Here is a 55,737-nt window from a genome sequence, read left to right as displayed (position 1 = left end):
AGACCGGTCATCAAGGGATAGCCGCAGGTCTGCGCTAGCAGGAGCTGCGAGTCACGCCAGAGGTCCTCCAGGTCCGCCGGCCGCGCGAGGTCGAGCGGCGCCGCCACGCCATGCGCCAGGAGCGGCGTGCGCAGGGCATCCCACAGCGCCGCGTTGGCGTCACGGAGCTCCGGGAAATCGTACATCGGCAGCGCCACAATCGGGGCCGCGCCCGCCGCCGCCTCGATGTTCAGGGCCGGGGCGTTCATGCCGCCGCCTCCCCAGTGGGCGGCGCAAACGCCGGGTGCTCCAGGGTGTGGTGGGGACGCACGGCGAAGCGCGCGAAAACCTCGCCATAGCCGTCGTAGACGAGGCCGCCGTTCGCAGAGAGCAGCGCCGGACGGTGGATGCGATACCGTGCCGGCAACCGCCACCAGGGCAGCGTCGGCCAGGCATGGTGGGCCGCGTGCAGGTTGTTGTTGAGGAACAGCAGGCCAAGGACCGGTGCATTCTCCACCACCGCGACCTGCCCGCCGGGTGTGGCGTCGGCGCGGTGCTCGGCGAACGAACGCAGCAACGACAGCGCGATCCCGGGATAGACGAAGCACAGCAGATAGCGCGCCAGGCTCAGCTGGCAGACAGCGATCAACCAGGTCATCACCACCGCAACGCCAGCGGCATGCGCCGCCCACTCTGCCCGCGCGCCAGGCTCGCCCCTGGCCACGCGCCGCGCCTCATCCCAGCCCAGCCGCGCGACCTCCACGAAGGGTCCGACCAGCAGCCGCCCGATCAAGGTGGCTTGCAGGCCTGCGATGAACCTCACCGTGCGATGCCGCCATCCGGACCCCAATCCCAGATACCGGGCCTCAGGGTCATGGTCGGGATGGGCGAGGTGTTCGCACGCGTGGTGCAGCAGGTGGCTTCGCCGATAGACCGTGAACGGCAGCCACAACGACAGGGGCGCGGCGCCTAGCGCCTCGTTCAGGCGGCGGCTGGCGGTCGGGTGACCGTGGATGATCTCGTGCTGGAGGGAGCCCTGCCAGGCGATGAGCCACCCCCCGAGCACGGCCAGCACGGGCGTCGGCAGATGGGCCTGCAGCAGGGTCACGGCCATCCAGCCGCCGTAGACCGCCACCGCCAAGCCAACGGTCAGCCACTCCACGTTTCGCCTCGACGCGATCGACTGCATGCATCCGCCTTGGTTGCGCGACGCTCCAGGGGAGGACTTTGGCGTCTTGACCGCAATTCAGATTGGATAGGTAGGATTTAAGAAAATCTCTCAAGCGCGGCGGCAGCGGCGGTTCGGGCTCGGTTGCGCGAGACAATCCTCGCAATCCGAACCCGGCGCACTAATCGCACCATCAGAAAATCTGACCGGAGTTAAATCCTATTACAAAGATAGGCTTTAACTGAAGGTGGCTCTCGCAAATCCCCTTCGCCGGCCAGGGCGGCCTCCCCTTCACCGCCCTGGTCACTCGAACTTGAGGAGATGGCGGCATGACGCAGGCTCGGCGCGCAAAGGCGAAACGCGGCTCGGCCCTAGCAGTCCTGTTGGCCTTGGCCTGCGCGACACCGGTCTTCGCGCACCATTCCTTCTCGGCGGAGTTCGACGGCGACAAGCCCGTCCGGCTGGTCGGCAAGATCACCAAGGTCGAGTTCCAGAACCCCCACTCCTATTTCTACCTCGACGTCCTACGGAAGGACGGGACCGTGGTGAACTGGGCTTGCGAGGGCGGCGGCCCAGGCGCGCTCTCCCAGCACGGCTGGAAGAAGGGCGACGTGAAGGTCGGCGACACCCTGGTGGTCGACGGTTACCTGGCGCGCGATGGCTCACATCTCGTCGACGCGCGTCGCGTCACCCTGCCGGACGGCCGCAGCATCTACGGCGGCACCCCAGGCGACGGCGGGCCTGGTGATGGCCAGGCCGGACCGCCCCGCTGATGTCGCGCGGGAGATCGACGGCGAACCTCGTTTCGCGCGCATCGGGCGTTGCCGCGGCCCTGCTGATCGCCGCCGGCGCCCTCGCGCAGCCTGCCCCACCGCACGCCAAGTCGGTGGAGGTCGAGGGCGATGGCGCGACCCTGCAAGGCACGGAGCCGACCGGTCCCGCGCGCGCCGCCCCGCGCGACGCCGCCGGCCATCCGGACCTCACCGGCTACTGGAAGCCCCTGCGCGAACCCGGCAAGCCAGGCGGGAACATCGGCAAGGACCTGCCGGGCTTCAAGCTGCCGCTGACGCCGGCCGGCGAGGCGGCGCTGAAGCACAACCGCACCGAGACCATCGACCCGGAAGCGCTGTGCATCCTGGGCGGCATCCCCCGCCATGACGCCAGCGGCCTGCCCTTCGAGGTGCTGCAGACCCCCAGGCGCATCGCCTTCCTCTACCTTTATTCGACCCACCGCTTCATTCCGGTCGATGGCCGCAAGCACGAACCGGATCCGGAGCCACGGTTCTTCGGCAATCCCGTCGGCGAGTGGCAGGGTGACACCCTGATCATCGATACCGTGGGCTTCAAGGACGAGAAGATCTGGCTCGACGAGAACGCCGACCCGCAGAGCGACGCCATGCACGCGGTCGAGCGCTGGACCCGGCCGGACGCCGCCCACATCCACCTCGAACTCTTGGTGGATGACAAGAAATTCTACACCCGGCCCTTCACCTTCAGCCGCACCTGGGTGCTGGGCGAGCTCGGCGAGGGCCTGACGGAATATTCCTGCGCGGAGAACAACGTCGACGCCAAGCATATCGGCCCGGGGCCCGGTGCGATCGGCGCGGACGGCAACCGCGGCGCCGACATTCCCAAACGGCTGCCGGACAATCCGCCGCCGCCTGAATTCTACGAGACGCCGAAGCGATGAGCGGCATAGCGCGCAGCCAGTGGCGGATCGGGCTCGCCTTGCTGGCTCTCACCGGCCTTTGCGCGTGCCATCCGCGCACCGAGAAGAGGCCCGCGCCTCAGGCGGCGCCGGCGACCGTCCAGGCGTTGATGGACGGCGTCATCGACCCCAACGCCGACCAGCTCTGGTGCGCGGTCGCGACGGTCCGGACACCCGGCGGCGAGGTCCATCGGCAACCGACAACGCCGGAAGGCTGGGCGACAGTCGCGGCCATGGCCGATCGGTTGACTGAGGGCGCGGCCACGCTCGGTGAGACGCGCCAGGTTGGTGGCGACGGTCACGGCCGGTTGGCCGACGCGTCGACCCCCGGCATCCGCACCGCGGCCCAGATCACCCAGGCCATCGCCGACGACCCGCCGCGTTTCGCCGCCGCCGCCGAGCGGCTCCGCGCCGCCGCGTCAGACGCCCGCGCGGCGGCGGACCGGCGAGACCCGGCAGCCTTGCTGACCGCCGGCGCGGCGATGGATGCGGCCTGCGAGGCCTGTCACGCCGCCTACTGGTATCCGCCCGGGCCGCCGTTGCCCCTGCCCTCACCGGCGGTCTTCGCGCGCATCGGCCAGTCGAACCTTGAGCCTCGGAGCAAGCCATGACCGCCCGGGTGCTGATCTCCGAAAACGACATGACGATCCGCCACAGCCTGGCCAAACGCTTCGCGGTCGAGGGTTGGCAGGTGCGGTTCGCCGGCGAGGCGGAAACCCTGCTGCGCTGGACCTCCGAGGACGTCGCCGACGCCGTTGTGGTCGTCGACCTGGCGAGCCCGACGGATCCTGGCCACGAGGTCGCCCAGACCTTGCGGCGACGACACCCAAGGCTGCCGATCGTCACGACCATCCGCGAGGCGAACCTTCGCGCCTCGGCGCAGGCGATCCTCAGCGGCTCCTTCGAGACCTTGCCCAAGCCCTACCAGGCCGAAGACCTGGTCGCCGCGATCCGCCGGGCCATAACGCTGCCCAGAGGCCGGCATCTGAGCGCCGCGGTCGCCCAGGCGGCGAAGGACAATCGCCTGCCGCTGATCGGCCGGTCTGCGGCGATGCAGGCGCTTTACCGCACAGCCGCACGCCTCGTGCAGTCGACGCTGCCGGTGCTGATCACCGGCGAAACCGGGGTCGGCAAGGCGCTGATCGCCCGCTGCCTGCACGACCTGGGCCCGCGGCGCGGTCGGGCCTTCGCGGCCCTGAACCTCGTCTCGCTCTCCGGACCGGACATCGCCGACCGGTTGCTGGGTTGGCAGCAGGTCGAAGGACTCATCGAACTGGCGCGCGGCGGCACGCTCTACCTGCATGCCGTCGGCGATCTCTCCGCTGAAGCGCAGGCGCGGCTGATGCGGGTGCTCAACGAGACCGGCCTCGACCGGGAGCCTGCGTCGGTCGGCGCGGCCGCTGATGTCCGCCTCGTCGCGTCTGGACCGGACGACCTTTGCGCGCGCGTGGATCGCGGCGAGTTCCGCGAAGACCTCTACTATCGCCTCGGCGTCGCCACCCTGGCGGTCCCGTCCCTGCGGTCGAGGCCAGAGGACGTGCCGGACCTCGCCAACGCCTTCCTCCATCGCGGAACCGTACCGGGTGTGGCCGCACAGCATCTGGACCCCTTAGCGTTGCAGCGCCTGCGCGCCCACGATTGGCCGGGCAATGTGCGTGAGCTTGAGAACCTGATCCGACGCATTCAGGCCCTCTATCCACACGCCAACATCTGCGCCGACATCGTCGAGGAACAACTGGCGGCGAGGGGTCGCTCGGCCCGATCACCGGCGGGCGAGAGCGGCGCCGATCACCCGGATCGGCTCGCCCTCGCGGTCGAACAGGCCGTCTCGACCTACTTCGCCGAGGCCGCCGCCGACGGCCGGCCCGGCCTGCACGACCACATCACCCGCGCCGTCGAGGCGCCCCTGCTGAAGGCGACCCTGCTCGCCACCCGCGGGAACAAGTCCCGCGCCGCGGCCCTGCTCGGCATCAGCCGCGCCTCGCTCAGCAAGAAGATCGAACACCACGCCCTCGAGGAGATTCAGTCATGAGCGCCGACGGACATCTGGACCTCACCACCCGGCTCGACATTCGTCCCGTCGCCGGCCGCGTCGGCGCCGAGATTGCGGGATTGACCCTCTCGGCCGATCTGCCCGACGCCGACATCGGCGCGATCGAGGCGGCGCTCTATCGCCACAAGGTGCTGTTCTTCCACGGCCAGCAGCATCTCGACGACGACGCCCACGAGGCCTTCGCCGCGCGGCTGGGCGAGCTCCTGCCGCATCCGACCGTCCCGGTCCGCAAGGGGAGCAAGTCCCTCCTTGAACTGGACTCCATCCATGGCGGCGGTCGCGCCAACGCCTGGCACACCGACATCACCTTCCTGCCGGCCTACCCCAAGGCCTCGATCCTGCGGGCCGTGCAATCGACGCAGTCCGGCGGCGACACGGTCTGGGCCAACACGGCGGAAGCCTACAAGCGTTTGCCTGAAGCCTTGCGCGCGCTCGCCGACAGCGCCTGGGCGATCCATACCAACGCCTACGACTATGCCGCGGCCAAGCCGAACGCACGGCCGGAGGACGTCGCTCGCCACCGCGAGGTCTTCGCCTCGACCGTCTACGAAACCGAGCATCCGGTCGTCCGCGTCCATCCCGAGACCGGCGAGCGGACCCTGGTGCTTGGCCAGTTCCTGAAGTCCCTGAAGGGCTTCGATATGGCGGACTCGCGGCGGATCTACGAGACCCTGCAGGCCCACGTCACCCAGCTTGAGAATACCGTCCGCTGGCGGTGGGCTGAGGGCGATGTGGCCATCTGGGACAACCGCGCCACCCAGCATTACGCCATCAACGACTACGGCGATCAGCGCCGGATCATGCGCCGCGTGACGCTTGCAGGCGATGTGCCGCTGTCCATCGACGGCCGCTCCAGCCGGGCGATCTCGCCCGCGCCGGCAAACTGATCGGCAACGCGAACGCCATGACCCTTCCGGGCAATCCTGCACGAGACCTCACGCCGCTCGACCTGCGGCTCCTGGAACCGGACCTGCTGGGGGCGGTGACGCTGGTGGTCTATGGCCGTGGACCGCAGCTTGCCCGATCGGCCGGGGAGGCGCGCGCATTCACCGCCAAGCCTCGGCCCGAACGGCGCTGATCCAGACGATCTAGAATGTCTCCGCCCAGGGCCGCAGGTCCAGCTCCAGCGTCCAGGCGCTGCGGTGCTGTTGGTGCAGGACCCAATAGGCCTCGGCGATCGCGTCGATGTTGAGCAGGCCGTCCGGACCGCGCTGGTCCTTCAGCTGCGGCAGCCGGCTGAGCAGCCGTTCACCCTCAATGCCACCGTCGATCACCACGTGACCCACATGGATGCCCTGCGGCCCGAACTCGCGCGCCAGGCTTTGGGCCAGGTTCCGCAGCGCCGCCTTGGCGGCGGCGAACGGCGCGAAATTCGCCTTGCCGCGCAGGCTGCCGCTGGCGCCGGTGAACAAGAGGCTGCCCTCGCCGCGGGCCAGCAGCGCCGGCAGGGCGGCCTGCGCCAACTGGAAGCCACCCAGCGCGTGCTCGCGCCAATGGGCCTCGAACTCGGCCTCGGTGAGCTTCAGGAACGGCGATGGACGGTTGCTGCCGGCGTTGTGGACCGCCACCGCCAAGGGCGCGAGTTTCTGGGCTTCCGCCACGAACTGCGCCGCGTCGTCCGCCAGCGAGACGTCGCCGACCGTGCCGGACACCCGGTAGCCCTCCCCGAGCAAGGCCGCCTCGGTCGCCTGCAGCTTCTCGGCGTTGCGCCCGGCGATCAAGACCGGGAAACCCTCGCGCCCGAAGCGCCGCGCGATGGCAGCGCCCAGGCCATTGACCGAGCCGACGCCGGCGACCAGCACACTACCGGTTCGGCCACCCGGCAAGGATGGGTTGTTCGTCATGGTCTTTCCCCCCGGACCGGTCAGTCGAAGAAGGCGATGGTGCGGAATTCAATGCTCTCGCGCGGCGGCGTGCCGGGCGGCGTGGTGGGGTCCTCGAAGCCGGTGTGCGGCGCAAAGCGCGCGACGGTTTCGTCGGAGTCCCAGCACTTGATCAGCAGCGTCTCGTCAGGCCGCAGCGCCGAGACCTGGAACCAACGCTGCGTCGGCGTATAGGCGACGCCGTAGATCTCGCCGGTCCGATGCTCGAAGCGCAGCTCCGAGGGGATGAGGTCGGCGGGGTCGACACTGCTGGCGTCCGCCAAGGCCAGCGGCCAATCGAGCGCCGGCCGGCCGATGGGGCGCCAGACATTGATGATCGCCGCGCGGCGTCGCAGCAGGTCTTCCGCCTGATCGCTCATCAGGTCGCGCACCCGCTGCGGGCCGGACTTCACCGTCTGGTCGACGTGGACGCGGGTGGCGGGCTGGCGGGGCGCGCCGGTCGTCCGGTCCTCGGTCCCTACCAGGCGCCGGCGAAGGGTGTGGTCATAGACCACCACGCGGCGCGCACCGGTCGCGGCGCGCACGATCTCGGCGGCTTCCGGATGGCCGAGCGCCAGGGTCTGGGCTTCGTCCCAGAAGTCGCGGACGGCAGTCCGGTGGGAGACCAGGGCGAAGCCTTCGACATCGAGGCTGAGGTCGCGCACCACCGGGCGCGCGTCCGCGATGCGGACAACCTGCTCGTCGATGACGATATTGCTGCGCCGCTGGCCGTCCGGCGGATCGAAGGCATAGGTGAACTGGGTTTCCGTCGAGCGCTGGGTGAACCCCAGCTTGCCTTCGACGGAGGAGAGCGCGGCGCGGGAACGTTCGGTCAGAACAGCGGCATGAACGGACATGGCTTTCACCTGTTTTACGGCCCGTTCTGGATGTAGGCGCCAGTCCGGACCCGAACGAGGTCTGAGGCCTTCCAGTTCTTCGCGGGGCCCTTGGAGTTCTTCTGGCTTTCCAAGGTGATCGCGACCCGGACACTGCCGCTGGGCCGTCGCAATTTCCGCTCGCCCGACCGTCCGCGAGGCTTACCGTGTCCCGATCTTCCGCATCCCGGTCCGACGCGCCCGTGCGGCCCTTCTGGTTCATCCCCGCGCACGGGGACGGCCGCTGGCTGGGTGACGCCGAAGGCGCGCGGCCCACAGCCTTCGACTACCTGGGCCAGGTCGCCCAGGCCGCCGATCGGCTGGGGTTCGAAGGCGTCCTGATCCCGACGGGCCGCACCTGCGAGGACTCCTGGGTGCTAGCCAGCGCCATGGCGGCGATCACACGGCGGCTGAAATTCCTGGTGGCGGTGCGGCCGGGCGTGACCTCGCCACTATTCGCCGCCCGTCAGGCCGCGACGCTCGACCGGGTCAGCGGCGGACGGTTGCTGGTCAATGTGGTGGTCGGCGGCGACGCCTCGGAGATGGCGGCGGACGGGGTCTTCCTCAGCCACGACGAACGTTACGCCCAAGCCGAGGAATACCTGACCGTCTGGAACCGGCTGATGGCCGGCGGCAAGGTTGACTTCGACGGCCAGCACATCCGCGCGCAGGGGAGCGAACTGCTCTTCGACCCCGTCCAGCCGGGCGGCCCGCCGCTCTATCTGGGCGGATCGTCCGAGCCCGCACTCGACCTGACCGCCAGGCACATTGACCACTACCTGACCTGGGGCGAACCGCCGGATCAGGTGGCCGCCAAAGTCGCCGAGGTGCGCCGCCGCGCCGGGGCGCAGGGCCGCGAGGTCCGGTTCGGCGGCCGCTTCCACATCATCGTCCGCGAGACCGAAGAGGCCGCCTGGGCCGAGGCCGAGCGGCTGATCAGCCGCCTCGACGACGCCACCATCGCCAAGGCCCAGGCCCGGCTCGCCAAGTCGGAAAGCGTCGGCCAGGCGCGGATGAACGCCCTGCACGGCGGCGATCGCCACAATCTGGTGATCTATCCCAACCTCTGGGCGGGCGTCGGCCTTGTGCGCGGCGGGGCCGGCACGGCGCTGGTGGGTTCCGCCGAAAACGTCGCCGACCGCATCCGAGAGTACCGCGCCGCGGGCCTCGAAACCTTCGTGCTCTCCGGTTATCCGCACCTGGAAGAGGCCTACCGGACCGCCGAGCTGCTGTTTCCGTTGCTGAACATCGCGAGTTCCGAAACGAGCGCGCCGAAGGTCAGTCCGGGTCGCGCCGGTGAGACCGGCCCCTATGTGCGAGGCTCCGCCGGCGCCACCGGTCCGTCTTGAGCGGCAGCGGGGTTCGACCCTGAGGGTGCTCTTCGCCTGGCAGATGCGGTTCAGTGCGTCTTGGCTAACCGGGCGCTGGCCGTGGTTTCCGCCTCCTGCCGCCGGGCGCCGGCCAGGATGTTCCCCAAGGCGTAGTTCCCCTCGTGGCAGGCGTACTCGTAGAGCGGCCCCTTGGTGGCGAGGAACATCATCTCGCCGCGCCAGACCTGGGTGTAGGTGATCGGGTCGTCGACCTCGAACTCGTAGTGCAGCGCCGTGGGGCTCAGCCGGGTGAACCGCTCGGTGACCTTGCCCTGCGCTGAAATCAGCGGCGCGGTGGGCGCCCGGAAGAATTCGCCGGGATTGAAGTTGGTGGTTTCCGCCACCAGGGTCCGGCCTTCCCAGTGGCCGATGGTGTCGCCCATCCAGGGGCGCACGGTCGGCGGAAGATGCGTTGTCACGCCGAGGCGGATGATCCTGACGTCGTGATTGTTCTCCAACGCGATGACGACAGCGTCCCGAGTCTGCACGATCTGGGTGAGATTGGCGTAGGGGTTGGCGAGGAGCGGCGGCCCTGAGGCGCCTCGCCCCGGCAGCAGGCAGCGCTCCGCGATGGATCGGTCTTCGGGACCCGCGACACCCCCGGCCCGGGCCCGGCCTTCGGCCAGGGCGGCGCGACCGGCGGCGCTGTAGGGCAGCTGCCCGTCGGCCGGGTCGATCAGCCACGAGGTCCGCGCCTGCCCCGCGATGCGGGTCAGCTTGAGCTCGGTGTCCCACCCCACGCTTTCCGATTGGCGTCCGCCGACGTCGTCGACCTCGGTCGCGAAGATCTCGCCCGGGCGGCGGCGCTCGTAGGCCGCAGCCTCGGTGTCGGACAGGGTCAGGTTCTTGAAGCCGATGGGCCGTTCGAGCTCGGTCAGCGACGAATTGGTCCAGACGGCCGAAAGATCGGACTTGGCTGGGCCGCGCGCGATGGCGTGCGAGGCGATGCAGGCTATCGCGACAGCGATCGCGGTCGCCGCGCAAGCACGTCGCATCGTATGGGGAAGCAGGCGAAGGCGGGGTCGGAGGCCCGCCTTCGCCTGCGTTGCGGCTACTGAGACGGGCCCGCCCCCACGGACGCCGAAGCCACCGCAGCGGAGGCTGGCTGCGCCAACAGCTGCTCGATGCGGGCGGTGAATTCCTGCCGCAGCTGGGCGTGGAATTCGCCGGTCGAGGGCGAGGCGAAGCCGGAATGGACGGCGGCCACCTTGCCGTCGCGGCCGATGAAGACGGTGGCGGGCCAGGTGTCGAGGTGCTGCAGTTGCGGCACCTTCTCCCACATCTGCGCCGGCGTGCCCGGATAGAGGTAGGTGTACTTCACGCCGTACTTGTCGATGAACGCCTTGGCGCGCGTGAGTCCCGCCTGCTGCTCGGCTTCCTCGAAGTCGAGGGCGACGATGGCCAGGCCCTTGTCCCGGTACTTCTTGTCCAGCTCAACGAGGTACTGGGCCTCGTCGTGGCAGTTCGGGCACCAGGTGCCGGTGACGATGGCCAGGACCACCTTGCCCTTGAACCGCGGATCGTCGCTGGAGATCAGCTTGCCGCTGGCGTCGGGGAAGTTGAACGTGAACCGCTCGTTCGGATCGCGCGCCGTGGTGTGCTTCACGAAATCTTCCGGCGCGGGCAGCTTCTCGGCTTCCGCCACCTTAGTGCGATAGGCGGTCAAGGTCGGCGCGTAGCGGCCGTCGGCGGGCGCCGCAGCTGCCGGGGAATAGTCGTCAGTCTTGGTGCTCACCTTGGTCGCCACCGGGGCCCGGTCGCTCTGCTGGCGCACCTCCAGCGTGCCGTCGGCGTTCGGCTTGACGACGATGACGCCGGGGCGGCCGCCGTCGAAGTGACTGAGCACCCACTGGCCGTCCCGATAAGTTCCGCTGTAGGCGCCGGTGTCTCCGTCGATGCGCAGGATGGCGGCGGCCACTTCGTCGCCGCGCTGGTCGACCACGAAGCGGAAGGCCTTTTCGCCTTTCGACGACGGGACCGCCAGCGGGATCACCCAGGAGCCGGCGATCTGCGGGGCGTGGGCGGCGCTGGGCGCCGTATCCACGTGCCGGACTGCGCGGAAGCTGTAGTCGGCGGTGGTCTCACGATTGTTGGCAGCGGCCGAACCGGTGAGTTTTCCATCCGCCAGGGTGGCGTTGATGGTCGTCAGATAGTGCTCGACGGTGAGCGTCAGCTTGCCGTCCTCAAAGCTGGCGCTGGTGGTGCCGTCGTAAGGTTGGAAGCCGTTATAGAACACACCCTGGAGCGTCGGTCCGTCGCCCTTGATGTCGAGCCGGAACGGGATGTCCACGCCGTTGCGGGTCAGCACCGCGTCCCAGCGGCCGTCGACCACGGCCCCGGAGGACCCGGCGGCAAACGCCTGGGCGGCAAAGGCCTGACTGGCGCCGGCCAGCGCAGTTGCGAACAGTGCGGCTTTCAGAAGCGTCTTCATCTCTAGCCCTCCTTAGGCTGAGCGTTGATGGGCCGCAGGCTGGCGGTCCGCAGATGACTGGCGCGGGCGTGGTCGCGCCATTCGGCCGGAAGGCCGGGCTTAGTGTCCAAGAGGATCGAGAGGATCGCCTGGCGGTCAGCCGGCTTCAGGTTTGCGAAGTCCGGGCTCTGGTCCTGGCTGGTCAACACCTGCAGCAGGCGATGATAGACGTAGCCCTTGGCGGGTTCCGGCAAGGCGTCGAAGGCGTCCGAGTAGATCAGGTAGCTGCATGGATAGCGGAAGATCCGGTCGTGCAGATCGAAGTCCCGCAGGGAGCGCCGCCTGGCGTCACGGGGTCCGCGCGCAGCGAACTCGCGAGCGTAGTCGGACGTCGCGATCGCCTTGCGCGCATCGAGGCCGCCGAGCGGCGTCTCGTCCACGAACAGCATGTAGCGCAGCAGTTGCTCAGCGGGCTTTTCGATCTGCGCCCGCGTCGCCTCCGGCAGGGCGTCGAGGCTCGGCGTCACCGCGCCGCCCCCCGCGCCCTTGTTCAGCGCATAGAGCGCCAGGCGGGTCTGGTAGTTGGTGAGCGTGATCAGGTTGTGCATCTGCGTCTGGTGCGCCAGCACCAGGAGCGCGACCTGGTCGCTGCCCGGGTTGAGGTAGGCCGAGGTGTCCACGGCCGGCAGCGGCGCCAGGCTGGGGTGCGCAGGATCACCACCGCCGACCTGGGCGATCGTCGCGTTGCCCATCGAGCCGGCCGCGAGCGCGCCGGTGACGTACCAGCCGCCCCACCTCTGGTCCTGCGGGCTCTTCTGGTCGGTGATGTAGGAAGCCGCGCGCGAGGCGGCGACGCCGGCGCTGTTGGGGAACACCGAGCGGAGCAGGACGCCCGGGACGCCCCGCGTCCCGGCGGCGATATGGCACTGGGTGCAGTCGAGTTCGGCTCGCTGGAAGGCCGGCTGGTCGGCCTTCGGCTCGTTCAGCAGATAGAAGATCGCACCCTGCTTGGGGTCGAACGAGATGAGCTCGATCGCCTTGCCGTCGTGGACCGCGCCGACATAAACGTCGTCGTTGTAATAGAGCGCCCGCGGCTGCTGCGGAGAGATCTTCGAGGACTGGAAGCTGGTCTTCGAGAACACCAAGGTCTGGGAGCTCTGCGGCACCTTCAGGAGCGCCAGCACCGACTTCAGATACCCGTGGCCGGGTTCGTAGGTCAGCTTGACCTTGCCGTCGGCGATCTGCCTCTGCAGGACCGCCACCGGATCGCTGAGCGCGGCGCTGCGGTAGTAGATCGGCGCATCGCTGAACGGCACATAGCCCTGGTTCTGCACGGCGATCTGCGCCCTGGCCGGCGCGCCGAAGTAGCCCGCGACCGCGACGATCAGGCCGAGCACCAGCGCGGGGACAGCCAGCCGCCACATGCGCCCTACCCTTGCGCTCGGATGGTGACGGGGACCGACAGGCGCACGGTCTTGGGCGGCTGGCAGATGTCGCCGTTGCAGGTCTGGAACTGCACGCTCACGGGAATCTGCTGGCGGCCCGCCGCGGCGTGTGGCGCGATGCGCACCGGCGCGGTCACTGTGAAGGCGGAAGCATAGAACTCCGTGTCCGTGTCGAAGGCGCGGCTGTGTTCCTTGATCGGCGGACTGCCCCTGGGCGCGGCATCCGCCTTCGCCACGGCGCTGGCTTCGATATTGACCCGAAGGGGTGTGGGGCCGGTCGGGGTCTGGTCCAGGCCGTAGACGTGCCAGCCTGGCCGGACGACGGCCTGCAGGGTCACGGCCGTGAGCGCGCCCGGCTTCACGCCCTCGCCGCCGGCCGGCGCGGCCGTCCAGGTGACCGTATCGCCTCCGGCGCCTGGGCCCGCGCCGGGTTGCGCCACGGCGGCGCCCGCGACGGAGGCCAGGATCAGACCCGACAGCGCCAGGATGTGGACCGACGATCGCAACGCGTGCTCCTTAAGCCACGCGCCTGCCTTGCCGCGGCGCGCATTCAGCGCCGCATAACCTACTCAAAAGCTATGATTTGAAATCGAGACGTTCTTGCGCCCCGATAAGAAATTCTGAGGCCATGACGGGAAGACTTGGTCAGGCCGCTCGGGTGTCCGGCGCAAAACGGCGACGCAGGCCGTAGATCAGCATCAGGGCCGCCAGGCTCACCACGCCCAACGCCAGCGGCGCCCGTTGGTCCGGGATGAAGGCCATGGCGGCCAGGATCGCCACCATGCCGGCAATCGCCAGATAGGTCAGATAAGGGAAGGCCACATGCGCAGCGTCAGCCGCGCCGGGTCCTCGCGCTCCAAGCGCCGGCGCAGCCGCAGCTCGGAGAGCGCGATCAGCAGGTAGACGAAGATCGCCACCGTTCCGTAGGACTTGACCAGGAAGGCGAACACCTGGTCCGGCGAGACGTAGGAGGCGACCACCGCGGCGAACCCCGCGACCGTGCCCGCCAGGATGGCGCGGCACGCCCTGGGCGCCGACCTTGGCGAGCCCCTGCGGCGCGTCGCCATTGCGGGTGAGCGCGAACAGGATGCGCGAGGAGGCATAGAGGCCGGAGTTCAGGGCCGACAGCACGGCGGTGAGGATCACCGCGTTCCTCAGGTGCGCGGCGGCCGGCAGTCCGATGGCGGTCCAGGCGCTGACGTAGGGGGTGGCGATGGCCTTGGAGTCCCAAGGCACGATGGCCACCACCAGCAGGATGGAGCCGATGTAGAACACCAGCACCCGGGCGATCACCGAATTGGTCGCGCGCGCCACGGCGATGGCTGGCTCGCGCGCCTCGGCCGCCGCCACCGTGACGATCTCGGCGCCGAAGTAGAAGCCGGTGGCCGCCACCGCGCCGGTGAGAATGGGCAGGACGCCATACGGGGCGAAGCCGCCGTGGGCGGTAAGGTTCGATAAGGTTCGAAAGGTGCTGCACGCCGCCCGGCCAGAGGCCGGTGACGAACAGGGTCCCGACCACCAGGAAGAGCGTGATGGCCGCCACCTTCACCGAGGACAGCCAGAACTCGAACTCACCATAGGCCCGCACGGACACCAGGTTGCTGGCGGTCATGGCCAGCATCAGCATCAGCGCCAGGATCCACTGCGGCGCCTGGGGCAGCCAGAAGCGGATCAGGTCCGCGCCGGCGATGGCCTCGAGCGCCACGACGATCACCCAGAAGTACCAGTACATCCATCCGGTCAGGAACCCGGCGAAGTCGCCCAAGGCGCTTCGAGCATATTCATAGAACGAGCCCACGGTCGGCTGGGCCACCGCCATCTCGCCCAGCATCCGCATCACCAGGGCGCCCGTGATCAGGAACGAGACCGCTGCCGCCGGCCCGGCAGACTGGATCACCACCTTGCTGCCGACGAACAGCCCCGCGCCGATCACCCCGCCGAGCGCGATCATGGTCATGTGCCGACGCTGCAAGGTGTGCCGAAGCCCGTCGATGGGTTCTGGAGCGCTACTCGGCGGCATCTCTTTCCCTCTTGGCTGTCACACCTGGCCCGCTGGCCAGGCACGTCGAACGGCTTCGGCCGAGACTACAAGGCCAGGGGTTCGGACCGGCCCCATCAGGATTGCTAAAGGGCGGGATAGGTAAATCCTATTGCCGCAATAGGACTTCGAAGCGTTTCTAGGCTGACGAGGCGCAAACCTGCGCGTCAGTCCGGGAGTTTTCCGTGTCCGTCCTGGCCGCCGAACCGCGATCCATCCGCCTATCAGCGCCGAAGTGGCGCCTGCGGACCGGCCGATGGCTGTCTCCGGCGCTGCTGCTGGTCCTGTGGGAACTGGGCTCGCGGACGGGCGTGATCCCGACGCGCGTCCTGGCGGCGCCGAGCGTCGTGGCCCAAACCCTGTGGTCGATGATCGTCAGCGGCGAGCTGGCATCGAACCTGGCCGTTTCGCTGGCCCGCGCCGCCGCGGGACTAGCGATCGGCCTGGTCGTCGGCGTCGCCCTGGCGCTGGTCGCCGGCCTGTCGCGCCGCGGCGAGACCGGGGTCGACCCGTTGATGCAGCTGGGGCGCACGCTCCCCAGCCTCGCGCTCACCCCGCTGTTCATCGTCTGGTTCGGGATCGGCGAGACACCAAAGATCACCCTGATCGCCGTGGCGACGGTCTTCCCGATCTACCTCAACCTCTTCGCCGGCATCCGCGGCGTCGACGCCAAGCTGATCGAGGCGGCCCGCAGCTTCGGCCTCTCGGGCTGGCAGCTGATCGTCCACGCGATCCTGCCGGGCGCCCTGCCCTCGTTCCTGGTCGGCCTGCGCTATGCGCTGGGCGTGGCGGTGCTGGTGCTGGTGGTGGCCGAGCAGATCAACGCCTCGGCGGGCCTGGGCTATCTGATCAACAACGCCCGCGACTTCATGCGCACCGACGTGATCGTCGTCTGCCTGCTGGTCTACGCCACCCTGGGCCTGAGCGCCGACCTGATCGTCCGCGCTCTTGAGGCCCGCGCGCTCGCCTGGCGCACCTCCTTCCTGAAATCCTGAACCCGAAAGCGCCTGCCATGGCCAAGCCGCAACCCCGAACCATCGCTGGCGAGACGCCCATGGCGCCGCCTGTGGCTGTCAGCATCCGCGATTTCACGCGCCGGTTCGGCGACACCACGGTCTTGCGGAACCTGAACCTGGAGATCGGCCAGGGTGAATTCGTCGCCCTGCTGGGCCGCTCCGGCTCGGGGAAGACCACGCTCCTACGCACGCTCGCGGGCCTTGACCCGGCGGACCGCGAGCAGGTCGTCTCGCCATCAGCGCGCGCCATCGTCTTCCAGGACGCGCGCCTGCTGCCGTGGAAGAAGGTCTGGCGCAATGTCGCCATCGGCCTCCCCGGACGCGATACCCGAGCGCGGGCCGAGGCCGCTCTGACCGAGGTCGAGCTCAGCCATCACCTCGACGTCTGGCCGGCCACCCTGTCCGGCGGCGAGGCCCAGCGCGTGGCTTTGGCGCGTGCGCTGGTCCGCGAGCCCGCCCTGCTGTTGCTCGACGAGCCCTTCGCCGCCGTCGATGCCCTCACCCGATTGCGGATGCACGAACTGGTCCTGGCGCTGTGGCGGCGCCATGCGCCGGCGGTGCTGCTGGTCACCCACGACGTCGACGAGGCGATCACCCTCGCCGACCGCGTCCTGGTGCTCGATCAGGGCCGGATCGCGGCGGAGGAGCGGATCGCGCTACCGCGCCCACGCGAGGCCGATCCGCAGTTCCAGGCCATTCGCTCGAGGCTGCTGGCGCACCTGGGCGTGACCGCGCCCGGCGCGAAGGAGACGCCGCCGGCCGAAGGCGCCCTGGTGGCCTTTCCCACCGGCGAGATCGTGACCTGACCAAGCGTTAGCCACGTCGGCGACATCCGCACTACCGAGGAGGCCCACATGCCCGTCGAGTTCATCGGTTTCATCGGCGCCAACGGCGCCTCCGAGACCCACGCCAACAAGGGCCCCGCGCTCAACGTGGCCTATGTGGAGGCCATCGCCAGGGCCCACGACGCCGGCGGCTTCGATCGCGCGCTCGTCGCCTTCGGCTCGACCTCGCCGGAGAGCCAACTGGTGGTCGCCCACGCCGCCAGCGTGACAAAACGCCTGGGGTTCATGATCGCCCACCGGCCCGGCTTCACGGCTCCGACGGTGGCCGCGCGGCAACTGGCGACGCTGGATCAGTTCACCGGCGGGCGGATCGCGGTCCACATCATCACAGGCGGCTCCGACGACGAGATGAAGAAGGACGGCGACCACCTCACCAAGGCCGAGCGCTACGCCCGCACCGACGAGTATCTGGAGATCGTTCGGCAGGAGTGGACCAGCGAGAGACCCTTCGATCACGCCGGCAAATACTACAACGTCGTGCAGGCCTTCGGCGCGGTGAAGCCGTTTCAGAAGCCGCACCTGCCGATCTATTTCGGCGGATCGTCGGACGAGGCGATCCCAGTGGCCGGCAAACACGCGGACATCTACGCCCTGTGGGGGGAGACCCAGGCCCAGGTGCGCGAGACCATCGCCCGCGTCCGGGCCGCGGCGGCCAGGCACGGCCGCACCGTGCGATTCTCACTCTCCCTGCGTCCCGTGCTGGCCGAGACGGAGGATGCGGCCTGGGCGCGGGCCGACGACATCGTCGCCCAGACCATCGCGCTGCGCGAGAAGTCTGGCCTCAACACCAAGGACCACGCCCCGCCCAACGCCGGGTCGCAACGCCTGCTGCAGGCCGCGGCCCAGGGGACGCGTCTCGACAAGCGGCTGTGGACCGGCGTGGCCGCCGTCACCGGGGCGCAGGGCAACTCCACGGGCTTGGTGGGCACGCCGGACCAGGTGGCCGAGGCGCTGCTGGACTACTACGATCTCGGCGTGACGACCTTCCTGATCCGCGGCTTCGATCCGCTGGACGACGCGGTCGCCTATGGCCGGCACCTGATCCCGCGCGTGCGGGAGCTGGTCGCCGCGCGCGACGCCCGGCCCGCCCAGGCCGTCGGCTAGCCCGCCCAGCCTTTCCAGACCGCCGCGGCCACATCGACTCGCTTCGGAATGGCGCCCATCTCCAGGAAGGCGTCGGCCGAGGCCTGCTGGGTGGCGATCACCGCGTCGTCGATCGGATCGACCGCGTAGACGCCGCGCCGCAGCGACGCGGTGACAATGTCCTGCGGCAGGCCGCTGGCCGCGGAGACAACCCCGGCGACATCGGCGACATGCGCCATGCCCCAGGCGGCCTGAGCCTTCAGCGCCGTGAGCGCGGCCGACAGCACGGCGGGCGAGCCCTCCGCGAACCGACGGGTGGCCACATAGAACGTGCTCGTCTTGGCCACCGCCTCGCCGGTCAGGAGCGCCCTCGCCTTCTGATCCCGCACAGCCAGCGCGTAATACGGATCCCAGGTCGTCCAGGCGTCGATGGCTCCGGACCCGAAAGCGCCGGCCGCATCGCCCGGCGACAGATAGACCGGCTGGATGTCGCTCAGGGACAGGCCCGCCTGCTTCAGCGCGCGGTAGGTGAACAGGTGCGCCGAGGAGCCCTTGGTGAAGGCGACCTTCTTGCCCTTCAGGTCGGAGACCGAAAGCGCGGCCGAACCCGGCGGGACCAGCAGGGCTTCGCTGGCGCCGGTGACCGGCTGGGCCGCCACATAGACGATCGGCGAGCCGGCGGCCTGGGCGAAGATCGGCGGCGAGTCACCGACCGCGCCCAGATCGATGGCGCCCGCGGCCATCGCCTCCATCATCGGCGGACCGGAGGGGAACTCGACCCAGGTCACCGCCGACGCTAGGTCCTTCAGCGGCCGATCCAACCCGTGGCGCGACTTGGCGAGCAGGAGCACGCCGCTGCGCTGGAAGCCGATGCGCAGTGGCGGCTTGCCGGCCGGCTTGGCGCAGCTCGCGAGGCCTGCGGCAAGCATCAGGATCAGTTCGCGTCGGGCAAGGCCGATTGGGGGCATGGAAGAAGCTCCTGTTGGCTCGACCCCCGCTGCAAGCACCTGCAGGTTTTGTGGGTTGGGCGATCATTTCCTATCAAATAGGTAGGTATTGAAAAGGCGCGGACCGCGCCAGTCCAAAAGGTCTCCAGATGTCCCCTCGCAGTCCGCTTGATGTCCTGTGGTTCATCCCGTCCGCCGGGGACAACCGCTACCTCAGCCATCCGGAGACCAATCGTGCCCCGACGCCGGCGCTGCTGCGCGAGGTCGCCATGGCCGCCGATCGGCTGGGCTACTACGGCGTGCTGATCCCGACCGGGTCGCATTGCGTCGACGCCACGATCACCGCGGCCTCCATCGCGCCGTTCACCGAGCGCCTGAAACTGCTGGTCGCCGCCCGGCCCGGCCTGATCGCGCCGGCGGAATCCGTGCGCCAGGCTGCCGCGCTCGACCGGCTCTCCGGCGGCCGCGCCCTGCTCAACATCGTCACCGGCGGCAGCCCGCCGGCGCTGGCGGGCGACGGCCTCTTCCTGGACCACACCGAGCGCTACGAGCAGACCGAGGAATTCCTGTCGATCTGGCGGCGGCTGGCCTTGGGCGAACAGGTGACCCACGAGGGCAAGCACCTGTCGATCAAGAACGGCCGGCTGCTCTATCCCTTCGTCGCCAAGCCGCACCCGCCTATCTATTTCGGCGGCTCGTCCGACATCGCCCGCGACATCGCCGCCGAGCATGTGGACGTCTACCTGGCCTGGGGCGAGCCGCCCGCCCAGCTGAAGGCGGTGTTCGACGACGTCCGCGCCCGCGCTGCCAAGCGTGGCCGCAAGATCCGGTTCGGCGTCCGCCTGCACATCATCGTCCGCGAGACGGAAGCCCAGGCCTGGGACGCCGCCCACGAGATCATCAAGTACGTCTCCGACGAGGCCATCGCGGAGTTCCAGGCCTCGATGGCCAAGAACTCCGACTCCGTCGGCCAGGCGCGGATGAGCGCGCTGCACGGCGGCAGCCGCGCGAACCTGCAGATCAGCCCGAATCTCTGGGCCGGCATTGGCCTGGTGCGCACCGGCGCCGGCACGGCGCTGGTGGGCGACCCCGAGACCATCGCCCAGCGCCTGCAGGAGTATGCGGATATCGGCGTCGATACGGTCGTCGCGTCGGGCTACCCGCATCTGGAAGAGGCCTACCGCGTCGCGGAACTCCTGTTCCCGAAGCTCAACCTGCGCCATCCGACAGCCGAGACGGGCCTGGAGTTCGACTCGGTCTCCCCCTCGTTCATCCCGCCGCCGTTGCGCGCCACGGCCGCCTCCTGAGGGCGCCGCCCGGCCACACCCAAACCGACCTCCCCGCCATGACCCATGTGGAAGCGTCCGAAATCGACCCCTCGGGAGGCCCGTGGCCTGCCGGCGCGGGTGCGTCCCGCGCTGTGCCGATCCTCATCGTGCCGGGCCTCTACAACTCCGAGCCCGATCACTGGCAGAGCCATTGGGAGCGTGAGCTTCCCGACGCCTTGCGGGTCGAGCAATTAGACTGGGAGCAACCCACCCTCGGCGACTGGGTGGCCGGGCTGGTCGAGGCGGTGCGACTGCATCCCGGCGCCGTGCTTGTCGGCCATAGCCTGGGCTGCGCCCTGATCGCCCATCTGGCGCAGTTGCGCGGCGGTCGCGGCATCGGCGGCGCCATGCTGGTCGCGCCGGCCGACGTCGAGCGTTCTCGCCCCGCCGGCCAGCTGCTGCAGGGATTTGCGCCGATGCCTCGCGATCGCCTGCCCTTTCCGAGCCTCGTGGTCGCCAGCCGCGACGATCCTTACGTCGAGATCGAGCGCGCCCAGGCGTTCGCCAGCAGCTGGGGCTCGGACTTCGTGGACCTCGGCCGCGCCGGACATATCAATGTCGCGGCCGGTTTTGGCGACTGGCGGCGCGGCCGTCGCCTGCTGGCCAGTCTGGTCGCGCGGGTCACCGCCGCGGAAGATCGCGCCGGCTTACGCAGACGCGTCTCTCGAGGCCTCAACGGCAGGTTCAGCCTTTGACGGCCGCGGCGAAACTCGTGTCGAACGCCTGGACGATATCGGGACGCCCTGCGATGGCGCCCGCCCGCTGGAACCGCTCAAGGACGCCGCGCTCCTCGGCCAGAACGGCCTTATCGAGCAGGACCGGCTCGCCGCGGCCGGCCGCCACGGTCTGGGCGGCGATGCCCAGGTCCAGGCCGGTCTCCTTCGCCAGGACCGCGGAATAGGCCGCCGCGTTCGCGCCCTGCCAGCGCTGCGCCTGCGACAGCCTATGAAGGAAGTCGGCGATCTGCGTCCGCTTGTCCGCGATCGAGGCGACATTGGCCACCTCGAAGTTATAGCCGCTCAGAAGCCCTCGGCCGTCGGCGAGGATGCGGGCGTGCTCGGTCTTCTGCGCCAGGAAGACGTAGGAGCCCCAGGTCGACCAGGCGTCGATCGCGCCGGTGGAGAAGGCCGCCTTGGCGTCGCCGGGATTGAGGAAGGCGATATTCACGTCCCGGGGGGACAACCCGGCCCGGTCGAGCAGCGCCAGCACGAGGTAGTGGCCGATCGAGCCGCGGCCCGTCGCCAGACGCTTCCCCTTCAGGTCGGCGACCGTGCGGATCGGCGAGGTCTCGGCCACCAGGACGACGGTCCCCGCGCCACCGGCCGCCGCGCGTGAAGCGTGAACCGCGCGCAGCTGGCCGCCACCGGCGAAGGCGAACAGGAACGGCGCGTCGCCGACGGCCCCGAGATCCACCGCGCCCGCGCCGATCGCCTCCAGCAACGGCTGGGCGGCCGGGAACTCGCTCCATTCGACGCGATAGGGCGCGCCCTGCAGCACGCCGGACGCCAGCATCAGCGCCTTGGTCCCGCCCTTCTGGCTGCCGACTTTCAGGGCAGGCAGCGCCGGTTTCCCGGCGGGCTTGCCGCAGCCCGCAAGGGCGGAGAGGCCGGCGCTCAGGGCGCCTGCAGAAAAGTCGCGCCTAAGCATGGGCCTCGATGCTCGGCTGAACGGAGGCCTGGACGCGCGGCGCGGACTCCCGGATCCCGAACATGCCCACGAGCGCGACGGCCGTTGCGGCCATGTAGAAATAGGCCGGCGCCAGGACGTCGCCGGTGGCGTGGATCAGCCAGGTGACGAACAGCTGCGTCGCGCCGCCGAAGATGACGATCGGCCCGGCGTAGACGATCGAGAAGATCGCCGCCCGGCTGGTCTTGCGCAGGGACTCTGCAATGGCCGCCATCATCGCCCCGCCGCTGGTGGAGGCGCAGATGGTCATCAGCGCCGTCATCCATGTCAGGGTGGCGGCGTCGCGGTTCCAGGCCAACAGCCAGAACCCCGGCAGGATGATCGCCAGCAGCACGACCCTGGGCGCGATCATCACGATGCGGCGCCCGAACCGCTCGGAGAGCAGCGCGCCGGTGATGTTGCTGACGATGCCGGCCAGGCCGTAGGTCACCGTCGCGGTGAAGGCGACGTTGCTCTTCATGTGCAGGATCGCCGAGGTGTAGGTCGTCAGATAGCTCTGGGTGTAGGTCGCCACCGTGCCCCCGCAGAGGATGGCGATGCTGCAGAGGATCACGCGGCGCTGCCCGCCGGTCAGACGCTGATGCGCCACCGGGTCGCCGTGGACGGTGTCCGGCGCGTGCAGCGTTTCCGGAAGGGTGCGCCGGACCCAGAGGCCGTAGGGCAGCACCAGCGCCCCGACCAGAAGGGCCACGCGCCATCCGAAGGTCTGCACCTGATCGGCGGTCAGGAGGCTGGTCAGCGCAAAGCCGATCAGACCGGCGACGAGCGCGGCGGCGTTCTGGCTGATCGATTGAAAGGCGGTGTAGAGACCGCGCCGGTTCGGCGGCGCCGCCTCCAGCAGGAAGGCCGTGGTTGGCCCGACTTCCCCGCCTAGCGCAAACCCCTGCACCAGCCGCGCGGCCACGACCAGGATCGGCGCCAGCGGTCCGATCGACGCGTAGCTCGGACAAAGCGCCAGCCCAAGCAACGCCAAGCCCATCAGCAGGAAGGTCAGCATCATCGCCGGACGCCGACCGACGCGGTCGGCATAGGCGCCGATGACGATCGCGCCGATCGGCCGGGTGACGAAGCCCGCCCCGAACGTCGCCAGCGACAGCATCAGGCTGGCCAGGGGCGACGTGGACGGAAAGAACGCCTTGCCGATCTGCACCGCATAGAAGGCGTAGGTCGTGAAGTCGTAGAACTCCAGCGCATTGCCGACCGTCGCGGCGGCGACGTGGCGCCTTCGTATCGTCATCCGGTCTCTCAAGCTGTGGAGTACGTCTGTTACTCCCATCCTAGTCGTCAGGGAGCCGCCCGAGAAAATCTGATCCGGCCAACACTTCTCGCAGATGATGCTTAGAGGACTGCCGCTTCCAGGCATGGGCGCCTGGCCGCGAGGTCGATTTCGCGCTAGATTTGCGCCCTGATGAGCACAGACAAGCAAGGCGATTGCTGCGAGTCGGCAGGGCTTCTGCCAGGGTCTTCGTCTCGGGCCAGAACCGACGCTAAAAACGTCTTTGGTTCCCCAGCCAAAGCGAGCGCGTGGATGGTCCGACCGAACCGGATGCTCGGCGGACAACGCCCAATTGAGGTGGCTGAGACCGTCGAAGGCGCCGATGCGGTAGAGCGAGTGCTGGAACGAATTGGCCACGGCTTAGCGGCCTAGCTTCTGACCTTCTTTCCGACCGCCGTATTTCTAACTGCCGATAAGGTTGCCGCCCGCTACCGAGGCGAGGTTTCGACCGGCACATTGCGGAACTGGCGGTCTCAGAAGATCGGCCCCTCCTATCTCAAGATCGGAAAAGGGGTCCTCTATCCTGTCGGCGAACTGGAGGCTTGGGACCGTTCGAATCTCGTGAAGTGCCGGGCATCACGGTGATGATGCGGGGCTAGCCAGGTGGGGGCGGTATCGATGGAATCGACCCTGGGAAACCGCCCCCAATCCGCGACCCCACCGATTTCCAATCTTCTCTGTTTTCCTTTAATTACATATAATTATTGGATTTAGTGGGCCGCTGCACAACCACCCGTCCGGCGATCCCACGCCGTCCGCCGCCGACATCGACATGACCCGCCAGGTCGTCGACGCCGGCCGGGCGCTGCGTATCGCCGTCCACGACCACCTGATCGCCGGCCGCGATGGGGTGGCGAGCCTGAAGGCGCTGAGGCTGTTCTGAGGGGCCCCGGCGGTGATCCGCCAGGGCGCGAGAGCATCAGATGACCCGATTGATGTGCTGGCCGGCCGAAGCGCTGGAGCCCTGGCCCTGATTCTGGCTCTGGCCTTGGCTCTGGCCTTGGCTCTGACCTTGCGCCGACTGGCCCTGGCCCTGCGGATCGGGCGCCTTGGCCAGGGCGCCGCTCAGCACCACGGCCGGGCCACGCGAGGAGGTGGCGGCGTTGGCGGGCTTGTGGTCCGACTGGGCCTTGGGCGGCTTCGGCGGCGCGACCGGCGGGGCGGCGGCCTGGACCGGCGGCGACGGGGGCGCGGAGTTGACCTGGAGGTCGGACATCGGGGCGTCTTCCTTTCTGGAGGCGCGGCCAGAGAACTCTGGAACGCGGCCAGATAGGGCCGGCGGCTTTAACGGCCTGTTCAGAAACAGGATGAAGCGCGGTTCACCGTGAAGCTGCGCCTTCGCGCCGGGCGCGCTTGCCGCTAGGCTCGCGCGATGTTCGAGGGTTGGGACAACTTCTACCTGATGATCGGCGGGGCGGCCGGCGGGCTGATCGGCCTCCTGTTCGTCGTGGCGACGCTGACCGGCAGCGTCGACCGGGAGAAGGCGGAGCGCGGCTCGGCCCTCTATCTGACGCCGACGGTCTTCCACTTCGCCGTGGTGCTGGCCAACGCGGCGATCACCGAGGCGCCGCGCCTGGATGTGCGCATCGTCGCGGCCCTGCTCGGCGTGGCCGGCGTCTGGGGGTTTGCACAGTCCTTCATCATCGCCCATCGCCTGCATCACGACCGAGGGCCGGAGCCCGCCCACTGGAGCGATTTCTGGTGCTACGGCTGCGCGCCAGGGCTGATCTATCTCGGCCAGCTGGCCGCCGTGGCGGCCATCGCGCTGGGCAAGCCCTGGGCGCCGGATGCGCTCGCGGCGGCCCTGCTGGTCCTCTTGCTGCTGTCGATCCGCAACGCCTGGGACCTGGTCACCACCATCGCCCCGATGGCCGCCCGCCGGGACTAGCCGTCCGCTGGTCGCAAGCCGCAGACGGCCAGTCTTGCCGCACGGCCCCGCCGCGCCCTAGGGTCCCGCGCAAGCCGGACACCGGCGCACTGAACACTGACCAAGCTGGGACGCCTTGATGAGCCTTGACCGCCGCCGCCTGATGACCGCCTGCGCCGCCGCCGGCCTTTCCGCCGCCGCCTCGGGCGCCGGGCCGGCGAGGGCCGCGCCGGCCGCCGCGCCGGGCGACGCCGCCTTGGACCGCTACTTCGACGCGCTCTGCGAGGAGCTGCTGACCGCCTCGCCGGAGGGCGCCACGAGCCTGGGTCTCGACACCGGCAAGCGCGCGGCGCTGAAGTCGAAGCTTTCCGACTCTTCCATGGCCCACATCGCCGCCGACCGCGCCCTCTGCCGCGCGGGCCTCGCCAAGCTGGCGGCCCTCCCCGACGCCGGCCTCTCGCCCGCCGCGCGGCTCAACAAGGCCGTGGTGCAGTACGCCTTCGAACTCGGCCGCGACGCCGCGCCCTTCGACTATGGCGAGAACACCATGAACTCGGCGATGAGCGAGAGCGCCGGCCCCTACGTCGTCAGCCAGCAGGGCGGCGCCTATTCCGCCGTGCCGGAATTCCTCGACAGCCAGCACCAGGTGAAGACCAAGGCCGACGCCGAGGCCTACCTTGCCCGTGTCCACGAGATGGCCCGCCAGCTCACGCAGGAGACCGAGCGGGTGAAGAAGGATGCGGGCCTGGGCGTCATCCCGCCCGACTTCATCCTGTCGAACGCCATCGGCCAGCAGGAAGGCCTGCTCGCCATCCCGGCCGCCCAGGCCCGCCTGGCCACCGCGCTCGGCCGCAAGGTCAAGGATGCCGGCCTGCCCGCCGCCGACTATGAGGCCCGGGCGACCGCCATCGTCGAGAAGGAGGTCTACTCGGCGCTGGCCGCCCAGCTCGCGGCGCTCAAGGCCCTGCAGCCCAGGGCCGGCCACGACGCCGGCGTCTGGCGCCTGCCGAACGGCGAGGCCTACTACCGCTGGCTCCTGAAGGTGGGCACCTCCACCAACCTGACGCCGGACGAGGTCCACAATATGGGCCTGGAGCAGAACAAGGCGATCGAGGCGCGCATGGACGGCCTCCTGAAAGCCCAGGGCCTGACCCAGGGTACGGTGGGCGAGCGGATGACCGCGCTCGGCAAGGATCCGAAAAACGTCTTCCCCAACACCGACGCCGGCCGCGACCAGCTACTCGCCTATCTGAACGGTCTGATCGCTGGCGTGCGGCCCAGGCTCGACCGCGCCTTCACCTTGAAGCTGAAGGCCCCTGTCGTGGTCAAGCGCGTGCCGGTGGACATCCAGGACGGCGCTGGCCAGGGCTATATGAACACCGGCTCCCTCGACGGCTCACGGCCCTCGACCTACTACATCAACCTGAAATCGACGGCGAACTGGCCCAAGTTCAGCCTGCCCAGCCTGACCTATCACGAGACCATTCCGGGCCACACCTGGCAGGGGGCCTACCTGACCGAGACCGGCAAGCTGCCGCTGATCCGCATCCTGGTGTCCGGCTTCAACGCCTATGTCGAAGGCTACGCCCTCTACGCCGAGCAGCTGGCCGACGAGATCGGCATGTACGACGACGATTGGGCCGGGCGCCTCGGCTACCTGCAGGCCCAGAAGTTCCGCGCCGTGCGCCTGGTGGTCGACACCGGCCTGCACGCCAAGCGCTGGACCCGCGAACAGGCCGTGCAGTGGGCCGTGGACAACGCCGGCCGCACCCGCGAGGCCATGACCAGCGAGATTGACCGCTATAGCGGCACGCCCGGCCAGGCCTGCGGCTACAAGGTGGGCCACACCGAGATCAACCGCCTGCGCGACCGGGCCAAGGCCGGCCTCGGCGCCAAGTACGACCTGCGCGGCTACGACGACCTGGTGGTCAAGACCGGCGCCGTGCCGCTCACCGTGCTCGCCGATGTGGTCGACGGCTACATCAAGGCCGGCGGGGTCTCGAACCTTTGAGCGTCGGGGCGCCGACCATCCGGGCGGTCGAAGCCTCCGACCAGGCCGCCTGGCGGCCACTGTTCGACGGCTACAACGCCTTCTACGGCCGCGAAGGCCCGACCGCCCTGGCGGAAGAGGTCGTGCGGACCACCTGGGGCCGCTTCTTCGACCCCGCCGAGCCGGTTTTCGCCCTGGTGGCCGAGCGCGACGGCCAGCTCGTGGGCCTCGTCCACTATCTCTTCCACCGATCGACCACCGCCGTCGCGCTCACCTGCTACCTCCAGGACCTGTTCACCAGCCCCGCGGCGCGCGGCGGCGGGGTCGGCAAGGCGCTGATCGAGGCGGTCTACGATCGCGCCCGCGCCGCGGGCTCGCCCCGGGTCTACTGGCATACCCACGAGACCAACCTCACGGCCATGCGCCTCTACGGCCAGGTGGCTGAAAAGTCTGGCTTTCTGGTCTACCGCAAGGACCTCTGAGGCGCCCGGCGGCGCGACGCAACCGCGCGGCGCGGCGAATGAACTTGCAAAGCTCCGGCCGCGGATCACCTTACGGGTTCTGTCCATATCCTGCCGGCCGCAGCCCACAGGAGACCTGCCGACAACACGCCGTGGGGGGCCCGCACCGAAAACGAATGAGCAAGCCGGACAAATCCCCGAGCCGCGCGCCTGACCGCGGGCCGGCCCCAGAGGTCTCCCAGGAGCCCGGCGCCCAGTTCGCGGCCCTGCCCTGGCGGCGCAACGCCGAGGGCCAGGTCGAGGTCCTGCTGATCACCAGCCGCGAGACCCACCGTTGGGTGATCCCCAAGGGCTGGCCGATCAAGGGCATGGATTCGTCCCACTCCGCCGCCCAGGAGGCCTTCGAGGAGGCCGGCGTCCGCGGCAAGGTCACCAAGCACCCGGTGGGCGGGTACGCCTACGACAAGCGCCTCAAGGATGGCCGGCTGCAGCGGGTGCGCGTGGCGGTGTTCGGCCTGCACGTGGACCGCGAGGCCGACGCCTATCCGGAGCTCGGCCAGCGCGAGAAGCTGTGGCTGCCGCCCATGGAAGCCGCCAAGAAAGTCGCCGAGGCCGAACTCATGGTCCTGCTCGCCAGCTTCAACCCCGAATCGAACCGCTAAGATTCACGGTTAATCGCGATTAACCGAAAATGTCAGTCTTACCGAAACCTTCGCCCTCCAGGATTTATCCACAGATCGGGGGCGTGCCGCAGTGTCGCAGACCTATCCGAAGTTCGATCGGCCGCTCGTCATCCTGCATGTGGACGACGATCCCATGAACCTGCGCGTGGTTGAGGAGATCCTGGGGGCCTTCGGCCACACCGCCGTCAAGACCACCTCCGGCGCCGAGGCCCTGAAGATCCTCGAGCGTCAGAGCTTCGACGTGGTGCTGATGGATATCCACATGCCGGCCATGGGCGGGATCGAGACTGTCGAGCGGCTGCGCGCCGGCGACGGGCCGGGCCGGGACACGCCGGTCATCGCGCTCACCGCCGACGTCTTCAGCCGCCGCCCGGAAGAGTACCGCGCCCTCGGCTTCACCGACTTCGTCTCCAAGCCGATCCTGGTGTCCGGCCTGTTGGACGCCATCAAGCGCGTCACCGAGCCCCCCAAGGCCAAGGCCTCCTCCGCCAACGCGGCCTGACACCTCCAAACTTGAACCGTCATCCCCGGCCTTGTGCCGGGGACCCATACGCACGATCGCCGCAGGCAAGCCTCCGGCTGCGGCGTTTATGGGTGGCCGGGACGAGCCCGGCCATGACGATTTGAAACGGGCGGGATAGGCTACCTCGCCGGCCGCCAAGAGCCGGATCGGGAGACCGCCCATGCCCCTGCTCGGCCGCGATGGCGTCAACATCCACTACGAGGTCGCGGGGGATGGCCCAGCGCTGATCCTCACGCACGGCTATTCCGCGACCGGCGAGATGTGGGCCGGCCAGGTCCCGGTGCTGGCGCCGCACTTCAAGGTCGTCACCTGGGATATGCGCGGTCACGGCCGCTCCGACTATCCGGACGATCCGGCCGCCTATTCGGAAGAGGCCACCGTCGCCGACATGGCCGCCCTGCTGGACGAGATCGGGGCCAAGGAGGCCGTTGTCGGCGGCCTCTCCCTCGGCGGCTACATGAGCCTGGCCTTCCACCGCGCGCACCCAGACCGCACGCGCGCCCTGCTGATCATCGACACCGGCCCGGGCTACAAAAGGGACGAGGCCCGCGACGGCTGGAACGCCAACGCCCTGAAACGCGCCGAGCGCTATGACGCCGAGGGCCTGGGCGACCTCTCCCGCGCCAGCGCCGAGGTGCGCCTGGCCCGCCACCGCGACGCTGCCGGCCTCGCCCACGCCGCCCGTGGCATGCTCACCCAGCGCGACGCCCGGGTGATCGAGAGCCTGCCGGAGATCAAGGTCCCGTCCATCGTCATCGTCGGCGCCGACGACACGCCTTTCCTGGCCGCTTCGGACTACATGGCCGCCAAGATCCCCGGCGCGAAGAAGGCGGTCATCCCAAACGCCGGCCACAGCGCCAACATCGACCAGCCCGCCGCCTTCAACACCGTCCTGTTGGGCTTCCTGAAGGACGCGGGCCTGATGGCCTGAACAACCTCCGCTCAGCCGGCCCATAAGAACGCCGCTGTTGCCGCCCGTCCCCAAATTGCGGCACATCCTGCGGCGTGGCTGATGCGCCGAAGCCCTCCGCGACGGATGATCCCCTGCTGGCGGCCTATCTGGAGCGGCGGGCGAACCTCGTGCGCTTCCTGGCGGCGCGGGCGGGCTCGCTGGCCGCGGCCGAGGACCTGGCTCAGGAGCTCTATCTGAAGCTCGCTGGGCGCGAGCGGGCGCAGGACATCGGCAACCCCACGGCCCTTCTCTACCGCATGGCGCTCAACCTGATGCTGGACCGCGCCCGCGGCGAGGCGCGCGCCGCGGCCCGGGACAGCGCCTGGCGCCAGACCGCGCATGCCCAGGTGGCCGGGATCGACGTGGCCGACGAACCCGCCGCCGACGACGCCGCCGCCGCCGCTCAGCGCCTGCGCCAGCTGGTGACCGCGGTGCGGGAGCTGCCGCCCCAGGCGGGCCGCGCCTTTCGCCTCCACAAGCTGGACGGCCTCAGCCACGCCGAGACCGCCCGCGTCATGGGCTTGTCGGTCAAGGCGGTGGAAAAGCACGTCAGCGCCGCCCTGAAGGCGCTTACCGCCAAGCTCGGCCCCAGGTTGAATTCATGAACAACCTGGAATTGTCCGTGTTCGCATCCACGACGGGGGGTTTTTCCGGGCCGGCGCCGTCTACTCCCAAGAGGGACGCATTGCGTCGAGTGGGAGCCGATGGCTGAGGCCTTGACCCAAAAGCGGGAGACCGGGGAAGCCGACATCCGCGCCGTCGCGGCGGACTGGATCGCGCGCCTGCAGGCGCCGGACCTCGACGCCGCCCAGGCCGCCGACTTCGACGCCTGGCTGTCGGCCGAGCCCGCCCATGCGCGGGCCTACGACGCCGCCCTCGCCGTGACCCTGGAGCTCGAAGCCGCCGCGCCGCGGATTTCCGAGGCGCTTGCCGACGAGCCGGCGCCCCGCCGCGCCGGCCGCCGCGGGTGGCTCATCGCCGGCGGCCTGGCCGCGGCGGGCGCCATCGCGCTGGCGGTCATGCCCTACGACGTGCTCGCGCCGACCAAGACTGAGACCTACGTTACCGCCAAGGGCGAGCACCGCAGGCTGAAGCTGGCCGACGGCTCGACGATCGAGATGAACGCCGGCTCGCGGCTCAGCGTCACCCTGGAGCGCGGCGAGCGCCGGGTGGTCCTGCCCGAGGGCGAGGCGGTGTTCGACGTGGCCGCCGACAAGTCCCGGCCCTTCCTGATCTCCGCCGGCGACCGCACCGTGCGCGTGGTCGGCACCCGCTTCGACGTCCGCCATCGCGGCCACGCGCTCTCCGTCGCCGTCGAGCGCGGCGTGGTCGAGGTGCGGCCCGCCGACGGCGCGCCCGGCCGCGCCTGGCGCTTGCGTCCCGGCCAGCGGCTCGACGCCAGCGAGGGCCGGCCCGCCGTGCAGTTCAGCGCCGTCGACCCTGCCGAGGCCGAAAGCTGGCGCGCCGGTCGGCTGATCTTCCGCGACCAGCCGCTGGGCGAGGTCGTCGCCGACCTCAACCAGCAGTTCGACAAGCCGATCGTCCTGGACGACCCGGTGCTGGCCGCTACCCGCGTCTCCGGCGTACTGGTGCTCGACGACCAGGCCGCGGTTCTTCGCCGCCTCGCTTTGCTCGCTCCCCTCAAGGCGCTACCCTCAGGGAAAGGGGTCGTGCTTCGCACCGATCCGGCGGCGAAGCCATGAGGGGGACAACGGGCCATATCCAGGCCGGCGGCTGTTCTGTGCGCGTCCCTTACGGGACTGTGCCTCCTCGCGCTCGCCCCGCGGGCTGAGGCCGCTGAAGCGCGCCGGCGCTTCGCCATCCCGCCCAAGCCCTACGCCGAGGCCCTGATCGACCTGGCGGTGCAGGCCAACGTTTCCCTGCTGGGCGCCTCGGCCTGCGGCGCGGGCGGCCAGACTGCGCTCTCCGGCCGCTATCCCTTGAGCGAGGCCCTGACCCGCGTGCTGGCCGGCGCGCCCTGTACGTTCCGCATCGTCGACGCCCGCACCGTGCGGATCAGCGCGCTCCCCGCCGCGCCCGCCGCCGTGGTGGTCGGCAAGGCGCCGGCCCAGCCGGTGGTCGACGAACTCATGGTCACCGCCCGCAAACGGCCGGAGCGCGAGGACTCGCTGCCCGCCGGCGTCAGCGTCATCTCCGCGGACCAGCTGTTCGCCACCAACGCCTACGACGTGCGCGACACCGCCGGCCAGTTGGTCGGCGTCTTGACCACCAACCTCGGCCCGGGGCGCGACAAGCTTCTGATGCGCGGCCTCTCCGACGGCGCCTTCACCGGCCGCGCGCGCTCCACCGTCTCGACTTATCTCGACGACGCCCCGATCAACTACAATGCCCCCGACCCGGACCTGCGGCTCACCGACGTCGCCCAGATCGAGACTGTGCGCGGGCCGCAGGGCGCGCTCTACGGCAACGGTGCGCTGGCCGGTGTCTACCGCATCGTCACCAACAAGCCCGACCCCGACCACTACACCGCCGGCGCCGAGGCGAGCTACGCCACCACCCAGGGCGGCTCGCCCAGCTATTCCGGCGAGGGCTACGCCAACCTGCCGCTCGCCGACGGCCGCGCGGCCCTCAGGCTCGTGGCCTACTACGACGACGAGGGCGGCTATCTCGACGACGTCTCGCTGCGGCTTTCCAACGTGGACTCCACGATCCGCACCGGCGGGCGCGCGGCGCTGCGCCTGGAGCTCGACAGCGACTGGACCCTCGACGTGGCGCTGATTGGCCAGCGGTTGAGCTCGCGCGACACCCAGTACACGACGCTCACGACCCTGACCCAGCGGGCCAACCAGGTGCGCGAGGCTTCGGACAACAACTTCGCCCAGGCGCAGGTGACTTTGCACGGCGAACTCGGCTGGGCCGACCTGAGCGCCTCCACCTCCTATGTGCAGAACGCCTACGACAACCTCTACGACGCCACCGCCGTGGCCGCCGTGTTCGCCGCGGACAGCGCGCTCACCGACAACGGGGTGTCGGTGGGGGTCTATTCCGAGGGCGCCCGCATCCGCCGCCTGGTGCAGGACGTGGTGCTCACCTCCACGGGCGCGGGCGCCTTCTCCTGGCTGGCGGGCGCCTATGGCTCGCTGTCGGTGGAGCGCACACCCTCGTCGCTGGACATCCTGCCCAACCCCGGCCAGCCGATCGTGGCCACGACCTCGCTGACCGCCCCAAGCCTGCAGATCGCGACCCTGCAGGCATCCGGCGGCGAAATGGCCCCGCCGGCGCCGGGCGGGCTGGAGGACGTCCAGTCCGCCCTGATCCGGGTCTACAACGAGAACCGCCGCGACAACCTCAGCGAGGCCGCCCTCTATGGCGAGGGAACCTGGCGCTTCGCCCCCGGCTGGTCGGCGTCGGCCGGCACGCGGATCTCGGAGACCAACCTGGACGTGAAGGCCGCCATCGTCGGCGCCCCGCCCGCCCAGTCGCGCGACATCGACGAAAGCCGCAGCTTCTCGGCCGTCACCTCCAAGCTCTCGGCGCAGTACCAGTTCGACGACGAGGGGCCGCTGGTCTACGCCCTGTATTCCGAGGGCTTCCGGCCCGGCGGGGTCAACTCCACCGGCTTCCTGCCGATCCGGCCCAGCCGCGCCACCTTCGATCCCGACCGGCTGATGAACTACGAGCTGGGGGCCAAGGGCCAGTTCCTCGACAAGCGCCTGATCCTGCGCGCGGCGGCCTTCTTCGACATCTGGACCAACATCCAGTCCGACCAGTACCGGCCGTCGGGCCTCGCCTACACCGCCAACGTCGGCGACGCCCATATCCAGGGGATGGAGGCGGAAGCCGCCTACGCATGGGACTTCGGCCTGTCGCTGCAGGCCAACGCGCTCTATTCGGCGCCCAAGTTCACCCGCACCAACCCCGACTTCGCCGGCCAGCTGGGCTCCGGCCTGCCAGGCGCTCCGCGCTGGTCGGGCGGGCTGGTGGCCAACTATGTGCGGCCCCTGCCCTACGGCGACCTGAAGTTCCATCTGGTGGGCCGGGCCAACTACACCGGCCCCGCCCGCCTTACCTTCGACCCGACCCTGTCGTCGCGAACCGACCCGGTGGTCGACGCCGAGATCCTGGCCGAGATCGACTCCCGCCGCTGGCGCGCCGGACTGTTCGTCTCCAACCCCGCCGACACCGCCGGCGACACCTTCGCCTACGGCAACCCCTTCACCTTCGGCCAGGTGCGCCAAGTGACGCCGCAGCGCCCGCGCACCGTCGGCGTGCGCCTGGCCACGGCGTTCTGAGGCGCCCCCTGCGGCGCGCCGTCGCAGGCCCCACAAATCGGCGAAATCCGGAATGTGGCGAACGGGGGGCGAAGCTTAACAGCGGCGTCTTAGCTTTGACGGCGGTTAACGCCGCGGGGGTCACGGGGGTGTCGCCGGTGAAGCTTTCGGCATTGGTGTGTGCGCACAACGACGAAGCGCGCCTGGCCGACTGCCTGCGCGGCCTCTCCTTCTGCGACGAGATCGTGGTGGTGGCCGACCGCTGCACCGACCGCTCGCAGGAGATCGCCCGCCAGTTCGGCGCCCGGGTGATCGACGGCATCTTCCCTCTGGAAAGCCAGCGCAAGACCGCGGGCCTGTCGGCCTGCCTGGGCGAATGGGTCCTGGAGATCGAGCCGGACGAGGCGGTCGGCGCGGCCCTGGCCTATGAGATCCGCGCCGCCATCCATGGCCGTCCCGCCGGCGACTGGTTCGACCTGCCCGTCGACACCTTCGTGGGCGACCGCGCGGTGCGCCACGGCTGGGGCGCGGGCCTTGGCGAGACCCGCGCGCCGCGCCTCTACCGCCAGGCCGCCAAGCGCTGGAAGGCCCGCCGGGTGCAGCCGCCGGCGACCATGGACGGCCGCTACGCCGGCGTCCTGGAGACGCCGCTGGTCCGCCGCGCCGATCCCGACGTCGGCCACGCCTTCGCCCGCCTCAACCAGCTGGCCGCCCTGCGCGCGCAGGACCTCGCCGACGCCGGCCGGGGCGGACGCCTGCGGGACGATATCCTGGCCGCCGCCGGCCGCTTCTGGACCTGCTACGTCTGGCGCCAAGGGGTGCGCGAGGGTGAGCTGGGCTTCCTGATCGCGCTGATGGCCGGCCTCGACGCGGTGCTGTCGGGCGCCCGCGCCCGCGAGCTCCTCAAGGCCCGCGCGGCCATCGCCGCCGAGCCGGCCATCGAGCCCGCCGCGCTGGGCGTCGCCGCCCGCCGCTGACCGCTACGCCGGAGCCTCGGGGCCCGCGTCCGCAACCCGCAGCCGCTCGCCGACCACGCGGGCCAGCGCGTCCATGCTGAAAGGCTTGCGCAGGAACGGCGCCTCGCCGCCCAGGGCCGCCTCCACCTGCTGGCTGTCGGCGTGGCCGCTGGCGAAGACGATCGGCAGGCCAGGCCAGCGCCGCCGCGCCTGCCGCGCCAGCTCCGCCCCGTTCATCCCCGGCATGGCGTAGTCCAGCAGCAGCAGGTCCGGCCGCAAGGTCTGCAGCATGTCCAGCGCCCGGTCGCCGCCATCGGCCTCCAGCACCCGGTAGCCCAGCAGCTCCAGGGTCTCGCAGGCCAGTTCGCGCAGGGCGGCCTCGTCGTCCACCACCAGGACGGTGCGCCCGGCCGCCGTCTCCAGGACCGGCTGCGGCGCCTCGCGCACGACCGTTGGCGTGGACGGCGCGGCCGAGCGGCGCAGCAGCAGCGTCACCGCCGTCCCGCCGCCCGGTTGGCTCTCGATCTGCGCCGCGCCGCCGGCCTGGCGGGCCACCCCATAGACCTGGCTCAGGCCCAGCCCCGTGCCCTTGCCCACGCCCTTGGTGGTGAAGAAGGGATCGAAGGCCCGCTCCATCACCTCCGCCGCCATGCCCTCGCCGGTGTCGGCGACGCTCAGCGTCACATAATCCCCCGCCTCCAGCAGCGGGTCGCCGGCCGGGACGGCGCGCAAGCCGGTGGCGATGGTCAGCCGCCCGCCGTCCGGCATGGCGTCGCGCGCGTTGATCGCCAGGTTCAGCACCGCCAGCTCCAGCTGGGTGCGGTCGCTGACCACCGCGGCGTCGGCCGCCTCCAGCCACACCTCCAGGGCGATGTCGGGACCCAGCGTGCGGACCAAGAGCTCGCGCATGTCGGCGATCAGCTCGGCGACCACAAAGGGGCGCAGCTCCAGCTTCTGGCTGCGTGAGAAGGCCAGCAATTGGCGGGTCAGGCTCGCGCCGCGCTCGGTGGCGGCCAGGCCGTTGCGCGACCAGGCGGCGACCCGCTCGGGGTCCCCGGGCTTTCGTCCGATCAGCTCGAAGGCGCCCTGCACAATCTGCAGGAGATTGTTGAAATCATGGGCGATACCGCCGGTCAGCTGGCCCAGCGCCTCCATCTTCTGCGACTGGCGCAGCGCCTCCTCGGCCTTGCCGCGGGCGTCCATCGCCTCCACCAGCCGCGCGTTCGACTGGGTCAGCAGCCGCGCCCGGGCCTGCAGCCGGCTGGCCGCCGCCGTCACAACCCCCAGCAGCAGGAAGGCCAGCAGGCTCAAGAGCGCCAGGCCGGAATGGCGGCCCAGCACCGAGGGCCAGGACTCCGGGACCGTGCGCAGATAGACCTCGCCCAGCCGCTGGCCCCGTTCGGAGACCACCCCCGTCACGGTGGCGCGCCGCCCGGCGAAATGCGCGCCCGGCGGCCCGGCCTCGGGCGGGGGCGGCTTGGCGTCCTTGCGGTGGATGCTCACCACCGCGTGGCCGGCGCTGTCATAGACCGCCGCCGCGGCCACCTCGGCGTTCAGCCCCAGGGCGGCGACGTATTCGCCCATGGCCACGCGGTCGTCGAAGGCCAGGGCGGCGCTGACGCTGGCCGCCAGGATGTCGGCCTGCACCTGCGCCTGGCGCACCGCCCGCTCGCGGTGGTCCACTTCGGCCCGCCAGCCCAGCAGGACGCCGATGGCCAGCAGCGCCGCCGCGCTCGCCCAGGCGACCCGCAACAGCCGCCGGTCGGCCAGCCGCTCGTCCCGGCGCAGGGACTCCGGCCGCGGTTCGGGCGTGGACAGGCTCACCGCTTCACCGTCACGGCCAGCGCCATCAGCTTGGAGCTGAGCGTCACGCCGCTTTCGCTGGCCTGGGCCGCGTCGATGCTGAAGCGCACGCGCGGGCCGTCCTCGATCAGGTGGACGATGCCGTGCGCGCCGCCGCGGGCTTCATCGGTCACGGTCACCACGGGCGCGGTGTTCACCGCCTCCAGCGCCTGGGCCGGGGACTGGCCGGGACCGCCGGCCACATAGGCGATCTGGCAGCCCGACCGGGGCTCCAGCCGCGCCACCCGCTTGACCACGATGGGCCGGCCGCCGGGCCGGCGCCCAGCGATCAGCCGGTCGAGGATGTCGCCGAACGGATCGGCCCCCTGTACGCAGAGGGTCACCGGGCTGGGCGGCGCGCCGGTGTCCTCGCCCGGCCAGGTCACGAAGGCGGCGAGGCGATAGAGGTAGGTGGCCTTGACCGCCAGCTCCAAGGCCTGCGGATCGGCCCGCGGCGCGCCGGGGACGCTCCACAGCGTCAGCGCAGCGGCGCAGGCCCCAGCCCAAAAGCCCCCGCGTCTAGAGACCCTAACTCTGGATCCGGCCAAATCCCCTCCCGGTCGGGCGATGACGCACCGCTGGCGCACCCCCACGTCAACGGCAACGCTTGGCGATGCGGAGGGTTCCCGGCCAAGGGCTACGCCAGCCCCTCGCCGGCCTTGTGCCCGTGCGGCCGCTCCACGCTGCGGGCCTTCTGCGCCGGCGCCGAGCGGCCCAGGCGTTCCAGCAGATGATCACCGACCCGCATGGCGTTGGCCACCGTGGTCAGCGTCGGGTTCACCGCGGCGATGGAGGGGAAGAAGCTGGTGTCGGTGACGTAGAGGTTGTCGAGTTCATGGGCCTTGCACCAGGGGTCCAGCACCGAGCTCTTCGGGTCCGAGCCGAACCGCACCGTACCGGCCTGGTGCGCCGTGCCGTAGAGCGGCAACAGGCTGCCGATGTCGAAGTGGTGCTGGCTGATCGGGTGGGCGTGATCGACGAAGCCGTCTAGCGAGGCGTGCAGTTTCTTCACCAACCGCTCGTGCCCCTCGAGGTTGTTGTAGGTGTAGTCGATGCAGATCCGCCCGTCGCCGGTCAGATGGACCCGGTTCTCCGGCAGCGGCAGGTCTTCGGAGATCACCAGCATCGACAGCATCCGCTCGGCCACGCCCTCGGCGATGGCGTCGGGCACCAGGGCCGGCGGCAGCCAGTCGGAGACCTGCCCCTCCAGGGTCTGGCCGCTCATGTATTCCAGAAGCTGGATATGCCCCATGGGCTTGTCGTAGCCGCCCGCCGGGTCGCCCCAGTAGAAGTCGTTGCAGGCCATGGTCTTGGGGAAGGTCACGTCCACATGCGCGGCGGTCATCGAGACCATCGCCGTCAGGGTGTGGAACATGTAGTTGCGGCCGACCTGGTCGGAGCCGTTGGCCAGCCCGTTCGGATGGGCCGCATTGGCGCTGGCCAGCAACACGGCGGCGGAGTTGGCCGCGCCGGCCGCCAGCACCACGATATCGCCGCTCCAGCGCTCCTCGCCCTGCTCGGTCTGGCAGACCACCTCGGTCACGCTCTTGCCGGAGGGGTCGGTCTCCAGCCGCGTGACCTTGCGCCCGGTCAGGAGCGTGACGTTGGGCAGGTCCATCAGGGGCTCGATGGCGATGGTCCGCGCGTCGGACTTGGCCTTCAGCAGGCAGGGATAGCCGCCGCAGGTCTTGCACTTGATGCACACCGAGGTGACCGGATGCGCCTGGTCGAGATTGATCCCCAGCGGCAGGGAGAACGGCCGCCAGCCCTGCGCCTGCCAATGACCGCGCAGCGCCGCGATCCCCGGATCGTCGCGCACGGCGGCGTAGGCGTAGGGCGGCTCGTCACCCTCCTCCGTTGGATCCGCGCCGCGCGCGCCATGCACCTTCCACAGCGTCTCGGCCTCGGCATAGTAGGACTTTAGGTCCGTCAGACTGATCGGCCAGGCGGGCGAGACGCCGCCTCCGTGCCGCACCTCCTGGAAGTCGTGTCCGCGCAGCCGCATCAGCGCCGCGCCGTAGAAGGTGGTGTTGCCGCCGACCCAATAGTGCGTGTTCGGATGGAAGGGCTTTCCCTTCTTGTCGAACCACGGCTCCTTGGTCTGGTAGCGGCGCTCGATGAACACCGCCTTGGGGCTCCAGTTCTCCGCCTCGCGGGGCAGCTGTTCGCCGCGCTCCAGGATCAGGATCGACTTGCCCGACGCCGCCAGCCGCTGGGCGATCGTACCCCCGCCCGCGCCCGAGCCGATGATCACCACATCGAAGTGCGCCATGGGCGGCCTCCCCTGCTAGGCGCGCCGGATCCCGTCCCGAGTCGGAAGCCATCGGCGGGCCGTGTGGACGATAGCCAGGACCCAGACCACGTCACCTGCAATCTTCTGGCTCGCCGGGTCGGAGAGGAGCAGGCCGCGCGAGGCCGGGTTGGAACCGTCGCCCCCGCCACCCCTTTAACTCATTGCCAGGTCGCTGGATGAAGCGGAAACAAGCAGGTTGTCGCACGAAGGCGGCCTGCCGAGCCTGCCTATCCCGATGCCCGTGACACTGAAACCCCGCCAGCTCAACGACCTCGACCAGGCCCAGCGTCTTGAGCTCCTGATCGACGCGGTGAAGGACTACGCCGTCTACCTGCTGGACGAGACGGGCAAGGTCGCGACCTGGAACACCGGCGCCCAACTGTTCAAGGGCTACACGGCCGAGGAGATCATCGGCCAGCATTTCTCGGTCTTCTACACGCCGGAGGACCGCGCCATCGGCATGCCGGAACGCGCCCTGCGGACAGCCGCCACCGAAGGCCGGTTCGAGGCCGAGGGCTGGCGGGTCCGCAAGGACGGGACCCGCTTCTGGACCCACGTGGTGATCGACCCGGTCATCGCCGAAGACGGCGCCCTGATGGGCTACGCCAAGATCACCCGCGACGTGTCGGAGCGTCAGGCGGTCGATCGGGCGCTCTACGAGAGCGAGCAGCGCTTCCGCCTCCTGGTCCAGGGCGTCCACGACTACGCCATCTACATGCTGGATCCTGACGGCAATATCACGAACTGGAACGCCGGCGCCGAGGCGATCAAGGGCTACAAGGCCGGCGAGGTCGTCGGGCGCCACTTCTCCATCTTCTACACGGCTGAGGACCGGGCGGCGGGCGTCCCGCAAAAGGCCCTGGAGACCGCGCTGCGCGTGGGCAAGTTCGAAGGCGAGGCCCAGCGGGTCCGGAAATCCGGCGAGCGGTTCTGGGCCAATGTGGTCATCGATCCGATCCACGACGAGCACGGCAGGCTGTTGGGCTTCGCCAAGGTCACCCGCGACGTCACCGAGGCGCGCCGGGCGCGCGAGGAGGTGGAGAAGGCGCGCGAAGCCCTGGGCCAGGCCCAGAAGATGGAGGCCATCGGGCGCCTTACCGGCGGCGTCGCTCACGACTTCAACAACCTGCTCACAGTGATCCGCGCTTCGGCGGACTTCCTGCGCCGGCCGGACCTGACCGACGAGAAGCGCGCCCGCTATGTGGAGGCCATCGCCTCCACCGCCGACCGGGCGGCGTTGCTGACCAGCCAGCTCCTGGCCTTCGCCCGGCGGCAACCCCTGCAGCCCGAGGTTTTCGACCTGGGCTCGCGGTTGCGCAGCCTGCAGCACATCGTCGGGACCACCATCGGCGCGGCCGTGGGCTTTGAGCTGATCCTGCCGGAGACCCCGCAGTTCGTCGACGCCGACCCCAGTCAGTTCGAGACCGCGATCCTCAACATGGTGATCAACGCGCGCGATGCGATGCCGCGCGGCGGCGCCATCACCATCACCTGCGCCGAAGCCAGCGGCGTCCCCGCGGTCCGTGGGCATTCGGCGGCCGCCGGAGACTTCCTGACCGTCGAAGTGGCCGATACCGGCGCCGGCATGTCGTCCGAAACGGTGTTGCGGATCTTCGAGCCGTTCTTCACGACCAAGGCCGTCGACAAGGGCACCGGCCTCGGCCTCAGCCAGGTCTATGGCTTCGCCAAGCAGTCGCGGGGCGAAATCGACGTCCGCAGCGAAGCCGGCGTCGGCACACGCTTCACCCTCTACCTACCGCGCGCCATCCGGGCGATCCGCGCGCCGCCCGACCCGGCGTCCGCGCCTCCTGAGATTCTGCCCGCCCGCCGGATTCTCCTGGTCGAGGACAACGAGGGCGTCGGCAATTTCGCCGCCGATCTGTTGAAGGAGCTTGGACAGGAGATCACCTGGGTGGGAGACGCCCAAGCCGCCATCGCCGCCCTCGAGACCGGGGCGGACCGTTTCGACGTGGTGTTTTCCGACGTCGTGATGCCTGGGATGAGCGGCATAGAGCTGGGCCAGCTGATCACCGCGCGCTGGCCCCACCTCGAGGTCATCCTCACCAGCGGCTACAGCCACGTGATCGTCGAGGAAGGCACCCACGGCTTCCCATTGCTCAAGAAGCCCTATTCCGTCGACGGCCTGCTGAGCGCCCTGCGCCAGGCGCCGCGAAAGGCTTGAAGCCCGCCTAATCCTCCAGGTGGTACTTCGCCGACGCACGGCCCAGGATGGCGATCAGCAGCGATTGCGGAAGCGAACGCAGCACGGCGGCGGCGACCTTGTTGTGCCAGCCGGGCACGATCACCACCTGGCCCCGGTCGTGGGCGGCGAGCGTCTCGGCCACCACCTGCCCGGCGGTCTGGAAGAAGCGGCGCGGGGCCTCGTCCATCACATGTTTGGTGCCGTTGGCCTCGGCGAACTCGGTGAGCGTGAAGCCCGGGCAGGTGACGGTGACCTTGACGCCGGTCCCCTTCAGCTCGGCGGCCAGCGACTGGCTCCAGCTCACAGCGAGGCTTTTCGCGCCCGGATAGAGGCTGTGGCCGGCGACGCCCGGCGCAAAGGCCGCCAGGGAGCCCACGTTGATGATCGAGCCGCCGCCCCGCTCAACCATGCCGGGGATCGTGGCGTGGGCCAGGCCGCAGGCGTTCACCACCAGGGTCATCAGGAAATCCCGCTGCCGGTCCCAGGGGACACTCACAAAGCTCTGGGCGATGGAGAAGCCGGCGTTGTTGACCAGCACGTCCACATGCCGGCCTCGCGCGGCCACTTGGTCCAGCAGGTCCTTGTGCGCCTCGAACAGCGACAGGTCGGCGGGAACGGCGAAGGCCTCGATCCCGTGCGCGGCGCTGAGCTCCGCCGCCAGGGCCTCCAGCCGCTCCACCCGACGGGCCGACAGCGCCACGTCGTAACCGCGCGCCGCATAGGCCCGGGCGAAAGCCGCGCCAATGCCGGCCGAGGCGCCGGTGACCAGCGCCAGGGGACGCGGGCGGATCGGGACATTCGGCGGGATTTCGGAGGTCATCGCCCCAGTAGCGGCGTTCGCCGCACCCGCGTCAAACATGGCCGGTTAAGAACGAAGCTTTACCGGAGCGTCACCTAAGGCTGACACACAGGCCGCGTAACAGATTATGTATCAAGATTGACATCCATTCGCCAGAGAGGCGAAACCTCGGTACGGACTGGAAAAGGACGCGATGAGCGAACCCTTCGCGAAAAAACTGGAACTGGTGCTGAAGGTCTTGTCGATGAGCCGGGCGCGGCTCGCCGCCGACCTGGCCGTGGACAAATCCGTCGTCGGGCGGTGGGTCTCCGGCGCCGTCCAGCCGTCGGCGCACAACATGTCCCTGCTGTCGGCCCTGGTGGCCGAACGGATCCCCGGATTTACGACGCTGGATTGGGACCGCAGCCTGGCGGCCTTCGCCGAGCTGATCGGCGCGGATCTGAACGCGGTCGCCGGCCACGCGCCGCCGCCCGCGAGCGCGCTCACCGGCCTGCCGCTGGTTGGCATGGAACAATTCCTTGCGGCGACCGCCTTGCGCGGACCCGCTTACGAAGGTTTCTACCGCACCACCCGCCCCTACGTGCTGATGCCCGGCCGGTTCATCCACGACCACGCCATGTGCCGGATCGATCCCACTGGCCTCCTGCGCCTGCGTATCGGCGCGGGCGGGACCATCGCCGACGGGTGGGTGCTGCCGGCCGGCAACCAGACGTTCAGCGTGACGGTCGATGTGATCTCGGGCGCCATCCTGTTCGGCATTTTCCACGGCGTCGCCACGCCAAAGGCCGCGGTGGTCGATGGCCTGGTGCTCGCCCCCAGCCTCGACGTCGGCCGCACGCCCGCCGCCTATCCGATGATCATGGAGCGGATTGCGGACCTCTCCGGCGACGTCGAGGCCGATGACCGTCACTTCCTCGAGCTTGCCGCGCTCAATCCGGTGGCGCCGGACGACTCGATTTCCGAGGAGCTGCGCAACCACCTGACCAGAGATTTCGGCCCGACCGCCGCGGCCCTGGGCGGAGACTTGCTGCTGCGCCTGCCGCTCACCCGCTCCATGGCCCGCGGCCCGATCTATGGCGAGGGCTCGAAGTAGGCCGCCTCAGCCCTCGGCGACACTGTCGCTGAGGGGCGCGGCCAGGCTGAACACGACGCCCGTGGGCGCGTAGACCAGGCGCACATTGGCCTTCAGCTCCGAGGCCAGGCCCCGCTCGATCAGCCGGCTGCCGAAGCCGGGCGGCCCGGGCGGCCCGACCGGCGGCCCGCCGCTCTCGCGCCAGGTCAGCTTCAGCCGCCGTCCGGCGCCCTCGCCTTCCAGGCTCCAGGTGAGCGAGACGCGGCCTTCGGGCGTCGAGAGCGCCCCGTACTTGGCGGCGTTGGTGGCCAGCTCGTGCAGGCCCAGCGCCATGGCGGTCGCGGTCTGCGGCGCCAGGTGCACCTCCGGCCCCTCGATGGTGAAGCGCTCGGCATCCCCGTGCGGATTGGCCATCTGCGCCGCCACCGACGCCAGGCTGGCCCCCGTCCAGGTCTCGGCCACCAGCACATCGTTGGCCCGCGCCAGCGCCACCAGCCGAGCCATGAACCGTTCGCGCGCCTCGGCCGGGATGTTCGGCCCGCGCAGGCTCTGGGCGGCGATGGCCTGCACGGTGGCCAGGCTGTTCTTCACCCGGTGGTTGAGTTCATTGACCAGCATCCGCTGGCGGCTGTCGGCGCTCTTGCGCTCGGTGATGTCGGTGAGCGTGATCGCCACCCCGCCGCCGCGCATGGGCACGATGCGCAGCTCGACCATCCGGTCCGGACGCATGGCCGAGGCGGTCTCGACGGTCGTGGAGACGCCCTCGTCCATGGCCGCGCGGCAATAGGCCTCGAACGGCGTGCCCAACCCTTGCGGGAACACCTCCCAGAGGTCGCGCCCCAGGATCGCGGCCCGGTCGACCCCGAAGTAGACCTCCGCCGCCCGGTTGAAGACCACATAGCGCCAACTGGAATCCAGCGCATAGAAGGCGTCGTTCACGCTCTCCAGGACCGCTTCCAGGCGCGCTTCGTAGGTCGGATCGGTCGGCGAAGCAGCAGTCATGACGCTCGTCACTAGGGCACAGCTACAACCCTAGCAGGCAGAAAAGCCCGGATGAAAGCCTATCCGCGCATGCCGCCGTTTTGCGGCGGTGCTTCCCGGCGGCGCGGCGGCGGCACACTTGGCCTTCGGAGCGCCGCATAACGGCCCTAGGCTTGCGTTGGCCGCCCCTGGGGTTCATGCCGCGCGGCGCCGTCTTTCGCAGGCGGCTCGTCCGGTCGCAATTTTGAGCGCAGTACTGTCATGACCCACATGAGGATCGGCGATCCGGCGCCCTGGTTCAACGCGCCGACGCCGACGAACCCCGGCTTCAGCTTCCCCTCCGTCGCCGGCCGCTACATCCTGCTGGGCTTCCCGCCGGCGGACCTCGCCGAACGCGAGCGGGTCTTCCAGGCCCTTTCGCCCAACACCGTCGACCTCGACGACGGGCGGGTGACCGCCTTCGTCTTCCTGCGCGACCAGGAGACCTTCGCCAGGGCCCGCGACCGCAACGGCATCCGCTGGTTCTTCGATCCGGACGACCGGATCTCCCGCCTCTACGGCGCGGTCGCCGAGGATGGGACGCGCCATCCCATGTGGATGGTCCTCGATCCGTCGCTGCGGGTGCTGTTCATCGCCCCCATCGAGGCGACCCAGGCGGTGTTCGAGCGCCTGCGGGGCCTGCCGCCGCCGGACTATCACGCGGGCGGACCGATGCACGCGCCGGTGATGATCATGCCGCGCCTGTTCGACCCTGAACTCTGCCGCCGGCTGATCACCTATTACGAGACCAATGGCGGCAAGCCGTCCGGCGTGATGCGCGAGGAGAACGGCCGCACGGTGGGCGTCCTCGACAACTTCAAGAAGCGGCGCGATTGCCCCATCGATGACGAGGGCCTGCAGGCGGAGACCCGCGGGCTGCTGCAGCGCAAGCTGCTGCCGGAGATCAAGAAGGCCTTCCGCTTCAACGTCACCCGGCTCGAGCGCTACATCGTCGCCCGCTATGGCGCCGACGAGGGCGGCTACTTCCGGCCGCACCGCGACAACCTCACCGCCGGCACGGCGCACCGCGAGTTCGCCTGCTCGATCAACCTCAACGCTGAGGAATTCGAGGGCGGCGACCTGCGCTTCCCGGAATACGGCATGCGCACCTACCGCCCGCCGACCGGCGGGGCGGTGGTCTTCTCCTGCTCCCTGCTGCACGAAGCGACGCCGGTGACCAAGGGCGCGCGCTACGCTTTCCTGCCCTTCTTCTACAATGAGGCCGGCGACGCGATCCGCGAGCGCAACGCCCACCTGATCACCCCCCAGCCGAACCCCGACGCGCCCGCCGAGGCCGAGGCGGAGCCGGCCCAGCAGACCGCCGGCTGATCTAGGCCGGGATCGCCAGCTTGCGGTGGCGGTAGCTTACCCGCCACTCGCCGAGGTCGGCCAGCATCACGCGGGCGGCGTTCTCCAGCGCCCGGCTGGCGCGGGTCAGGTCGGCCGGGCGGGCCTTCAGCTCCTCGGCGACCTCCTGCAGCTTGTCCGCCGTCTCTGCCGAGCGGCCGGACGCGCCGATGAAATCGCCCTGGCCGCGGATGCCGAACAGGGCCGCGCCGATGGTCGGCAGGCCCGCAGAGGCCACCGTCAGCCACCGCCCATAGGTGTGGACCAGCTCACTGCCCGCCAGGATGCCGATCAGCGCCGTTAGGCCGAGCGCCACGGTCAGGTAGAACAGCGCCGTGCCTGCCAGGTGCAGCCGGTGGTCCAGCTGGTGCATCCGCTCGGCGTTGGCGTGGTTGTAGCGCACCTGGTCGACCACCTCCTGGCGCGCGAAGTGGTCGACCAGGCCGGTGAGCGCATCCTGGCTGGGGATCGACAGCGGCGGGCCGATGTCGCGCCAGGTGGCGGCGGCGTACCAGTCGGTCCAGCGCCAGCTCGCCTCGCTGATCCCGTGCAGGCTGCGCAGGGGGCTGGCCGCCCCCAGGAGAGCCAGGGTGCGCATGGGCCTCAGCTGCTCGGCCAGCATGCGGTAGTCCAGCCAGCGGCGGTGCCACTCCGCGCGGTTGCCGAAGGTGGTGTTGAGGATCAGAAGGCTGATCAGCGTCAGCTCGCCCAGCAGCAGCCAGATCTTCGCCGCCGGCGCCAATACGCCGACCAGCGCCAGCAACACCGAAAGCGCGGCGGCCACATAGTTGAAGATCAGCGCGCTGCGGTAGGTCTGGGCGTAGTGGTCGGCCAGGCCGTCCGACCAGGCGAAGGCCCGCTGCACCGCCGCCAGGCCCGCCCGCGCCGCCGCGGAGCCGGCGATCGGCTGGTCGTAGAAGGCCGCCCAGTCCGCCGCCGCTGCGGTCTCATAGTCCACCGAGACGAAGTTGCGCCGCCGCAGCCGCCGCACGCCGGTCAGCGCCATCAAGAGCGGGAATTCCGGCCGCAGCCGCAAGCGCCAGCGCCGCTCGCCCAGGAACAGGGTGAGCGCCGCCCGCTCCGGCTTGGGCGCGGGCGGCGCCAGCATCGCCTCGACGATCTCGCTCAGGCTCGTCCCGTCCAGCGGCCGGCGCGGGGCGCTGTGCCGGTCCAGCCGGTCCGGCGCCAGGCCGCCGAACGCCGACCACAGGACGCTCGGCTCGCGCGCGCCCTCCGGATCGAGGTGCAGCACCGGCACGCCACGGCGGATCGCATACTCCACCACATCGGCCGTGCCGCCGTGGCCGCGCGCCGCCTGGCCGTCCCAGATCGCCAGCAGGATGTCGCACTGGGCCACGGTGGACTCGCCGGCCAGCGCATAGCCGCGGTCGTGGGCGACGGCCGCGCCCGCCTCGTCCACCGCGACGCCCGGCAGCTCCCAGACGTGATCTGAGCGCGCCAGGAGCGCGTCGAAGGCCTCGCCGTCGGCGCCGGTGAACTCGGCGCGGTAGGTGGCGTGTGGAAATGGCAGGACGGTGCGCAGGCCGAAGCCCAGCTCCAGGCCCGTCCGCGCCGCCAGCTGGTCGGCCCCCTTGGCGAGTTGCGAGATGAGCACCAGCCGGGGCGCCTGCGGCCGGTAGGCGTGGGTGTGCGCCACATGCGCCGCGACCACCCGCTCAGCCACGGCCGCCAGCAGGGCCGCCACCTTGGGCTCGAGCCGCCGCGCCGCCGCCGCCGACAGCGCCCGGTGCCCGGTGACCCCTAGGCGGAAGGTGAGCGCGGGGCGCGGCGGATGCTGCGCAGCCTGTTCTCGCATCTGTCCCCCGCCCGCCATAACCCGGTTCAGCGGCCACCCTAGCCGCCCGCCGCCGCCGTGGGGAGCCGTATCGCCGGTCGTTCCCGGCCCGTCACCCTGAACAATTTTAACAAGCTCGGCGGCGGCGCCCCTCACGGTTAAGGTTTTCTTAAATGTCGGGGATCCCCGACGTCCGGGGATGTGGCTGGGGAGGATCGAATGGGTAAGCTTGCCATCGCAGGGACCGCCGCAGCGCTGGGCCTAGGCCTGCTGACCGCCCTGCCGGCGGCCGCGACCGGCGTCGGGGCCGACCTCACCTACATCGACTTTGTCGGCCAGTGCGCCGCGAACGACTGTATCGGCTACGGCCTGGGCGTACTGACCTTGCAGAACTACACACTGGGGACCACCGCGACCCTCTCCAACTTCGTGGACTTCGAATATTCGTCGAGCGTGGTCAGCTTGGACATGACCCCCGCGGACCTCGGTGATTTCAGCGCCACCTTCACCACCTTGCCGGGCAAGGACGCGCTCGAGCTCACCGGCATCGCTGAAAGCTATCCGCAACCCTTCGGCGACGGCAGTTTCGACTTCGACACCATCCTGCCCAACAGCGAGGATCCGAAAGGCGTCTGGCTGCTGACGTTCTTTCCCTCGGACAGCGCGGAAAAGCCCGGCGGCCTCGGCAACCATGTCGAGGACGTTGGCGTGCCTTACGTCTACTCCGTCTCCAACTCCCCCAACCTGCCCACCGCGCCGACGGGCGGCGTGCCGGAGCCGGCGTCCTGGGCGCTGATGATTGCGGGCTTCGGCCTCGCCGGCGCCGGCCTGCGCCGCCGACGCGGTCGGGCTGAGACGGTCACCTGACCGCCGCCGAGACCACCGCCCAGGCCCCGGCGCCGCCCGACGCGGCGCTGACGGCCTACCGCGCCTTCCTGAGCTACAGCCACGCCGACGCCGCCACCGTCCGCTGGCTGCACCGCGCCCTGGAATCCTACCGCCTGCCGCGCAAGCTGGTGGGCCAGCTCACGCCGCTCGGCCCCGCGCCGCGGCGCCTCACGCCCATCTTCCGCGACCGCGACGAGCTGCCGGCCTCCGGCGACCTGGGCTCGGAGCTGCGCGCCGCCCTCGCCCGCTCCATCCGCCTGGTGGTGGTCTGCTCGCCCGCCGCCGCCTGCTCGCCCTGGGTCAACGAGGAGATCATCACCTTCAAGCGGCTGCATGGCGAAGGCGGCGTCCTGGCCCTGATCGCCGCTGGCGAGCCGGGCGCCTCGGCCAAGGGCCGTGAGGACGAGGAATGCTTCCCGCCAGCGCTCCGCCGGATCGGCCCCGACGGGCGGCTCACCGACGAGGACGCCCATCCCATCGCCGCCGATCTGCGCCGCCAGGGCGACGGGCGCCGGGCGGCCCTCCTGAAGCTGGTGGCCGGGCTCTCCGGCGTCCGCTTCGACGACCTCGCCCAGCGCGAGGCCCAGCGCCGGCTGCGGAGCCTGACCGTCCTGGCCGCCGCCTCCGCCGCGGGCATGGCGCTGACCGGCGGCCTCGCCGTCTACGCCAACGAACGCCGGATCGAGGCCGAGCACGAGACCGCCGCCGCCAAGGCCGCCGCCGACTTCCTGGTCGGGACCTTCGCCATCGCCAACCCCGCCACCGACAATCCGCGCACCATCACCGCCTTGACCATCCTCGAGCGCGGGGCCAAGCGTGCCCAGGCCGACCTCTCCGGCCAACCGGCCATCGCCGCGCGCCTGCTGGAGACCATGGGCCGCGCCTACAACAACCTGGGCCTGCTGGAAGAGGCCCGCGTCACCCTCGAAGGCGGCCGCGCGACCGCCCACAAGGCCGGCGCGGACGGCGCCGGCGCGCTCCTGGCGCTGGGGTCCACCTACGCACGCCTGGGCGACCTGCCCCAGGCGAGCGCGACGGGGGCGGAAGCCGAGCAATTGCTGGGCCGCGATCTGTCGCAATATCCCGAGCAGCGCGGGCAGGCCGCCGAACTCCGCGGGCGGATCGCCTATTCCAACTTCAAATTCGCCGAGTCCGACAAGGCCTACGCCGAGGCCGTCGCCGACTATCGCCGGGCCAAGAACCTGAAGCCGCAGGTCTTGGTGAAGGTGAACATCAACCACGCCACGACGCTGGCCGAGATGGGCCGCCACGACGACGCCCGCGCCGCCCTGCTGCAGGCGATCCAGATCAGCCGCGCCCAGATCGGCGAGCGCGACGCCCTGACCGGCCAGGCCTACCTCACCCTGGCCGAGAACGACGCCGGCGCGGGCCTCACGGCCCAGGCGCTGGAGGACATCGGCCAATCGGTCGGCATCCTGACTGCGGTGCTGGAGGACGGCAATCCGATCCTCGCCGACGCCCTGTCGGAGCGCGGGCAGATCGAGCTGAACGCCGACCAGCCCGCCGCCGCCCGCGCCGACCTAGTGCGGGCCATCGACATCTTCCGCCGCGCCTACAACGGGCCGCACGCCAAGACCGGCGGCAGCCTGGTCTATCTGGCCCTGGCCGAGTCCAAGCTCGACCACACCGCCGAAGCCCTGAAGGACCTCGACCTCGCCAAGATCGAATACGACGGCAGCTACCACCACCTGCACGTCAACCACGGCGACCGCCTGGTGAACCGCGCCGTGGTCCTGGCTCACGCCGGCCGCGTCGCCGAGGCCAAGCAGAACTGCGCCGAGGGCCTGCAGATCCTTGGGCAATTCCTCAAGCCCGACGAGGCCTTCTACAAATCCAACGTCGCCATCTGCGCCAGGATATAGCCGCGGGCCGCCGGCGGCCTTAAGTCAGGCGCCATGCGCCGTCGCCGGTCAGCCGCCCTCGCCCTCGTCGCCCTGCTGGCGCTCGCCGGCCACGCCGCCGCCGCGCCGCTTACCGTCGGCTTCTACCTGCCCTGGGACGCGGCCTCGAGGGCCTCGCTGGTCGCCCACGCCGGCAGCCTGACGGTGGTCTCACCAGTATCGGCGTCAGTCGACACGGCCCAGGGTCACGTACGCTGGCAGCCGGACCAGGCGCTTCCAGGCGCTCTGGCTGCGGCTCGCCGCAAGCCAAAGGTCTATCCGACCATCTCCAACGCTCATGACCAGGTTTGGGACGTCACCGCCGCCGAAGCGGTTTTGGCGGACACCGCCGCCAGCCAAGCGGTGATCGACGACTTGGTCGTCAAGGCCGCTGCTCAAGGTTACGGCGGCTATGTCCTCGACTTCGAGAACCTGAGTCCCAAGGGCTGGACGACCTATCCACCCTTCCTCGCCCGCCTGCGCGCGGCGTTGAAACCGAGCGGTCGTGAGGTCTGGGTCACCGCGACCATGAGCGCCGACGGAGAGTTGGTCCGTGCGCTCGGCCAATCGACAGACGCAGTGGTGCTGATGGCCTACGACCAGTGCTGGGCGACCTCGACTCCCGGACCCATCGCCAGCCCTAACTGGATCTCGGGCGCCTTGGCGGAGCGGCGCTTGGAACTGAGTCCTGGGAAAATCGTCGTGGCCCTCGGAGCCTATGGCTACGACTGGCCGCTGGGCGGCGCGGCTGCGGTCGTCTCGGCCACACAGGCCGAGGCCCTGGCCCAGGTGAACCATGCCGAGGTGATCCGCAGCGCGCCCGACGGCAACCCCCATTTCAGCTACATCGGCGGCGACGGTCGCCCTCATCAGGTCTGGTGGTTGGATGCGGCGGCGGTCCGAAGTCAGGCCGCTCGAATCTACCGCGTTCACGGGATGGCGATCTGGCGGTTGGGTCTTGAGGACCCTGCACTCTGGACCGGCCCGGGCCTGGGTCCGGACCCCTCCGCCGCCTTGACGGCAGCGGCGCCCCGGCCGCCCTGCGCCCCGCTGCCGGCTGCTCCACCGTCGCCGCATTGACACTCAACCCAGCTAGCCGTCCCTCACGCAGCAAAGCTTCGGGAGTGTTCATGCGCTGGATCGTCATCCTGGCCTCGGTGGCTCTAGGCGCGGCCGTCAGCCTCGCCGCTCCGCCCGCGGCGCTCGCCCAGTCGCCCGGCTACCGCTTCCAGCACAGCGACGATCCCGTCCTGGACGCCGACGCCTACCTCCTGACCCTGATCGGCGCCGATCAGCAGGCGAAGGCCGCCGTCGCCGCCGACCCCAACCTCGCCGCCCTCGCCCAGCGCCTGGCGGCCACCCGCGCCGCCGTGCTCTCCGCCTGCCGCACCAGCGCGGCCTGCCCCGTCGCCCAGCTGATGCTGACCGATCCCGAGATCGCTAAGGCCGGCGACGCCCTCGCCCGCCTCGCCCAGCCCGGCGCCCCGCTCGCTCGCCTGGTCCGTGACCAGATGCGCCCCTCGGGCCGCTTCCAGAAGCATGTGGGGCTGGACGATCCCGCCCTGATGCGCGCCGCCTGGACCGAGACCGCGCAAGGCGTCAACCGCCTGATCCGCGTCTACGCCCTGGGCGAAAAGCCCCGCTATCCCGAGATCGATTCCATCAGCTACGACCCCGCCGAGCCACGCTTCCGCGGCCTGCTGCGCGGCGCCTTGGAGAGCGAGGCCGACGATCCGCCCACCGATCCGCCGCTGGCGCCCTGGTCGCGCTTCGCCTTCGACCTCCTGGTGCTGAACCAGCGCGACGAGGCCGCCCGCTACGACCCGCCCGGCTCGGTCCTGGCCGAGGCCGGCGAGAACGCCCGGGCCTTCGCCCGCGCCCGCAGGACCGACTGGCGGGCAAAGCCCTACACCGCCATCGTCGTGCCGGGCCAGGGGCTCGAAGCCGGCGAGACGCGGCTCTCCCCCGGCGGCCTCTTCCGCGTGCGCCTGGCGGCGCGGCGCTGGCGTGAGGGGAAGGCGCCCTTCCTGATCGTCTCCGGCGGCCATGTGCATCCCAACAAGACCCCCTGGGCCGAGGCCATCGAGATGAAGCAGGCCCTGGTCGAGCAGTTCGGCGTCCCGCCCGAGGCCGTCTTCGTCGACCCCTATGCGCGCCACACCACCACCAACATCCGCAACGCCGTGCGCCTGCTGTTCCGCGCCGGCGCGCCCATGGACCGGCCCATGCTGGTGACCACCTCCCAGGACCAGAGCCGCAGCATCGAGGCGCCCAGCTTCGCCGCGCGCAACACCGCCGAACTCGGCTACGCGCCGCTGACCGCGGTGAGGCGCCTGTCGCCCTTCGACCTGGCGGCCCTGCCCAATATCGTCAGTCTGCACGCCGATCTGACGGACCCCCTCGACCCGTAGGGCGCCGCCCGCCATAGTCGCGGCTTCACCGTTTCGAGTTGGGGATACCTGAGGGATGTTGAGCCGTGTTCTGACCGCCGTCCTGGCGTTGACCGTTGCTGGGCGCGCCACGGCGCAGGAGCTGCGTCCCGACCAAGTGAAGTTCCGCGAGGTCTACAGGGAGCTGGTGGAGACCAACACCTCGCTCTCGGTGGGCAGCTGCACCATAGCCGCCGCCAAGATGGGCGCCCGGCTGAAGGCCGCGGGTTTCGCCGACAGCGACATCACCTACTTCTCGGCGCCCGACCATCCCAAGGAAGGCGGCGTGGTGGCCATCCTCCACGGCTCGTCCAAGACCGCCAAGCCGATGCTGCTCCTGGGCCACCTCGACGTGGTCGAGGCCAAGCGCGCCGACTGGGTGCGCGACCCCTTCGTGCTGAACGAGGAGAACGGCGTCTTCTACGGCCGCGGCACCTCGGACATGAAGGTGATCGACGCCACCTGGGTCGACATGCTGGCCCGCTTCAAGGAGCAGAAGTTCGTCCCCAAGCGCACCATCAAGCTGGCGCTGACCTGCGGGGAGGAGACGCTGGAGGCCTTCAACGGCGCGAGCTGGCTGGCGACCAATAAGCGCGACCTGATCGACGCCGAGTTCGCCTTGAACGAGGGCGGCGGCGGCCGGGCCGACAAGGACGGCAAGGTGCTCACCCAGGGCGTCCAGGTGGGCGAGAAGGTGGTCCAGCAGTTCCGCATGGAGACCACCAACCCCGGCGGCCACTCCTCCGTGCCGATCAAGGACAACGCCATCTACCAGCTGGCCCAGGCGCTGCTGAAGGTGCGCGACTACGACTTCCCGCTGGAGCTGAACGACACCACCCGCGCCTTCTTCGCCAAGGCCGGCGCCGGACGCACCGATCCCACCGGCCTGGCCATGCAGGCCATCGCCAAGGACCCGGGCGACAAGGCCGCCGAGGCCGAGCTCAACAAGGACCGCGGCTTCCACTCCATGCTGCGCACCACCTGCGTGGCGACCCTGCTGGACGGCGGGCATGCGGAGAACGCCCTGCCGCAACGGGCGGGCGCCAACATCAACTGCCGGATGTTCCCGGGCGACACCATGGAAGGCACCAAGGCCAAGCTGGAGGCCGCCATCGCCGATCCGGGCGTCAAGCTGATCCCGCTGCAGCCGATCCGGGCGAAGTCCATGCCCGCGCCGATGAACCCCAAGGTCATGGGCGCCTTCGAAAGCGTGGCGGCGAAGTACTGGCCGGGCGTGCCGGTGATCCCGACCATGTCCACCGGCGCGTCTGACGCGCTCTATCTGATCCCGGTGGGCATCCCGACCTATGGCGTGCCGGGCTTCTGGTCCGGGCCGGAGGGCTCTGGCGCGCATGGCCTCAATGAGCACATGGCCGCGAAGTCCGTCTATACGGGCCGCGACTACCTGACCGACGTGGTCAAGACCCTGGCCGACGCGGACTAGCCGCGTCAGGACGCATCGACCTCTGGCCGGCCCGCCCACGGCGCCGGCCGGAGCTTGACCTTTCCGACGTCTGATCCGGAACGATCCGGTCGGGCGCAGGTTAGGGTTGCATCGCTGGCCGTGCACAGGCGCCGGCGGCTGAGAGACGCTGTCCATGTGCTCCCGCCTTCCGCGAGGAGCCCTCCATGCCGCGATACTTCTTCGACATCCGCGATGGCGAATATATTCCCGACCACGTCGGGTGCGAGGTCCCCAACCTGGAGGCCGCGCGCATCCAGGCCGTGGTCCGTTCGGCCGATCTGCTAAAAGCCAATCCCTCGAAGTTCTGGGACGGTGAGGAATGGCAGCTGGAGGTGCGCGACGAGGCGTGCCTGATCCTGTTCATCCCGACCTTCATGGCGACGAACTCGCCGCGCCTGGCCGGCCGCGGACTATCTCGGCGCACGCCCGATGGCGCACCGACATGATGAACCCCGACTCCGAGGTCTACGTCATAGACGGCGACGCCCCGACGCAACGCTCGCTGACCTCGCTCTTCGAGGCCGCCGGGTTCGCGTCGCGCATCTACTGCGACCCCTTCGCCTTCCTTGACGAGTGCCATCGCCTCCCGCCGGGATGCATTGTCGCCAGCCTCAGGTCCCCGGGCATGGACGGGTTCGAACTGCTTCAGCGGCTGCAGGAGCGGTGCGGGGCCTATCCCGCCATCCTCACAGCGAGCGAGGGCGGCGTTTCGCGAGCCGTCGCGTCGATGAAGGCCGGCGCCGCGGATTTTATCCGACGGCCCTACGGCGACGAGGTTCTGCTGAGAGCCGTCTGCACGGCGCTGAAGGCCGAGGCGAAGGCGGCCACCCTGACCGCCAGCATTCGCCAAAGCAGTGACGCGCTCGCCACTCTTACGCCACGCGAACACGACGTGCTGCTCGGCATCCTGGCGGGCCGGACCGGCAGGGTCGGAGCCACCGAGGCGGCGTGACGCATCACGAACGCGTCGCGGCCCGGGGCGGCGCGAACCGCCCCGGGCCTGACTCTGCCGCCTAGCGGTGGCAGACGCGGTGATGGTGACGCCAGTAGCAATGATGGTGCGGATAGGCCTGCGCGACACTCGCGCTCAGGGCCAGGACCAGGGTGAGGGCGGCGACAGCAGCTTTCATAGGGTCTCTCTCCAGGCAAAAGCAGCGGCTCGGTCGCGTGACCGAGGCGGTCTCGGGCTAACGCCTGACAGTGACGTTCGTTTCACGCACGTTGCAGACCGCTGTTGTACGCAACCTATGGCGCCGGGTCCTCGATCTCGCTCTTGGGCTTCTGGAAGCGCACCGGCATGGGGTCGCGGCCGCCCTCGGCGATGAAGCGGTCGATACGGGCCTTCAGGACCGGGATCGGCACGCTGCCCATGGACAGCACCGTGTCGTGGAACGCCCGGATGTCGAACTTCGGCCCCAGGGCGGCCTCCGCCCTCGCGCGGGCCTCCACGATGGCCATCATGCCCAGGTAGTAGCTCAGCGCCTGGCCCGGCCAGGAAATGTAGCGGTCGACCTCGATCTCGATGTCGTGGTCGGCCAGAGCGGTGTTGTCGTGCAGGTACTGGATCGCCTGCGCCCGGCTCCAGCCCTTGTGGTGCACCCCGGTGTCGACCACCAGCCGCGCGGCGCGCCACATCTGGAAGGTCAGCATGCCGAAGCGGTCGTAGGGGGTGTCGTACATCCCCATCTCGACCCCCAGCCGCTCGCAATAGAGCGCCCAGCCCTCGCCATAGGCCGAGATGTAGACGTTACGGCGGAACGGCGGCAGCTGGTCCTGCTCTTCCGCCAGGCCGCCCTGCAGCGAGTGCCCCGGCGCGGATTCGTGCAGGGTGAGCGCCGTCAGGTTGAACAGGGGCCGCGACGGCAGGTCGTAGGTGTTCAGGAGGTAGGTGTTCGTACCGCCCCGCGCCGAGGTGTAGAAGGGCGCGATC

Annotated in this window: 52 protein-coding genes and 3 pseudogenes (2 of these 55 cut by a window edge); 34 read left to right on the top strand and 21 right to left on the bottom strand. The window is 70.0% G+C overall.

Annotated elements, in window-relative coordinates:
* Together E8A49_RS11585 and E8A49_RS11580 are read right to left on the bottom strand one after the other, a co-directional pair.
* On the bottom strand, positions 1-248 hold the start of the coding sequence (locus E8A49_RS11585) for a PhnD/SsuA/transferrin family substrate-binding protein (RefSeq protein WP_293380862.1). It extends 598 nt beyond the left edge of the window; only the first 248 of its 846 coding nucleotides appear in the window; its start codon is at positions 246-248; its stop codon lies beyond the left edge, outside the window.
* Positions 245-1,168, bottom strand: coding sequence for a fatty acid desaturase (locus tag E8A49_RS11580; RefSeq protein ID WP_293380859.1), 924 nt, complete (start codon positions 1,166-1,168; stop codon positions 245-247). The genes E8A49_RS11585 and E8A49_RS11580 overlap by 4 nt, the downstream gene beginning before the upstream one ends.
* Positions 1,169-1,476: 308 nt before the next feature.
* On the opposite strand from E8A49_RS11580, the gene E8A49_RS11575 reads away from it, so the two are divergent.
* From E8A49_RS11575 to E8A49_RS11550, 6 genes are read left to right on the top strand one after another with little or no spacing between them, the layout of a single operon-like run.
* Positions 1,477-1,920: a DUF6152 family protein gene (locus tag E8A49_RS11575; RefSeq protein ID WP_293380856.1), complete on the top strand. Its 444-nt coding sequence runs from the start codon at positions 1,477-1,479 to the stop codon at positions 1,918-1,920.
* The gene (locus E8A49_RS11570; protein ID WP_293380853.1) at positions 1,920-2,837 is read left to right on the top strand and encodes a hypothetical protein; all 918 of its coding nucleotides are present in this window, start codon (positions 1,920-1,922) and stop codon (positions 2,835-2,837) included. Before E8A49_RS11575 ends, E8A49_RS11570 begins: the two co-directional genes overlap by 1 nt.
* On the top strand, positions 2,834-3,466 hold the full coding sequence (locus E8A49_RS11565) for a cytochrome c (RefSeq protein WP_293380850.1): 633 nt from the start codon (positions 2,834-2,836) through the stop codon (positions 3,464-3,466). The genes E8A49_RS11570 and E8A49_RS11565 overlap by 4 nt, the downstream gene beginning before the upstream one ends.
* Positions 3,463-4,887 (top strand): sigma-54 dependent transcriptional regulator, encoded by a 1,425-nt coding sequence (locus E8A49_RS11560; RefSeq protein WP_293380847.1) that lies wholly within the window; start codon positions 3,463-3,465, stop codon positions 4,885-4,887. Before E8A49_RS11565 ends, E8A49_RS11560 begins: the two co-directional genes overlap by 4 nt.
* The gene (locus tag E8A49_RS11555) at positions 4,884-5,795 is read left to right on the top strand and encodes a TauD/TfdA family dioxygenase (protein WP_293380844.1); all 912 of its coding nucleotides are present in this window, start codon (positions 4,884-4,886) and stop codon (positions 5,793-5,795) included. The genes E8A49_RS11560 and E8A49_RS11555 overlap by 4 nt, the downstream gene beginning before the upstream one ends.
* Before the next feature lie 17 nt (positions 5,796-5,812).
* Positions 5,813-5,986 (top strand): hypothetical protein, encoded by a 174-nt coding sequence (locus E8A49_RS11550; protein WP_293380841.1) that lies wholly within the window; start codon positions 5,813-5,815, stop codon positions 5,984-5,986.
* A 10-nt stretch (positions 5,987-5,996) separates the two neighbouring features.
* Here E8A49_RS11550 and E8A49_RS11545 read toward each other — a convergent pair whose 3' ends face one another.
* Together E8A49_RS11545 and E8A49_RS11540 are read right to left on the bottom strand one after the other, a co-directional pair.
* Positions 5,997-6,752 (bottom strand): SDR family NAD(P)-dependent oxidoreductase, encoded by a 756-nt coding sequence (locus tag E8A49_RS11545; protein ID WP_293380838.1) that lies wholly within the window; start codon positions 6,750-6,752, stop codon positions 5,997-5,999.
* Positions 6,753-6,772: 20 nt separating this feature from the next.
* Positions 6,773-7,627 carry a CmcJ/NvfI family oxidoreductase gene (locus E8A49_RS11540; RefSeq protein ID WP_293380835.1) on the bottom strand — a complete coding sequence of 285 codons (855 nt, stop codon included), beginning with the start codon at positions 7,625-7,627 and terminating at the stop codon, positions 6,773-6,775.
* Between the two features lie 221 nt (positions 7,628-7,848).
* Between E8A49_RS11540 and ssuD (E8A49_RS11535) the strand changes: the two genes are divergently transcribed.
* Complete coding sequence (ssuD, locus tag E8A49_RS11535; RefSeq protein WP_293380832.1) at positions 7,849-8,994, top strand: FMNH2-dependent alkanesulfonate monooxygenase; 1,146 nt, start codon at positions 7,849-7,851, stop codon at positions 8,992-8,994.
* Between the two features lie 50 nt (positions 8,995-9,044).
* Here ssuD (E8A49_RS11535) and E8A49_RS11530 read toward each other — a convergent pair whose 3' ends face one another.
* From E8A49_RS11530 to E8A49_RS23185, 6 genes and pseudogenes are all read right to left on the bottom strand, one after another.
* Positions 9,045-10,010 (bottom strand): hypothetical protein, encoded by a 966-nt coding sequence (locus E8A49_RS11530; RefSeq protein ID WP_293380829.1) that lies wholly within the window; start codon positions 10,008-10,010, stop codon positions 9,045-9,047.
* Between the two features lie 56 nt (positions 10,011-10,066).
* Positions 10,067-11,446, bottom strand: coding sequence for a TlpA disulfide reductase family protein (locus tag E8A49_RS11525; RefSeq protein ID WP_293380826.1), 1,380 nt, complete (start codon positions 11,444-11,446; stop codon positions 10,067-10,069).
* Between the two features lie 2 nt (positions 11,447-11,448).
* Positions 11,449-12,849 (bottom strand): hypothetical protein, encoded by a 1,401-nt coding sequence (locus E8A49_RS11520; RefSeq protein ID WP_293380823.1) that lies wholly within the window; start codon positions 12,847-12,849, stop codon positions 11,449-11,451.
* 5 nt (positions 12,850-12,854) lie between these two features.
* Positions 12,855-13,376 carry a protein-disulfide reductase DsbD domain-containing protein gene (locus tag E8A49_RS11515; RefSeq protein ID WP_293380820.1) on the bottom strand — a complete coding sequence of 174 codons (522 nt, stop codon included), beginning with the start codon at positions 13,374-13,376 and terminating at the stop codon, positions 12,855-12,857.
* Positions 13,377-13,673: 297 nt separating this feature from the next.
* Positions 13,674-14,277 (bottom strand): annotated as a pseudogene (locus E8A49_RS11510) (amino acid permease).
* A 145-nt stretch (positions 14,278-14,422) separates the two neighbouring features.
* A pseudogene (locus E8A49_RS23185) lies at positions 14,423-14,821 on the bottom strand (amino acid permease); the annotation flags it as partial.
* 272 nt (positions 14,822-15,093) lie between these two features.
* Here E8A49_RS23185 and E8A49_RS11500 point away from each other — a divergent pair.
* From E8A49_RS11500 to E8A49_RS11490, 3 genes are read left to right on the top strand one after another with little or no spacing between them, the layout of a single operon-like run.
* Entirely contained in the window at positions 15,094-15,903 is an 810-nt protein-coding gene (locus E8A49_RS11500) for an ABC transporter permease (protein WP_293380814.1), read from the top strand.
* A gap of 59 nt (positions 15,904-15,962) precedes the next feature.
* Positions 15,963-16,730 carry an ABC transporter ATP-binding protein gene (locus E8A49_RS11495; RefSeq protein ID WP_293380811.1) on the top strand — a complete coding sequence of 256 codons (768 nt, stop codon included), beginning with the start codon at positions 15,963-15,965 and terminating at the stop codon, positions 16,728-16,730.
* A gap of 48 nt (positions 16,731-16,778) precedes the next feature.
* Positions 16,779-17,873: an LLM class flavin-dependent oxidoreductase gene (locus tag E8A49_RS11490; RefSeq protein ID WP_293380808.1), complete on the top strand. Its 1,095-nt coding sequence runs from the start codon at positions 16,779-16,781 to the stop codon at positions 17,871-17,873.
* Here E8A49_RS11490 and E8A49_RS11485 read toward each other — a convergent pair.
* Positions 17,870-18,820, bottom strand: a complete 951-nt coding sequence (locus E8A49_RS11485; protein ID WP_293380805.1) for an aliphatic sulfonate ABC transporter substrate-binding protein — start codon at positions 18,818-18,820, stop codon at positions 17,870-17,872. The two genes, E8A49_RS11490 and E8A49_RS11485, sit on opposite strands and share 4 nt — an antisense overlap.
* A 128-nt stretch (positions 18,821-18,948) precedes the next feature.
* Here E8A49_RS11485 and ssuD (E8A49_RS11480) point away from each other — a divergent pair, with 128 nt between their 5' ends.
* On the top strand, positions 18,949-20,106 hold the full coding sequence (gene ssuD / locus E8A49_RS11480) for an FMNH2-dependent alkanesulfonate monooxygenase (protein ID WP_293380802.1): 1,158 nt from the start codon (positions 18,949-18,951) through the stop codon (positions 20,104-20,106).
* Between the two features lie 38 nt (positions 20,107-20,144).
* Positions 20,145-20,822: an alpha/beta hydrolase gene (locus E8A49_RS11475; RefSeq protein ID WP_293380799.1), complete on the top strand. Its 678-nt coding sequence runs from the start codon at positions 20,145-20,147 to the stop codon at positions 20,820-20,822.
* Here the strand turns inward: E8A49_RS11475 and E8A49_RS11470 are convergent.
* Positions 20,812-21,774: an ABC transporter substrate-binding protein gene (locus E8A49_RS11470; RefSeq protein WP_293380796.1), complete on the bottom strand. Its 963-nt coding sequence runs from the start codon at positions 21,772-21,774 to the stop codon at positions 20,812-20,814. The two genes, E8A49_RS11475 and E8A49_RS11470, sit on opposite strands and share 11 nt — an antisense overlap.
* The gene (locus E8A49_RS11465; protein ID WP_293380793.1) at positions 21,767-23,050 is read right to left on the bottom strand and encodes an MFS transporter; all 1,284 of its coding nucleotides are present in this window, start codon (positions 23,048-23,050) and stop codon (positions 21,767-21,769) included. The genes E8A49_RS11470 and E8A49_RS11465 overlap by 8 nt, the downstream gene beginning before the upstream one ends.
* A gap of 171 nt (positions 23,051-23,221) precedes the next feature.
* Between E8A49_RS11465 and E8A49_RS23180 the strand changes: the two genes are divergently transcribed.
* Together E8A49_RS23180 and E8A49_RS11460 are read left to right on the top strand one after the other, a co-directional pair.
* Entirely contained in the window at positions 23,222-23,461 is a 240-nt protein-coding gene (locus E8A49_RS23180) for an MbcA/ParS/Xre antitoxin family protein (protein ID WP_366928809.1), read from the top strand.
* A gap of 349 nt (positions 23,462-23,810) precedes the next feature.
* Positions 23,811-23,972 (top strand): annotated as a pseudogene (locus tag E8A49_RS11460) (JAB domain-containing protein); the annotation flags it as partial.
* A 36-nt stretch (positions 23,973-24,008) separates the two neighbouring features.
* Here the strand turns inward: E8A49_RS11460 and E8A49_RS11455 are convergent.
* Complete coding sequence (locus E8A49_RS11455) at positions 24,009-24,305, bottom strand: hypothetical protein (protein WP_293380790.1); 297 nt, start codon at positions 24,303-24,305, stop codon at positions 24,009-24,011.
* Positions 24,306-24,461: 156 nt separating this feature from the next.
* Between E8A49_RS11455 and E8A49_RS11450 the strand changes: the two genes are divergently transcribed.
* The 10 genes from E8A49_RS11450 (at position 24,462) to E8A49_RS11405 (ending at position 34,774) form a co-directional block, all read left to right on the top strand.
* A complete protein-coding gene (locus E8A49_RS11450) occupies positions 24,462-24,977 on the top strand; it encodes a hypothetical protein (protein WP_293380787.1) in 516 nt (171 codons plus the stop codon).
* A 118-nt stretch (positions 24,978-25,095) separates the two neighbouring features.
* Positions 25,096-26,967, top strand: a complete 1,872-nt coding sequence (locus E8A49_RS11445) for a DUF885 family protein (RefSeq protein ID WP_293380784.1) — start codon at positions 25,096-25,098, stop codon at positions 26,965-26,967.
* Positions 26,964-27,428: a GNAT family N-acetyltransferase gene (locus tag E8A49_RS11440; RefSeq protein ID WP_293380781.1), complete on the top strand. Its 465-nt coding sequence runs from the start codon at positions 26,964-26,966 to the stop codon at positions 27,426-27,428. Before E8A49_RS11445 ends, E8A49_RS11440 begins: the two co-directional genes overlap by 4 nt.
* A 155-nt stretch (positions 27,429-27,583) precedes the next feature.
* Positions 27,584-28,069, top strand: coding sequence for an NUDIX hydrolase (locus tag E8A49_RS11435; protein WP_293380778.1), 486 nt, complete (start codon positions 27,584-27,586; stop codon positions 28,067-28,069).
* A gap of 91 nt (positions 28,070-28,160) precedes the next feature.
* Positions 28,161-28,592, top strand: a complete 432-nt coding sequence (locus E8A49_RS11430) for a response regulator (protein ID WP_293380776.1) — start codon at positions 28,161-28,163, stop codon at positions 28,590-28,592.
* A 181-nt stretch (positions 28,593-28,773) separates the two neighbouring features.
* A complete protein-coding gene (locus tag E8A49_RS11425; RefSeq protein WP_293380773.1) occupies positions 28,774-29,544 on the top strand; it encodes an alpha/beta fold hydrolase in 771 nt (256 codons plus the stop codon).
* 74 nt (positions 29,545-29,618) lie between these two features.
* On the top strand, positions 29,619-30,170 hold the full coding sequence (locus tag E8A49_RS11420; RefSeq protein ID WP_293380770.1) for an RNA polymerase sigma factor: 552 nt from the start codon (positions 29,619-29,621) through the stop codon (positions 30,168-30,170).
* A 99-nt stretch (positions 30,171-30,269) separates the two neighbouring features.
* Positions 30,270-31,268: a FecR family protein gene (locus tag E8A49_RS11415; RefSeq protein ID WP_293380768.1), complete on the top strand. Its 999-nt coding sequence runs from the start codon at positions 30,270-30,272 to the stop codon at positions 31,266-31,268.
* A 159-nt stretch (positions 31,269-31,427) separates the two neighbouring features.
* Complete coding sequence (locus E8A49_RS11410) at positions 31,428-33,818, top strand: TonB-dependent receptor (protein WP_293380766.1); 2,391 nt, start codon at positions 31,428-31,430, stop codon at positions 33,816-33,818.
* A gap of 155 nt (positions 33,819-33,973) precedes the next feature.
* The gene (locus tag E8A49_RS11405) at positions 33,974-34,774 is read left to right on the top strand and encodes a glycosyltransferase family 2 protein (protein WP_293380763.1); all 801 of its coding nucleotides are present in this window, start codon (positions 33,974-33,976) and stop codon (positions 34,772-34,774) included.
* 3 nt (positions 34,775-34,777) lie between these two features.
* On the opposite strand, the gene E8A49_RS11400 is transcribed toward E8A49_RS11405, so the two are convergent.
* The 3 genes from E8A49_RS11400 to E8A49_RS11390 all read right to left on the bottom strand — a co-directional run bounded on the left by E8A49_RS11400 (position 34,778) and on the right by E8A49_RS11390 (position 38,867).
* Positions 34,778-36,577 (bottom strand): response regulator, encoded by a 1,800-nt coding sequence (locus E8A49_RS11400; protein WP_293380760.1) that lies wholly within the window; start codon positions 36,575-36,577, stop codon positions 34,778-34,780.
* A complete protein-coding gene (locus E8A49_RS11395; RefSeq protein WP_293380757.1) occupies positions 36,574-37,029 on the bottom strand; it encodes a YfiR family protein in 456 nt (151 codons plus the stop codon). The genes E8A49_RS11400 and E8A49_RS11395 overlap by 4 nt, the downstream gene beginning before the upstream one ends.
* A gap of 203 nt (positions 37,030-37,232) precedes the next feature.
* Positions 37,233-38,867 (bottom strand): GMC family oxidoreductase, encoded by a 1,635-nt coding sequence (locus E8A49_RS11390; RefSeq protein WP_293380754.1) that lies wholly within the window; start codon positions 38,865-38,867, stop codon positions 37,233-37,235.
* A gap of 262 nt (positions 38,868-39,129) precedes the next feature.
* Between E8A49_RS11390 and E8A49_RS11385 the strand changes: the two genes are divergently transcribed.
* Complete coding sequence (locus tag E8A49_RS11385; protein ID WP_293380751.1) at positions 39,130-41,070, top strand: PAS domain-containing sensor histidine kinase; 1,941 nt, start codon at positions 39,130-39,132, stop codon at positions 41,068-41,070.
* A 7-nt stretch (positions 41,071-41,077) separates the two neighbouring features.
* Here the strand turns inward: E8A49_RS11385 and E8A49_RS11380 are convergent, their stop codons facing one another.
* Complete coding sequence (locus E8A49_RS11380) at positions 41,078-41,911, bottom strand: SDR family NAD(P)-dependent oxidoreductase (protein WP_293380748.1); 834 nt, start codon at positions 41,909-41,911, stop codon at positions 41,078-41,080.
* 172 nt (positions 41,912-42,083) lie between these two features.
* Between E8A49_RS11380 and E8A49_RS11375 the strand changes: the two genes are divergently transcribed.
* The gene (locus tag E8A49_RS11375) at positions 42,084-42,983 is read left to right on the top strand and encodes a hypothetical protein (RefSeq protein WP_293380745.1); all 900 of its coding nucleotides are present in this window, start codon (positions 42,084-42,086) and stop codon (positions 42,981-42,983) included.
* Positions 42,984-42,989: 6 nt separating this feature from the next.
* Here E8A49_RS11375 and E8A49_RS11370 read toward each other — a convergent pair whose 3' ends face one another.
* Complete coding sequence (locus tag E8A49_RS11370) at positions 42,990-43,964, bottom strand: HWE histidine kinase domain-containing protein (protein WP_293380742.1); 975 nt, start codon at positions 43,962-43,964, stop codon at positions 42,990-42,992.
* A gap of 240 nt (positions 43,965-44,204) precedes the next feature.
* Here E8A49_RS11370 and E8A49_RS11365 point away from each other — a divergent pair, with 240 nt between their 5' ends.
* Positions 44,205-45,311: a 2OG-Fe(II) oxygenase gene (locus tag E8A49_RS11365; protein ID WP_293380739.1), complete on the top strand. Its 1,107-nt coding sequence runs from the start codon at positions 44,205-44,207 to the stop codon at positions 45,309-45,311.
* A 1-nt stretch (position 45,312) separates the two neighbouring features.
* On the opposite strand, the gene E8A49_RS11360 is transcribed toward E8A49_RS11365, so the two are convergent.
* Entirely contained in the window at positions 45,313-47,145 is a 1,833-nt protein-coding gene (locus E8A49_RS11360) for a DUF4231 domain-containing protein (RefSeq protein ID WP_293380736.1), read from the bottom strand.
* 198 nt (positions 47,146-47,343) lie between these two features.
* Here E8A49_RS11360 and E8A49_RS11355 point away from each other — a divergent pair, with 198 nt between their 5' ends.
* The 7 genes from E8A49_RS11355 to E8A49_RS11325 all read left to right on the top strand — a co-directional run bounded on the left by E8A49_RS11355 (position 47,344) and on the right by E8A49_RS11325 (position 54,759).
* Positions 47,344-47,991 (top strand): PEPxxWA-CTERM sorting domain-containing protein, encoded by a 648-nt coding sequence (locus E8A49_RS11355; RefSeq protein WP_293380733.1) that lies wholly within the window; start codon positions 47,344-47,346, stop codon positions 47,989-47,991.
* Complete coding sequence (locus tag E8A49_RS11350) at positions 47,988-49,895, top strand: toll/interleukin-1 receptor domain-containing protein (RefSeq protein WP_366928814.1); 1,908 nt, start codon at positions 47,988-47,990, stop codon at positions 49,893-49,895. Before E8A49_RS11355 ends, E8A49_RS11350 begins: the two co-directional genes overlap by 4 nt.
* Positions 49,896-49,928: 33 nt before the next feature.
* A complete protein-coding gene (locus tag E8A49_RS11345; RefSeq protein ID WP_293380730.1) occupies positions 49,929-50,993 on the top strand; it encodes a glycosyl hydrolase family 18 protein in 1,065 nt (354 codons plus the stop codon).
* 50 nt (positions 50,994-51,043) lie between these two features.
* Positions 51,044-52,324 carry a YdcF family protein gene (locus E8A49_RS11340; RefSeq protein ID WP_293380727.1) on the top strand — a complete coding sequence of 427 codons (1,281 nt, stop codon included), beginning with the start codon at positions 51,044-51,046 and terminating at the stop codon, positions 52,322-52,324.
* Between the two features lie 55 nt (positions 52,325-52,379).
* Positions 52,380-53,786, top strand: a complete 1,407-nt coding sequence (locus tag E8A49_RS11335) for a M20/M25/M40 family metallo-hydrolase (RefSeq protein WP_293380724.1) — start codon at positions 52,380-52,382, stop codon at positions 53,784-53,786.
* Between the two features lie 185 nt (positions 53,787-53,971).
* Positions 53,972-54,253 (top strand): hypothetical protein, encoded by a 282-nt coding sequence (locus E8A49_RS11330; RefSeq protein ID WP_293380721.1) that lies wholly within the window; start codon positions 53,972-53,974, stop codon positions 54,251-54,253.
* Positions 54,250-54,759 (top strand): response regulator, encoded by a 510-nt coding sequence (locus E8A49_RS11325; RefSeq protein WP_293380718.1) that lies wholly within the window; start codon positions 54,250-54,252, stop codon positions 54,757-54,759. Before E8A49_RS11330 ends, E8A49_RS11325 begins: the two co-directional genes overlap by 4 nt.
* 293 nt (positions 54,760-55,052) lie before the next feature.
* On the opposite strand, the gene E8A49_RS11320 is transcribed toward E8A49_RS11325, so the two are convergent.
* Positions 55,053-55,737: the 3' end of a DUF885 family protein gene (locus E8A49_RS11320; protein ID WP_293380715.1), read on the bottom strand. 1,112 nt of this gene lie beyond the right edge of the window; only the last 685 of its 1,797 coding nucleotides appear in the window; its start codon lies beyond the right edge, outside the window; it ends in the stop codon at positions 55,053-55,055.

The organism is Phenylobacterium sp., assembly GCF_004799515.1.
Taxonomy (GTDB): domain Bacteria; phylum Pseudomonadota; class Alphaproteobacteria; order Caulobacterales; family Caulobacteraceae; genus Phenylobacterium.
The sequence above is the reverse complement of the archived record's forward strand: the minus strand, read 5'-3'. Positions and strand labels throughout refer to the sequence as shown.

Excerpts from the sequence above, each read along its gene's own strand:
- E8A49_RS11565 (WP_293380850.1), top strand. The coding sequence starts at position 2,834 with ATGAGCGGCATAGCGCGCAGCCAGTGGCGGATCGGGCTCGCCTTGCTG.
- E8A49_RS11530 (WP_293380829.1), bottom strand. The coding sequence starts at position 10,010 with ATGCGACGTGCTTGCGCGGCGACCGCGATCGCTGTCGCGATAGCCTGC.
- E8A49_RS11455 (WP_293380790.1), bottom strand. The coding sequence starts at position 24,305 with ATGTCCGACCTCCAGGTCAACTCCGCGCCCCCGTCGCCGCCGGTCCAG.
- E8A49_RS11445 (WP_293380784.1), top strand. The coding sequence starts at position 25,096 with ATGAGCCTTGACCGCCGCCGCCTGATGACCGCCTGCGCCGCCGCCGGC.
- E8A49_RS11345 (WP_293380730.1), top strand. The coding sequence starts at position 49,929 with ATGCGCCGTCGCCGGTCAGCCGCCCTCGCCCTCGTCGCCCTGCTGGCG.
- E8A49_RS11330 (WP_293380721.1), top strand. The coding sequence starts at position 53,972 with ATGCCGCGATACTTCTTCGACATCCGCGATGGCGAATATATTCCCGAC.
- E8A49_RS11365 (WP_293380739.1), top strand. The coding sequence starts at position 44,205 with ATGACCCACATGAGGATCGGCGATCCGGCGCCCTGGTTCAACGCGCCG.
- E8A49_RS23180 (WP_366928809.1), top strand. The coding sequence starts at position 23,222 with ATGAGCACAGACAAGCAAGGCGATTGCTGCGAGTCGGCAGGGCTTCTG.
- ssuD (WP_293380802.1), top strand. The coding sequence starts at position 18,949 with ATGTCCCCTCGCAGTCCGCTTGATGTCCTGTGGTTCATCCCGTCCGCC.
- E8A49_RS11425 (WP_293380773.1), top strand. The coding sequence starts at position 28,774 with ATGCCCCTGCTCGGCCGCGATGGCGTCAACATCCACTACGAGGTCGCG.
- E8A49_RS11375 (WP_293380745.1), top strand. The coding sequence starts at position 42,084 with ATGAGCGAACCCTTCGCGAAAAAACTGGAACTGGTGCTGAAGGTCTTG.
- E8A49_RS11575 (WP_293380856.1), top strand. The coding sequence starts at position 1,477 with ATGACGCAGGCTCGGCGCGCAAAGGCGAAACGCGGCTCGGCCCTAGCA.
- E8A49_RS11570 (WP_293380853.1), top strand. The coding sequence starts at position 1,920 with ATGTCGCGCGGGAGATCGACGGCGAACCTCGTTTCGCGCGCATCGGGC.
- E8A49_RS11370 (WP_293380742.1), bottom strand. The coding sequence starts at position 43,964 with ATGACTGCTGCTTCGCCGACCGATCCGACCTACGAAGCGCGCCTGGAA.
- E8A49_RS11360 (WP_293380736.1), bottom strand. The coding sequence starts at position 47,145 with ATGCGAGAACAGGCTGCGCAGCATCCGCCGCGCCCCGCGCTCACCTTC.
- E8A49_RS11390 (WP_293380754.1), bottom strand. The coding sequence starts at position 38,867 with ATGGCGCACTTCGATGTGGTGATCATCGGCTCGGGCGCGGGCGGGGGT.
- E8A49_RS11490 (WP_293380808.1), top strand. The coding sequence starts at position 16,779 with ATGCCCGTCGAGTTCATCGGTTTCATCGGCGCCAACGGCGCCTCCGAG.
- E8A49_RS11555 (WP_293380844.1), top strand. The coding sequence starts at position 4,884 with ATGAGCGCCGACGGACATCTGGACCTCACCACCCGGCTCGACATTCGT.
- E8A49_RS11545 (WP_293380838.1), bottom strand. The coding sequence starts at position 6,752 with ATGACGAACAACCCATCCTTGCCGGGTGGCCGAACCGGTAGTGTGCTG.
- E8A49_RS11340 (WP_293380727.1), top strand. The coding sequence starts at position 51,044 with ATGCGCTGGATCGTCATCCTGGCCTCGGTGGCTCTAGGCGCGGCCGTC.
- E8A49_RS11450 (WP_293380787.1), top strand. The coding sequence starts at position 24,462 with ATGTTCGAGGGTTGGGACAACTTCTACCTGATGATCGGCGGGGCGGCC.
- E8A49_RS11380 (WP_293380748.1), bottom strand. The coding sequence starts at position 41,911 with ATGACCTCCGAAATCCCGCCGAATGTCCCGATCCGCCCGCGTCCCCTG.
- E8A49_RS11415 (WP_293380768.1), top strand. The coding sequence starts at position 30,270 with ATGGCTGAGGCCTTGACCCAAAAGCGGGAGACCGGGGAAGCCGACATC.
- E8A49_RS11485 (WP_293380805.1), bottom strand. The coding sequence starts at position 18,820 with ATGCCCCCAATCGGCCTTGCCCGACGCGAACTGATCCTGATGCTTGCC.
- E8A49_RS11580 (WP_293380859.1), bottom strand. The coding sequence starts at position 1,168 with ATGCAGTCGATCGCGTCGAGGCGAAACGTGGAGTGGCTGACCGTTGGC.
- E8A49_RS11560 (WP_293380847.1), top strand. The coding sequence starts at position 3,463 with ATGACCGCCCGGGTGCTGATCTCCGAAAACGACATGACGATCCGCCAC.
- E8A49_RS11550 (WP_293380841.1), top strand. The coding sequence starts at position 5,813 with ATGACCCTTCCGGGCAATCCTGCACGAGACCTCACGCCGCTCGACCTG.
- E8A49_RS11335 (WP_293380724.1), top strand. The coding sequence starts at position 52,380 with ATGTTGAGCCGTGTTCTGACCGCCGTCCTGGCGTTGACCGTTGCTGGG.
- E8A49_RS11540 (WP_293380835.1), bottom strand. The coding sequence starts at position 7,627 with ATGTCCGTTCATGCCGCTGTTCTGACCGAACGTTCCCGCGCCGCGCTC.
- E8A49_RS11325 (WP_293380718.1), top strand. The coding sequence starts at position 54,250 with ATGATGAACCCCGACTCCGAGGTCTACGTCATAGACGGCGACGCCCCG.
- E8A49_RS11525 (WP_293380826.1), bottom strand. The coding sequence starts at position 11,446 with ATGAAGACGCTTCTGAAAGCCGCACTGTTCGCAACTGCGCTGGCCGGC.
- E8A49_RS11475 (WP_293380799.1), top strand. The coding sequence starts at position 20,145 with ATGACCCATGTGGAAGCGTCCGAAATCGACCCCTCGGGAGGCCCGTGG.
- E8A49_RS11520 (WP_293380823.1), bottom strand. The coding sequence starts at position 12,849 with ATGTGGCGGCTGGCTGTCCCCGCGCTGGTGCTCGGCCTGATCGTCGCG.
- E8A49_RS11465 (WP_293380793.1), bottom strand. The coding sequence starts at position 23,050 with ATGACGATACGAAGGCGCCACGTCGCCGCCGCGACGGTCGGCAATGCG.
- E8A49_RS11495 (WP_293380811.1), top strand. The coding sequence starts at position 15,963 with ATGGCGCCGCCTGTGGCTGTCAGCATCCGCGATTTCACGCGCCGGTTC.
- E8A49_RS11355 (WP_293380733.1), top strand. The coding sequence starts at position 47,344 with ATGGGTAAGCTTGCCATCGCAGGGACCGCCGCAGCGCTGGGCCTAGGC.
- E8A49_RS11435 (WP_293380778.1), top strand. The coding sequence starts at position 27,584 with ATGAGCAAGCCGGACAAATCCCCGAGCCGCGCGCCTGACCGCGGGCCG.
- E8A49_RS11470 (WP_293380796.1), bottom strand. The coding sequence starts at position 21,774 with ATGCTTAGGCGCGACTTTTCTGCAGGCGCCCTGAGCGCCGGCCTCTCC.